Here is a 57671-nt window from a genome sequence, read left to right as displayed (position 1 = left end):
GATGACACTGTTGATATCCTTTTGCCATTTTTGCTAAATCGTATCGCTTCTGTGTACCCACGCATTGCGGTTGAAGTTCGCATTAAGCGTGCTCAATTTATTGAATCAATGCTGGATAACCATGAAATCGATTTAGCATTAACAACAGCGCGTATTAGCCATCACCCAAAAACGGCATTAAGAACAGTGCCAGTGCTATGGCATAGCTCGCCTGATTTCCAATTACGTCATAACGAGCCGATCCCATTAGTTGTAATGGATGAAACTAACCCATACCGCAAACTTTGCACGCAAGCATTGGATGACGCAGGATTACCATGGCACATCGCCTATGAAGCCGCGTCGCTACCTGCAGTACGTGCTGCAGTAACAGCGGAAGTCGGGGTGACTGCACGCCCAATGGAAATGCAAAATGCGGATTTACGTATTTTAAATGAAACAGATGGTTTGCCGCGTTTGCCTGATATTCAATATTGGCTATATAAGAATGCAGATGAGCAGAAAGATTTTGTTTTGACCGTCTTTAGCGCCATTGAAAACAAAAAAATTCCTTATGTTGCTGCATCGGCAAGTGAACTTGCTGATGGGAGCGAAATGAATAATTAATCGTTTCAGGTGATATTAACTGACTGTTAATATACGCGAGTATACAACGAATAAAACGGTAACTCCTATTTTTTAGGAATGCCGTTTTTTTTATATCAAAAATTTGTATAAAAAAAAGTGTGGATAAAATATTTGCAATCTAATTATTTTACGCAAATGCAATGAGCGGCTCAATTCAAAGAAATATATCGACTAAAGTGATATTTACTAGGGGAAAGTATAACCATGATAAGCTAGGGGAAATGCCATTCTTTTTTGGATGCATCTATCTACAGAGTAAGATGCTTCGTAACTGAAACGATTATTTAATACTGATGTGTTAAATTTTCAATATTGGGGAGAGAGTATAAGAAATCATTTTAAAACAAGGTATAAATATTGAGCGATGGTTTTGAGAAATCGTTATCAAGTTCAAATTTATCATTTTTTTATCGATTTCAGTACACAAAACCTGCAATTAACCACTTAATAAGTATGGTTAAATGTTGAAGACCATGAAATAATTGTGATGTAGTTGGCAGAACCTGAATTTCATTTTTTAGTTAACAATTTGTTACGCTATTAACAATCTTTTTTTGCTGAATTGATAAAATAGCACTGGATTGTCAGCGGGTTAGTGAAACTGTTGAGTAAAAAAGCGTTACATGTTCTTAAAGTAAAATTGAACGTCATGTAAACAAATTGAGTACTTTTTCAATAAATCTGTGCGTTAGATCAAATAAAAAGCGCAATTTTTCATCTGTTAAGACAGGTTTTTCCTGCGATAATAGTGTAGTAAAAACGAATAATCAGTTAAACTAGTTTGAGTGTTTACTTGTGTTTCATTACACTGACACGTTTTAGCAGATCATGAGTACTTTTTGTTATTTTAATGTTTTTTGTGTGTGAGTTTTTTGTAACAAATACGGGTTATTTTACCTAATTTGGGTAAAGTAAATTGTAATGAGAGAGGACAAACCAAACGCAGTCATCAGACTGATTTATGTTTGGTGATGATTTTTGGTCTTTCTTCTCGATTAACTGGGCAATTGTGGTGCAATACTGCCGTGTTGTAAAAAAGAGCAGTTTACGCACCATAAGTAATGAGTAAGCAACGAGTATGTCTACATCAATCCTAGCGTTAGCCCATAACTGGGCGTTTGCGATATTCCTTATCGGCACTATCGGTCTTTGTGCTTTCATGTTGGTCGCAGGTCACTTCTTAGGTAGCCGCGCCAAAGCCAGAACAAAACATGTTCCTTACGAGTCAGGTCTTGATTCGGTCGGTAGTGCACGTCTTCGTATGTCTGCTAAGTTCTACTTAGTCGCCATGTTCTTCGTTATCTTCGATGTTGAAGCCATGTTCTTATTTGCATGGTCAGTTGCCATCCGCGAAGCGGGTTGGGTTGGTTTCATCGAAGCCGCGATCTTTATTTTGGTATTGTTGGCGGGATTGTTTTATCTGGTTCGCGTAGGAGCATTGGATTGGACTCCAGTCCGTTCCCGCGGAAAAGTGAAGCATCCTAGTGAAGTTATTAAAATCAGCAATCGTCATCCGCAGTAAAAAGCGAGGCATTATACAATGGATTATACGCTCACCCGCATAGATCCGAACGGTGAGAACGACCGTTACCCACTGCAAACCCAGGAAATCGTAACAGATCCTCTGGAGCAGCAAGTTGAAAACAGTGTGTACATGGGGAAACTTTCTCATGCACTTCACGATGTGGTTAACTGGGGGCGCAAAAACTCTCTATGGCCATATAACTTTGGTCTTTCATGTTGCTATGTAGAAATGGTGACTTCGTTCACGGCTGTTCATGACGTAGCCCGTTTTGGTGCGGAAGTACTTCGTGCTTCACCTCGTCAAGCCGACTTCATGGTTGTTGCAGGAACCTGTTTCACAAAAATGGCGCCTGTTATTCAACGTCTGTATGACCAAATGCTCGAACCAAAATGGGTTATTTCCATGGGTTCATGTGCCAACTCTGGTGGCATGTATGACATTTATTCTGTGGTACAAGGCGTCGATAAATTTATCCCTGTAGATGTGTATATCCCAGGTTGTCCACCACGCCCAGAAGCCTATATGCAGGCTCTGCTTCTGTTGCAAGAATCTATCGGTAAAGAGCGTCGTCCGCTCTCTTGGGTCGTTGGAGACCAAGGGGTTTACCGTGCCAATATGCAATCAGAAAGAGAAAGAAAGCATGGTGAACGTATCGCAGTGACTAACCTGCGTACACCAGACGAAATTTAAGGCTTAAAGCCATACAGCGTAACAGAGCAATGTTGTTGCGAAATAATAAACCTGATCAAGCGTTATGGTGAAGAATGATGACAGATCAGATAGCGCAAGCGAGTAGTACCCAGCCAGGATGGCAGACGCAGGATCATTTAAATGACCCTGTGCTTCTGGAACTGCGCAATCAATTTGGGCCGGATGCCTTTTCTGTTCAAGCAACCCGCACTGGTATGCCAGTGATATGGGTTCGTCGTGAACAATTACTGGAAGTTGTCGATTTCCTGAAAAAATTACCGAAACCGTATGTCATGTTATTTGACTTACACGGGGTAGATGAACGTCAACGAATTCACCGTCAAGGTCTGCCAGAGGCAGACTTTAGTGTTTTCTACCACATCATCTCCATCGACCGTAACCGCGATATCATGTTAAAAGTCGCTCTCAATGAGAAAGACTTAAACGTGCCTTCTGTGGTTTCACTGTTCCCGAATGCGAGTTGGCATGAGCGTGAAGTGTGGGATATGTTTGGGATCACCTTTCAAGGTCACCCAAATCTGCGTCGCTTGCTGATGTCACCAAACTGGGAAGGTCACCCACTGCGTAAGGATTACCCTGCGCGTGCAACTGAGTTCGACCCCTTTGTTCTGACGAAACAGAAACAAGATCTGGAAATGGAAGCATTGACTTTCAAACCAGAAGAGTGGGGCATGGCGCGTGGAAATGAAAACGAAGATTTCATGTTCCTGAACTTAGGGCCTAACCACCCATCATCACACGGTGCGTTCCGTATCGTACTGCAACTTGATGGTGAAGAAATTATCGACTGTGTGCCAGATATCGGCTACCACCATCGTGGTGCTGAGAAAATGGGTGAACGCCAGTCATGGCACAGCTACATTCCATACACTGACCGCATCGAGTATCTCGGCGGTTGTGTGAATGAAATGCCATACGTGTTAGCCGTTGAAAAACTGGCTGGCATCGAAGTGCCTGATCGCGTGAAGACCATTCGTGTCATGCTGTCTGAGCTATTCCGTATCAACAGCCACTTGCTGTATATCAGTACGTATATCCAAGACGTCGGTGCAATGACGCCTGTATTCTTTGCGTTTACTGACCGCCAAAAAGTGTATAACGTGATTGAAGCGATCACGGGTTTCCGTATGCACCCAGCATGGTTCCGTATCGGTGGTGTTGCACACGATTTACCGCGTGGTTGGGAAAAACTGCTGCGTGAGTTACTCGACTGGCTGCCAAAACGTTTAGAATCTTATGTTACGTCAGCACTGAAAAACTCCATCTTAAAAGGCCGTTCAATTGGTACAGCAATGTACAACAAAGAAGAGGCTCTAGCTTGGGGGGTAACAGGTGCAGGTTTACGTGCAACAGGCGTTGATTTCGACGTGCGTAAATGGCGTCCATATTCAGGCTACGAAAACTTTGAATTCGATATTCCTATCGCACACAACGGTGACTGTTATGACCGTGTGATGATCAAAGTGGAAGAGATGCGCCAGAGTATCCGTATTCTTGAGCAATGCTACAAGAATATGCCAGAAGGCCCATTCAAAGCCGACCATCCATTGACGACACCGCCACCAAAAGAGCGTACGTTGCAGCACATTGAAACCCTGATCAACCACTTCTTGCAAGTGTCTTGGGGCCCTGTGATGCCTGCGAATGAATCATTCCAGATGGTTGAAGCCACGAAGGGTATTAACAGCTACTACCTGACCAGTGATGGCAGCACGATGAGCTACCGCACACGTATTCGTACTCCGAGTTATGAGCACTTACAGCAAATTCCTTCGGTGATCAGAGGTAGTTTAGTTTCGGACTTAATCGTCTATCTGGGTAGTATCGATTTTGTAATGTCGGATGTGGATCGCTAACCATGCATAATGAACATAACGAAAATGAGAAGCACAACGAGCTCAATGTCGTGAATGTGTTTGAACCGCAAGTCAATCATGGCTTTGTCTTAACAGAGAAAGAGCGTGCAGAGATTGAAGGTGAGAAACACCACTACGAAGATGCGCGTGCTGCCTCAATTGAAGCACTAAAAATTGTGCAAAAAAACCGCGGTTGGGTTGAAGATGGGGCTATCCATGCGATTGCTGACGTCTTAGGCATTCCAGCCAGTGACGTTGAAGGGGTGGCCACATTCTATAGCCAAATCTTCCGTCAGCCAGTAGGTCGCCACATTATTCGCTATTGCGACAGTGTTGTTTGCCATATTACAGGTTATCAGGGCTTAGAAGCTGAGATCATTAAACAGCTGAATATTCGCCCAGGTCAAACAACAGCTGATGGCCGCTTTACGTTGCTGCCAACCTGTTGCTTAGGTAACTGTGACAAAGGTCCAACGATGATGATCGATGAAGACACTCACAGCTACGTACAGCCTGAAAATATTCAAAAATTACTGGAGCAGTATCCATGACAAATTCTGTTAATCCAGTGATCCGTACTGCCGAAACTCATCCTCTAACATGGCGTTTGCGTGATGACAATCAGCCTGTTTGGTTAGATGAGTACCGTAGTAAAAACGGATACAAAGGTCTTGAGCGTGCGCTTAAAGGCATGGCGCCAGATGAAGTTGTGAATCTCGTGAAAGACGCAGGCCTGAAAGGGCGTGGTGGCGCGGGCTTCTCAACAGGTCTGAAATGGAGCCTGATGCCAAAAGACGAAAACATGAAACTGCGTTACTTCTTATGTAATGCGGATGAAATGGAACCAGGTACTTATAAAGACCGTCTATTGATGGAACAACTGCCTCACCTGTTAGTTGAGGGGATGATAACAGGGGCTTATGCACTGAAAGCCTATCGTGGTTATATCTTCCTGCGTGGTGAATACGTTGAAGCCGCACAAAACCTGCGCCGGGCCATCGAAGAAGCCAAAGCAGCGGGTCTATTAGGTAAAAATATCCTCGGTTCTGGATTCGATTTCGAACTGTTTGTGCACACGGGTGCTGGGCGTTATATCTGCGGTGAAGAAACTGCGTTGATTAACTCCTTAGAAGGTCGCCGTGCAAATCCACGTTCTAAACCACCATTCCCTGCAACATCAGGTGCTTGGGGTAAACCGACTTGCGTAAATAACGTCGAAACTATCTGTAACGTGCCTGCAATTTTAGAGCACGGTGACCAGTGGTATATCGATTTAAGCGCAGGTAAGAGTAAAGATGCCGGCACAAAACTGATGGGCTTCTCTGGCCGTGTGAAAAACCCAGGTCTGTGGGAATTACCGTTTGGTACCACCGCGCGTGAAGTGCTTGAAGACTACGCGGGTGGGATGCGCGATGGCTTGAAATTAAAAGCATGGCAGCCAGGTGGGGCAGGGACAGACTTCCTGACCAATGACCACCTCGATTTACCGATGGATTTCGAAAATATTGCTAAAGCAGGCAGCCGTTTAGGGACTGCATTGGCGATGGCAGTTGATCATGAAATCAACATGGTTTCGTTAGTGCGTAACTTAGAAACCTTCTTTGCGCGTGAATCTTGCGGTTGGTGTACACCTTGTCGTGATGGATTGCCGTGGAGTGTGAAAATTTTACAAGCACTGGAAAAAGGCGAAGGTCAACCAGGCGATATTGAAACATTAGAGCAACTTTGCCGTTTCTTAGGCCCGGGTAAAACCTTCTGTGCTCACGCACCAGGTGCAGTTGAACCGCTGCAAAGTGCTATCAAATATTTCCGTGATGAATTCGAAGCGGGTATCTCGCAAAAAGATCTGCGCAATTTAGTGCAGATTGCAGGTATTCAGCCAAACCTGCTGAAGCAGCGCTGGTAATCGTTTCGCGATTGAGCAACCGCGAACGAGATTTTTCACGAAGAACGTATTTTTGATTAACGCCTGCTTTATGCGGGCCTTTGGGAAGCATGCTGACTATGGCTACAATATATGTAGACGGCAAAGAATATGACGTTAACGGGTCTGAAAACCTGTTACAAGCCTGTCTTTCTCTCGGGCTAGATATTCCTTATTTTTGCTGGCATCCAGCGCTGGGAAGCGTTGGCGCTTGCCGCCAGTGTGCGGTTAAGCAGTATCAGAACGCGGATGATACCCGCGGTCGCCTAGTAATGTCTTGTATGACACCGGCAACGGAAGGCACCTTCATCTCTATTGATGATGAAGAAGCCAAGCAATTCCGTGAAAGTGTTGTAGAATGGCTTATGACCAACCACCCACATGACTGTCCAGTCTGTGAAGAGGGCGGTAACTGCCACCTGCAAGATATGACGGTGATGACTGGCCATAACATGCGTAAATATCGTTTTACGAAACGCACACACATTAACCAAGATCTGGGGCCTTTCATTAGTCATGAAATGAACCGCTGTATCGCGTGTTACCGTTGTGTTCGTTACTATAAAGATTACGCAGATGGCACGGATTTAGGGGTTTATGGAGCTCACAACTACGTGTACTTCGGTCGTACAGAAGACGGCACGCTGGAAAGTGAATTTTCTGGCAACTTAGTCGAAGTCTGCCCGACAGGGGTATTTACTGACAAAACCCACTCTGAGCGCTATAACCGTAAATGGGATATGCAATTTGCACCAGGTATCTGCCAACAGTGCAGTATCGGTTGTAATACTAGCCCAGGTGAACGTTATGGTGAAATTCGCCGTATCGAAAACCGTTATAATGGTTCTGTTAACCACTATTTCTTGTGTGACCGAGGTCGCTTTGGTTACGGTTACGTTAACCGCAAAGACCGTCCACGTCAGGCTGTCTTGAACAAAGATGGTGTTAAACAGGTTATCTCTGCTATTGAAGCAATGCAAAGCGGTGCGCAAATTATCAATCAAGCGAAAAAAGTGATTGGTATTGGCTCTCCACGTGCAAGCATTGAGAGCAACTACGCATTACGTGCATTAGTGGGTGCAGAAAACTTCTATTCTGGTATCTCCACAGGTGAGCAAAGCCGTTTAGCGCTGATGCAAAATATTCTGCAAAATGGTGGTATCTATACCCCAACGCTGCGTGAAGTTGAAGGTTACGATGCGGTACTGGTTCTGGGTGAAGATTTAACTCAGACAGGTGCACGTATGGCACTTTCTGTTCGTCAAGCGGTGAAAGGTAAAGCACGTGAAATGGCCGCCGCACAGAAAGTGGCTGATTGGCAAATCGCGGCAATCATGAACATTGGTCAACATGCGAAATATCCGCTGTTTATCACCAACGTTGATGATACCCGCTTAGACGACGTTGCGGCTTTTAATTACCGTGCCCCAGTTGCTGACCAAGCGCGTTTCGGTTTTGCTATCGCCAATATGATTAACGGTGAGGCGCCTGCGGTTAACGACTTGCCAGCGGACCTTAAAGCGAAAGTGGAAACCATCGCACAAGCCCTTTCAAGCGCGAAAAAACCACTGATTATCAGCGGTAGCCACAGCGCGAGCGATGCGATGATCCAAGCGGCAGCGAACGTGGCATTTGCACTGAAAGCGAAAGGCGCACAAGTGGGCTTATCTTACTTAGCCTCTCATGCGAACAGCTTCGGTTTAGCGATGATGAACGCACAGCCATTAGACAGCGCATTAGCTCGCATTGAAGCGAACGAAGCGGATGTGGCTATCGTTATCGAAAATGACCTTTACCGTCACAGCAGTGTGGATGCAGTCAATAGCGCATTAGCGAAATTGAGCCACCTGATTGTTGCTGATCACCAGCAAACTGACATCATGGATAAAGCAACGCTTGTTCTGCCAGCGGCGAGTTTCGCAGAAGCAGACGGTACGTTGATTAACCAAGAAGGTCGTGCACAACGTTTCTTCCAAGTTTTCGACCCAACTTATTACGACAAAACTATCGTGATGAACGAAAGCTGGCGCTGGATGCACTCGCTGCAAACAGAAGCGCAAGAACGTGATGCAGATTGGTCGCAACTTGACCATGTGATTGCTGACTGTGTGGCTGCATTACCGCAATTTGCGGGTATTGTGGATTCAGCACCGAAAGCTTCATTCCGTATCCGCGGACAAAAATTAGCGCGTGAGCCGCATCGTTACAGTGGTCGTACAGCAATGCTGGCGAACCAATCTGTGCATGAACCACGCCAACCGCAAGATATTGACTCTCCATTTGCTTTCTCAATGGAAGGGAACAACAGCCCAACCGCACCACGCCAGCAAATTCCATTTGCATGGGCGCCAGGTTGGAACTCACCTCAAGCGTGGAATAAATTCCAAGCGGAAGTCGGTGGCCATTTATTATTTGGTGACCCTGGTGTGCGCCTGTTCAATTCAACAGAAAGTAAATTGGCTTACTTCACTGATATTCCAGCAGCTTACCAAGCAGCGGATGCGCAGTGGGTAGTCGCGCCGTATTACCATCTGTTCGGTAGTGATGAAATGTCACAGCGTTCAGAGGTGATTCAACAGCGCATGCCAGAGCCTTATATCATGCTGAGCACGCAAGATGCTGCGGTACTTGGTTTGGCAGCAGGGACAAAAGCTGAGTTTAGCCATGCAGGTCAAGGATTTAACTTGACTGTACGCATCAGCAACAACCTGTCGACAGGTCAAATTGGCTTACCATTAGGGATGCCAGGTATCGCACCTTCAATGGCTGGCGTGTCAGTCAATAATCTGCGGAGGGGAGCATGATGGATTGGATTTCTCCTGAAGTGATGGAAGTATTAATTTCCATCCTCAAATCTGTCGTCATTTTATTGGTTGTTGTGACTTGTGGGGCTTACATGAGTCTGGGAGAGCGCCGTATTCTCGGTCTGTTCCAGAATCGTTATGGCCCAAACCGCGTTGGCCCGTTTGGGATGGGCCAGTTAATCGCCGACATGTTCAAAATGCTGTTTAAAGAAGACTGGATCCCACAGTTCGCGGACAAGAAAATCTTTACGCTAGCGCCAGTTATCGCATTTTGTTCACTGTTCCTTGCATTCGCCATCGTGCCTGTCAGCCCGACTTGGCACGTAGCAGACTTAAACATTGGGATTTTATTCTTCCTGATGATGGCTGGTTTAGCGGTGTATGCGGTTCTGTTCGCAGGTTGGTCAAGTAACAACAAATATTCATTATTAGGGGCGATGCGTGCTTCGGCACAAACCGTCAGTTACGAAGTGTTCTTAGGCTTATCTTTAATGGGCGTAGTCGCACAAGCGGGTTCATTCAACCTGATTGATATTGTGAACTCCCAAGAAGGCATGTGGAACATTATTCCTCAATTCTTTGGTTTTTTGACCTTTGCGATTGCGGGCGTTGCGGTATGTCACCGTCACCCGTTTGACCAACCAGAAGCAGAACAAGAGATTGCGGATGGTTACCACGTTGAATACTCAGGGATGAAGTTCGGTCTGTTCTTCGTTGGTGAGTATATCGGTATCGTAACGGTTTCTGCCCTGATTGTGACGCTGTTCTTTGGTGGCTGGCATGGCCCGTTCCTGCCGTCATTCTTGTGGTTTGCTATCAAAACTGGCTTCTTCATGATGATGTTCATCCTGATCCGTGCCTCTTTACCGCGTCCACGTTATGACCAAGTGATGTCTTTCGGCTGGAAAATTTGTCTGCCATTGACGCTGCTTAATCTGCTGGGTACTGCAGCAGTGATTTTATACAACGCTCAGTAAGGGGTGATTGAACCATGACATTGAAAGAGTTATTGGTCGGTTTCGCCACCCAAGTACGTAGTATTTGGATGGTCGGCCTACATGCGTTCGATAAACGCGAAACGCAAATGTATCCAGAAGAGCCGGTTTATCTGCCACCCCGTTACCGTGGTCGTATCGTGTTAACCCGCGATCCAGACGGTGAAGAGCGTTGTGTTGCGTGTAACTTATGTGCTGTTGCTTGCCCAGTGGGATGTATCTCACTGCAAAAAGCGGAGCACGAAGATGGACGCTGGTATCCGGAATTTTTCCGCGTTAACTTTTCGCGTTGCATTTTCTGTGGTCTGTGTGAAGAGGCTTGCCCAACGACGGCAATCCAATTAACACCTGACTTTGAAATGGCCGACTGGCGACGTCAGGATCTGGTTTACGAGAAAAATGACCTGTTGATTTCAGGTCCAGGTAAATATCCTGATTATAACTTTTACCGTAAATCGGGTATGGCGATTGCAGGTAAAGACAAAGGTGAAGCGGATAACGAAGCGAAACCGATTAACGTCAAAGACCTGTTGCCATAAGGAGCGATATTCATGGAATTTACATTTTATATCGCCGGTCTGGTTGCAATACTTGCAACTTTGAGGGTGATAACGAATACCAACCCGGTGCATGCACTGTTGTATCTGGTTGTTTCTCTGCTGGCACTGTCAATGGTGTTCTTCTCACTCGGCGCGTATTTCGCGGGTGCGCTGGAAATCATCGTTTACGCAGGTGCCATTATGGTCTTGTTTGTGTTCGTCGTCATGATGCTGAACCTAGGCCGCTCTGTGCAAGAGCAAGAGCGGGCTTGGCTAACGCCGAAAAACTGGATTGGTCCAGCGGGTTTATCCGCAGTGTTACTGGCTATCCTGGTTTACGGCATCACTTCTTTATCTTACGAGAAGGGCATTGATGGCACGGTGATTGGGGCGAAAGAAGTCGGTATCAGCTTGTTCGGGCCATATGTTCTGGCTGTTGAACTTGCTTCACTGCTGTTATTGGCAGGTATCGTCGTCGCATTCCATGTTGGACGTGACCGCAAAGAAAACGGTGCTGACCTTGTTAGCATTGCGGAGGAGCAAAAATGATACCTCTAGAACATGGTCTGATTTTAGCGGCAATTCTATTTGTGATGGGGCTTAGCTGCCTTGTTATCCGCCGCAACTTGCTTTTCATGTTGATCGGACTGGAAATCATGATTAACTCAACTGCACTGGCATTTGTCGTTGCAGGGAGTTTTTGGGGGCAACCAGACGGCCAGATTATGTATATCTTGGCAATCGCACTGGCTGCAGCGGAGGCGAGTATTGGATTGGCGTTGTTACTGCAACTCCATCGTCATCGTCAGAACCTGAATATTGATAAAGTCAGTGAGATGCGCGGATGAACCTACTCTATTTAACTATTCTGTTGCCTTTACTGGGGTCGGTGTTGTTAGCCTTCTCCCGTGGACGCTGGTCAGAAAACGTTTCGGCCATTATTGGTGCGGGGTCGGTCGGCTTAGCTGCCCTCGTCGCATTCTATGCTGGTAACGAATTTTTAGCTCAACCCGACGCTGGTGTATTTATTCAGCCACTTTGGACTTGGATGTCTGTCGGTACCTTTAATATCCCATTCACCCTGATGTTAGATGGTCTGTCACTGACTATGTTAGGTGTGGTAACGGGTGTGGGCTTCCTTATTCACGTGTATGCCTCTTGGTATATGCGTGGCGAGGAAGGTTACTCACGTTTCTTCGCTTACACCAACCTGTTTATCGCGAGCATGGTGGTTTTAGTCCTCGCCGATAACATGATGCTGATGTATCTCGGTTGGGAAGGGGTAGGGCTGTGCAGTTACTTGTTGATTGGTTTTTATTACACTAATCCAGACAACGGCAAAGCCGCGATGAAAGCGTTCTTTGTGACGCGCATCGGTGACGTGTTCCTTGCTATCGGTATGTTTATTCTGTGGAATGAACTGGGCACACTGAATTTCAGCGAAATGGCGGTGTTAGCACCTCAGAAATTTGCTGAGGGTTCAAGCGCAATCAACTGGGCAACCTTGATGTTATTAGGTGGTGCAGTCGGTAAATCTGCACAGCTACCATTACAAACATGGTTAGCTGATGCGATGGCGGGCCCAACACCAGTTTCTGCACTGATCCACGCCGCAACCATGGTAACCGCGGGTGTTTACTTAATCGCACGTACCCATGTTCTGTTCCTGTTAGCGCCTGAAGTATTACACTTAGTCGGCGTTGTGGGTGCGGTAACACTCGTACTGGCAGGTTTTGCAGCAGTGGTCCAAACGGATATCAAACGTGTCCTCGCTTATTCAACCATGAGCCAAATTGGTTATATGTTCTTGGCTCTGGGTGTTCAAGCTTGGGATGCGGCGATTTTCCACCTGATGACGCACGCTTTCTTCAAAGCATTGTTGTTCCTGTCAGCAGGTTCGGTGATCCTCGCTTGCCACCACGAGCAAAACATCTTCAAAATGGGTGGGTTGCGTAAGCAAATTCCATTCATTTATGCTGTGATGTTAATCGGCGGAAGCGCACTGGCAGCATTGCCACTGTTTACCGCAGGTTTCTACAGTAAAGATGCGATTTTGTGGGGAGCTAAGCTTGATGGACAGACTGTGTTGCTGTGGGCAGGTATCCTCGGTGCATTAATGACTGCAATTTATACCTTCCGTATGATTTTCATCGTGTTTCATGGTGAAGCAAAAATCAAAGCGCACAAGGTTAAAGGCATCACTCACACATTGCCACTTGGCATTCTGGCTATCCTTGCAACGTTTGTTGGTGCATTAATCCACCAACCATTAGAAGGGGTGTTCCCAGCGGAAGCCGCAGGAAGTGAAGACGGTAAAGTCTTACTTGAAGCGATTTCGGGCGGGTTTGCAATCGCAGGTTTGTTGATTGCGGTATTCCTCTATCTGTTCAGACGTTCCATTGTTGATGCTATCGCGAAAACGGCGGTTGGCCGCTTCTTCAGTGCTTGGTGGTACCAAGCATGGGGATTCGACTGGCTGTATGATGTAGTCTTTGTGAAACCGTTTAAAGGTATTGCATGGCTACTGGAAAGCGATCCGATTAACTCACTGATGAATATTCCTGCACATCTTTCACGTTGGGCAAATAAAGGACTTGCAGTGAGTGAAAACGGCCAGATCCGTTGGTATGTTGCCTCATTGGGGCTGGGTGCAGTGCTGATTCTTGCTCTGCTGCTTTTGGTTTAATTAAGGGACACATTGCGCCATGCTACTACCCTGGCTAATACTTATTCCCTTCATCGGTGGCCTGCTAAGTTGGCAGGCTGACCGGTTCAGTCACCGCGCTCCACGTTGGATTGCGCTGGCGACGATGGGATTAACACTTATTATTTCCGTGCAATTGTGGTTACAAGGGAGCTACTCTCTGGCTAACCCACAAGGCGTTCCACTATGGCAATCCGAGTTTTTCATGTCGTGGATCCCTGCACTGGGAATCAACATTCACTTAGCGATTGACGGTTTATCACTGTTGATGGTCGTTTTGACGGCTATCATGGGGGCGTTCTCGATTCTGAGCTCATGGAGTGAAAACCAAAAGAACCAAGGTGCGTATCACTTTAACCTTTTGTGGATTATCACAGGGGTGATGGGGATTTTCACGGCGGTTGACCTGTTCTTGTTCTTCTTCTTCTGGGAGATGATGCTGATCCCAATGTACTTCCTGATTGCAAACTGGGGACACAAAGGGTCAGAAAACAGACAACACATTAAAGCCGCGACCAAGTTCTTTATCTATACGCAGGCAAGTGGTTTGATTATGTTAGTGTCCATCATTGGATTGGCACTGGCACACTTCAACTCAACGGGTACCTTAACATTTGATTACGACCAGTTATTAGGCACGCAAATGTCTAGCAGCGTCGCATTCATGTTGATGTTAGGCTTCTTTATTGCCTTCGCTGTTAAAATGCCTCTGGTACCATTCCATGGTTGGATGGCGGATACCCAAGAGCAATCACCAACCGCAGGTTCGGTAGATATCTCGGGTATTATGCTAAAAACCGCTGCGTATGGTCTGTTACGTTTTACTTTGCCTCTGTTCCCAGAAGCGTCTATCCAGTTCACGCCAGTGGCAATGACTCTGGGTGTGGTCAGTATCTTCTATGGTGCATGGTTAGCGTTCAAACAAACCGACATTAAACGTCTGGCGGCATACAGTAGCTTATCCCATATGGGGTTTGTGACCGTGGCGATTTATGCAAGCTCAGTGTTGGCGTACCAAGGTGCTGTAATCCAAATGATCACCAACGGTCTGTCAGGTGCAGCGCTGATTATCATCAGTGGCCAACTGTATGAGCGTACGCAAACGCGTGATATGCGCATGATGGGTGGATTGTGGAAACGCATTAAATGGTTACCAGGAATGTCCCTGTTCTTTGCTGCGGCAACGCTAGGAATGCCAGGTACAGGTAACTTCATTGGCGAATTCATGATCCTATTCGGTAGCTTCAGCCAATTCACATTAGTGACCTGCATTATGGTATTTGGTGTGGTGTTTGCTTCTATCTACTCACTGTGGATGATGCAGCAAACTTACTACGGTACACCAAAATCAGAAAAAGAAATGAAAGGGTTAACGGCGCGTGAATTCGGTGTGCTACTGGCTCTGGCTGCTTTACTGGTTATTATCGGTTTCTATCCACAACCAATTTTAGATACATCAGTTGGTTCAATGGAAACATTGCATAACCTGTATTCTGCTTCACTAACAACATTAGGGCTGTAATTCGCCATGACAATAACTCCTCAAGAACTGATCGCAATACTACCACTGATGATCGTCGGGTTGACGGCGGTGGTTGTGATGCTGTCCATTGCGTGGCGACGCGATCACCTGACTAGTGCCGCGCTGACAGTATCGGGTTTTATCATTGCGTTGCTTTCACTCATTTGGGTAGCCGACGGCTACCTAATGGATGTGACTTCGCTTATCCGTGTTGATGGCTTTGCGCTGTTCTATAGTGCGCTTGTCCTGATCGCAGGTATCGGCACCAGTATCTTCGCTTACCACTGGTTAGAAGGCTTTGGTGATAACAGAGATGAATTCCATCTGTTAGTCGCAATTGCCGTCGCAGGTGGTGTGCTGTTATCCATGTCAAATCATATGGCATCAATGTTTATCGGTATCGAGCTGATTTCATTACCGCTGTTTGGTTTAGTGGCGTATACCTTCGAACGTAAACGTACACTGGAAGCAGGGATTAAGTACATGCTGTTATCTGCAGCAGCCTCTTCGTTCCTGTTATTTGGTATTGCGTTGCTGTACGCAGAATCTGGCAGCTTAAGTTTTGCTGCGGTTGGTCAAAGCCTTTCTGATAGCCAAATTCACGCACCATTAGTGATGATTGGTTTCGGTATGCTGATTGTTGGCTTTGGTTTTAAACTGTCACTGTTTCCATTCCAATTGTGGACACCAGACGTTTACCAAGGCGCGCCAGCACCAGTTTCAGCTTTCCTAGCAACGGGCAGTAAAATTGCTATCTTTGCCGTGCTAGTGCGTATCTTTATGGAAGCGCCAATTACCAGTAGCGACACACTGACAATTGTTATTTCAGTGATTGCAATTGCGTCTATTCTGTTTGGTAACTTACTGGCTATCACACAAAAAAGCGCAAAACGTTTACTGGGTTACTCCTCTATCTCCCATATGGGTTATCTGTTAGTGGCACTGGTTGCCCTGCGTATTGACCCTGTTGCTTCACAAGTAACGATTGCAATTTATTTAGTCGGTTACTTGTTTGCAAGTTTGGGCGCATTTGGCGTGATCAGTATCGTTTCTAGCCCTTATCGTGGTGATGATCAAGACGATTTCAGCGCATTTCGTGGGTTGTTCTGGCACAAGCCTGTGCTTGCAACTGTGATGACAGTCGCACTGTTATCCTTAGCAGGTATTCCTATTACATTAGGGTTTATCGGTAAATTCTATGTGATTGTTTCAGCGGTAAATGCCGAACTGTGGTGGTTAACAGGTGCTGTTGTGGTCGGTAGTGCAATCGGTTTGTACTATTACCTGCGCTTTATGGCAAGCCTGTACAGTCGTGATGCAGAACATGCTGAACGTTATACTGGCCCTGAAAAAGCAACTCTGGGTACGGTTTTTGCAGCTGTCTGTGCAATTGCAGCCATTGTCTTCGGTGTTTGGCCACAACCGCTTATTGATATTTCAGCATTAGCTGTAGCAATCGTTGGTTAATGAATACAGTCTAAGTAATATGAAGCCGGTTACTGCAAAGTAACCGGTTTTTTTTTAATCGGGTAGCTGGCGTTGGTATTGATATTCCACATCATTCAAATAAGTCATCAGCATTTGGCTTGCCGTATTGATTTGTACTAAGTTAAGGGGTTGTTCTGATATCTTTTCACTAATATATTGACACCATGACTCCCAGTAATTTTTGAGTAATCCAACTTGGTGGATAATGGTTTGTTTATGTAAATCGATGGCAGTAACTTCATTGGAAAGAGACATTAGTTGTGTGAGTCTAAAAATATTCGTATCAATGGTATTAAGTTCTTCTTTGTGCTCAATAATTTGGTCATTTAAGTACAATCTAACATCAACTAATTTAGCAAATTCAAGGCCATCATCTACCATTGTTAGCAGGTTTCTAATATAACTAATTGCTGATTTTAAAATATCTTTTTTGTTTGGGGGGATGTTTAGAGCGTCAATTAACTCTTTCCCTTTAAAATACTTATCAAAAAAATCAGTTAGCTTTGCTCGCAAAACAATATCTTCAGCAGCCATAATAATAGAATAATTCTTGTGTAAATCATTTATTTTAGCTTGCATACTGTGCTTGGATGTCAAAAGGATTTCTTTTTGGCTAGTGTACTGGGTTAGTTTTAACTTATTAGGTTCGTTAAGGTGAAAGATCAGTAGTGATTCATTTGTGTAGCGTATTTTTGAAATAAGTTTTTCTAATTCTAACTTTGCATCCATTAAATCATCAATAAAATTGGCGGTTAGAAGTTGTTTTTTAATATCTGAATAGCTATCTTCGCTGGTTGTTGAGCTTTGGGGGTTATTTAACTCATTGTCTATTATATAATTAATTTTGATGCGTAATATTGGAATCGAATTCCGGATCAACTCATTGAGACGCTCTGTTTTAATTGCGATTTTTTGAATTCGTCCGTAAATAATATAATCATAACTCATGATGCTTTTATTAAATGCAACGATATTATTTGAAATACATCTTAACTGATAAATATCAATAGGGGGTAACATTGGTAAATCAAGGTTGTCATGCATATTAATGCCTTTTATTGAGATGATGTGTTATTTTTTTGTAGCTCATCAAATAATGTAATTAAATGAACTGAGTAATCTTGAATTGAACTCCAAGACATAATAATTTTCTTGAACTGGGCAATAAATCGAATGAGCTTGTCTGCATTGTTTATTCGCTGAAAAATATCAATTGACTGTTTTATTTCTGTTAAAATAACTAGCCACATATAGTCAAGGTGGTCAATCGCTAATCTAGCATCTTTAAATAGTCCCTCAAGTTTATGTAAGTTAAGTTGGATATCGAAAATTGTTTTTTGAATTAATTTTTCATTGTTTATCTTGGTGTTTATTTCGGCAATTTCTTTCAGTAGTTCATTTTTTCTGGTTCTTATCAAATCGGCTTTAGGTCCAAAAATGCTGCTGGTAATGACTAGGCCAATAATTCCGCCAGCTAATCCAGTAAAACATAATTTAATAAAGTGAGAATATTCTTGTTCTAGTTGCATAATATCTTGCTTTTTAAATTCAATCATTTCTTTCAAAAAAGATTCGGTGCTATCTTGATTGGTCGGTTCGAGTTGCTGATAAATACCTTTTATATTAAATAAAAGTGATTCAACATGCTCAAAATTTGAGAGGTATCCGCCTGTAATGTAAGCTCTAAAATCTGATACTGTATTTTTAATTTTTATTGTCTTTATTGATTGCTGCTTAATGTCATTTTTAATTATATTTAAAATGCTAACAAGCTCAGTAGCAATTTGTTGGTCATCATTTTGATAGGTTATTTTATCTAAGTCATTTGTGGTTAAATCATCTAGACTATCGGATATTCTTTGCAAAATAGGCATGTGGTTAATATATTCAATTATCTGATTTCCTGTTTGTGTTATATTGCGACTTGTCAGTGATAAATTAACAGATTGTTCTTTAACTTGTTGTTCTACGTTATCCCAACTATTTGCATGATTTCGAATATCAATAATTGCACTTGTTAAATCATGATGGTTAATTGGTAGTTCTGTTGAACTATTGATACCAAACCATTTCAAAATATCTATTTCTCGTAAAGGAAGAGAAAGTGCGAAACGAACATGTTTATGAATATTGACTAAATCATCTAAGGTAAATATACCTGCGGAACGCGCAGAAAGCGTATCTTGGTTAGTTAACAATGCTAATGTTGCATTTCCTATATTTTCTTTTTCAATAATTCGGTCATAGTTTTCTTGAATATACATTATGAATTCCAGATTTATTAAGTTAATGAGTAATGAATTTTTAACTTGATTCATTGTTTGGAGACGTATGTACAGTAGGTGTCTGAATTAGTTCTATTCAATGGAAATTAATCATTGGTAAAGCATAAGGTGAGCGCTTTATATTGAATAACCTACTAGAAAGTGATGACGGGGGTTGATACTAAAAAATGAAAATCATCGCTAAAAAATAACTCAATGTGCGTATCACAATAGTAAAAATTTGTATTTATAAAATTAGCTTAATTAATAGAAAGATTAATTTTATAAAAATAATCTTATATGGAAAGAGGATAGGGAGAAAGTATCGTACCATAAGATAAGGTATTGTACTTTCCGTGTTCAATTGATATTAAAGATATGTTTCATAATGAAATACGATAAATAGAATCGAGTATATTTTATACGAATTAATGTCCGCTCCCCATTTAATCCTTGGCATCGATGATGTAAAGCAGTTGATTGGCCAATAAATCGGTAATGTAATCCCAAGAACAGTGATAAAGCCACAAAATATCAATTAATTAAATGAATATGTCATTATATAATTGTTAGAATAAACTATACTAGATGCAAGCAGAGCATCGAATCTCAGCTTTGGCTGGTCTTTGTGAATAAGTAAAGGCGTGCTTGTGGGAGACTAGTTATAGATACAATAATTAATCAATGTATTAATGCATTACATTGCGCTATATAATAATTGGTGTAAATCTATGTGCTGTGGCAGTAGGGATCTAAAGTGATAAATAAAAAAATTGATAATGTAATAGCTGAAATTCTGGAACACTTGTCTACATTGGCACTGGGAAACAAAGAATACGTACGACTTGTTTGGCAACTTGACGAGCAAACCATTTTTCCTGGTTTAGCATGGTTATCTTCGCAAGCTTGTTACCCGCAATTTTATTGGTATCAACGTACAGGTGCAGAGGAATGCAGTGCGTTGGGACGTGTTAAATCCTTTTGCTCTATTGAGGATGCCGAATATTTCTTATCCCAAAACCCACAGATACCTGATTTGCGTTTGTGGGGCTTAAATGGTTGGAATGCAGTGGGGGATGGCCTCACAGATGAAGAAAAACAGCAAGCAACATATTGTTTTCTCCCGCGTTTAGAGATTCATCGGCTGCGCTCAACAATTAATGTGAACTTGAATATTGATGGAAAAGATGACATTCAGGCTGCAATTTTATTTCTTTCGCAACTGACAGCGGCACCAGATGTCTCACTAACGCTTTCTGCGTCGATTACTGAGCAAAAACATATTCCTTGCCATGATGAATGGTGCCGTTTATTAAATTGCGCCATTAGCGATATGAAAGCAGGTAAGATGGAAAAAGTGGTTATGGCGCGGGAGACCCAACTCACACTATCAAATGCGATTTCAGTCGCGGAGCTTTTATCTGCCAGTCAACAAGTTAACCACTATTGTTACCATTTTATGATGGCGTTTGACAAACATTCGGGCTTTATTTCTTCGACGCCAGAACGTTTATATCTGAGGCAGGGGACACAGCTTAATTCAGAGGCTCTAGCTGGTACAGTGGCGAATGATCCTGATGATAACATTGCGGCGGAACAAGCAAAATGGTTAATGGAAGACAAAAAAAATCAACACGAGAATTTAGTTGTCGTGGATGATATTTGCCAACAATTGCAAGGGGCTGTTACGGGAGTAGATGTTTCATCGGCGAAAGTGATCCGCTTGAGAAAAATTCAACATTTATATCGTTCTATCGTGGCAACGCTGATTGAGCCTTCAGACAGCGATTGTTTGCAACGACTTCAGCCAACAGCCGCTGTATGTGGCTTACCACGACAGGCAGCAAGGCAATTTCTTGCAAAGAATGAACCTTTTTCTCGTGGCTGGTATGCGGGAACAGGCGGATTTATTAGCTTAAATAAAAGCGAGTTTGCCGTTTCTTTGCGCTGTGGGCAAATTAATGGTTCGCAAGTTTCATTATACTCAGGCGCTGGCATAGTGAGAGATTCAGCTCCTGAACAAGAGTGGGAAGAAATTGAAAATAAAGCAGCGGGTTTAAAATCGTTGTTTGGTAATGGCTAAAAACCTTAGAATAAAAAAGGTTATTCCTTTTTATTTTCAATTAGTTCATCAAAAATTGTTCTGAGATCAAGAAACTTTTTTCTATCAGTCTAAACTGATTGATAATTAATAATTTGCTGAGCATATTATGTCGAATTCTGCATTTAATATCCGTTGGGCTGAAGTGATCATTGAAGCACTTAGCCGTCATGGTATGAAACACATTTGTATCGCGCCAGGCTCCCGTTCGACGCCTTTAACGTTAGCGGCAAGTAACAATCCAAAATTGCATTGCCATACGCATTTTGATGAGCGTGGCTTAGGTCATCTTGCGCTCGGACTGGCTAAGGCAAGCGGTGAGCCTGTCGGCGTGATAGTGACTTCAGGTACTGCGGTGGCTAATTTGTATCCTTCATTGATAGAAGCTGGGTTAACGGGTGAAAACGTTATTTTTTTGACAGCTGACCGTCCTCCTGAACTGATTGATTGTGGTGCAAATCAAGCTATTCGCCAAACCCATATATTTGCTTCGCATCCGACTCAGTCATTGATGCTGCCTCGTCCAACGAGAGATATTTCCGCTAAATGGCTGGTGACTGCTGTTGATAACGGCATGAACCAACTCCATCATGGTGCTTTTCATATTAACTGCCCATTTGCTGAACCCCTCTATGGCGAAAATGAGGGGGAGTATGAATGGCAGCAAACATTAGGTGATTGGTGGAACTCAAACCACCCATGGTTAAGTGAGCCGTTAACACATACGGTTGCACTCGTGGCGGATTGGTATTTTTGGCGTCAGAAAAAGGGTGTTGTCATCGCAGGGCGAATGAATGCTACTGAAGGCGAATTAGTTGCCCTGTGGGCTCAAGAGTTGGGCTGGCCCGTTCTTGGTGATGTGTTATCTCAAACGGGGCAGCCCTATCCTTGTAGTGATTTATGGTTACAAAACCCGAGTGCTCAAGCTATATTGCAGAGTGCTGAATTAGTGGTGCAGTTTGGCTCAAGTATTACAGGTAAACGTTTGTTGCAATGGCAAGCGAATTGCCAACCGAAAGAGTACTGGATTGTGGACTCAATACCACAACGTTTAGACCCTGCGAATCACAGGGGCCGCAAGTTGACTTGTTCGATTAAGGGCTGGCTTGATAACCATCCCGCTCAGCCGCGCAGCTTATGGTGTGAAGCATTATTGAGCCTTGCTGAGAAAACTCAAAATTGTGTTGAAAAACAACTTTCAGGTCAATTTTCTGAAGCCGCAGTTGCACATCAACTCCCAGAACTACTTCCTCCGCGTGGACAATTATTTGTGGGTAATAGTTTAATCGTACGCTTAATTGATTCATTCGCACAACTACCTGTTAGCTATCCCGTTTATAGCAATCGAGGAGCTAGTGGTATTGATGGATTAATTTCTACATTGGCAGGTGTTCAGCGTGCAACGGCGAGACCGACCTTAGGTATTGTGGGGGATCTGTCAGCTTTATATGACTTAAATAGCCTCGCGTTATTACGAAAACCTTCAGCGCCGACCATTTTGGTTATTGTCAATAACAATGGCGGCCAAATATTCTCTATGCTGCCAACCCCAGCTGACGCGAGACAAAATTATTATTGTATGCCGCAGAATGTCAGCTTTGAACCTGCAGCAAAAATGTTTGGCTTGCAGTATTGTGCCCCGACAGATTGGGAAAGCTTAAAGAATACTGTCCAGCAATTTTGGCATAATCAGTATGGTACATTGGTTGTGGAGTTGGTTGTGGACAGTGATGAGGGTGCTCGAACGTTACAACAGCTACTCAGCGTCGTCTCGGAGCTATAATGCTAACAGCTACACAGTACAATCCAGAAAAATCAGGTCCTTGGCTCATTTGGCTTCATGGGTTGTTGGGGAGTGCAGATGATTGGCTTCCTGTGATTAGACAGTTTAATGATTACCGATCACTAGCCATTAATTTGCCTGGACACGGTGCTTCGCAGAAAGAGACGTGTCAAGGTTTCGAACACTTCGATGAGCAATTAAATGCACTTCTGCAATATCATCATGTTGATGAATATTACTTGATAGGTTATTCATTGGGAGCTCGCCTTGCTATGCATTTTGCCTGCTTTTACCAGCCAAAAGGTTTATTAGGGTTGGTTATAGAGGGCGGAAATGTTGGGTTGGATGACATGCAGGCGAGACGCGACCGTGAAAAGAATGATAAAGCATGGGCACAACGTTTTCGCACAGAGTCCATAAAAAAGGTACTAAATGATTGGTACCAACAAGCTGTTTTTGCGGATTTATCACCAGAACAGAGAAATAAACTGATTGAATTGCGTCAAGAAAATAATCCGCAAGGTATTGCGGACATGCTTGAGAGTACATCGTTATCTCAGCAGCCGTTTTTAGTGCCAAATTTGCATCAATTATCTTGCCCGTACCACTATTTTTGTGGAGAGCGAGATCAAAAGTTTCGAAGCGTTTCGCAACAATACACATTGCCATTAACGCTGATTGAAAATGCAGGGCATAATGCTCATCGAGAAAATCCTGTGGGCTATGCAACTGCACTTCACCATTTTTTATCACACTGTGGTTAAAGGAATTTGAGAATGATTTATCCAAGCGAAGAAAAACTGTACGCACCTATTGAATGGCAAGATTGCTCCGAAGGGTTTGACGATATTCTGTATCATAAATCCCCCGAAGGGATCGCGAAAATTACGATTAATCGCCCGCAAGTGCGCAATGCGTTTCGTCCTCAAACGGTTAAAGAGATGATCCAAGCCTTATCTGACGCACGTTATGATGACCACATTGGTACTATTATTTTAACGGGTGAAGGTGAAAAAGCTTTTTGCGCTGGCGGTGACCAAAAAATTCGCGGTGATTACGGTGGATACCGTGATGAAAGTGGTACTCATCACTTAAACGTTTTAGATTTTCAACGCCAAATTCGCACCTGTCCAAAACCTGTCGTTGCAATGGTTGCTGGTTTTGCCATTGGTGGCGGTCATGTTTTACATATGATGTGTGATTTAACGATTGCGGCGGATAACGCGATTTTTGGTCAAACAGGGCCAAAAGTAGGTTCTTTTGACGGCGGTTGGGGTGCATCTTACATGGCGCGTATTGTAGGGCAGAAAAAAGCGCGTGAAATCTGGTTCTTATGCCGTCAATATGATGCAAAAGAAGCATTAGATATGGGGCTGGTTAATACCGTCGTTCCTTACGCAGAATTAGAAAAAGAAACCGTTCGCTGGTGTCGTGAAATGTTAGAGAATAGCCCAATGGCACTGCGTTGCTTGAAAGCAGCATTAAATGCGGACTGTGATGGCCAAGCTGGCCTGCAAGAATTGGCGGGTAATGCGACGATGCTGTTCTATATGACTGATGAAGGTCAAGAAGGCCGTAATGCCTTCAACGAAAAACGTGCGCCTGACTTCTCTAAATATAAGCGTAACCCGTAATGCGTAAAGCCAAAATTTATTCGTTCAGCCTGCCTATGGAGGCAGGTGTTATCCTTCGTTATCAACGCCTCAAAACACGTGATGGGCTTTTGGTGTGCTTGCAAGATGGGGATAACGAAGGTTGGGGGGAAATTTCACCTCTACCTGAATTCAGTCAAGAAACTTTGGAAGAAGCGACCGCTGAAACCATTGTTCGCCTGAATGAATGGGTGAAAGACGGCAAAATTTCTGATAGTCCACTTCCTTCCGTGGCATTTGGATGTAGTTGTGCTGTGGCTGAGCTAACTGGCGAATTACCCCAAGACGCAGACTATCGCAAAGCACCACTGTGTAGTGGTGATCCTGATGACTTAATTTTAAGCCTTGATGCGATGGAAGGCGAAAAAGTTGCGAAAGTTAAAGTGGGCTTATATGAGGCCGTGCGTGATGGCATGGTAGCAAATTTGTTGCTAGAAGCGGTGCCTGAGCTCAAACTACGCCTTGATGCAAATCGCAGTTGGACACGAACGAAAGCGGACGGGTTTGCTAAATATGTTAACCCTGACTATCGCGATCGTATCGCATTCTTAGAAGAGCCGTGTAAAACGCGTGAAGAGTCTCTGCAATTTGCTGCTGATACGGGCATTAACATTGCATGGGATGAAAGTGTGCGAGAAGAGGGGTTCAAGGTGGAAGCTCAAGCGGGTGTTGCGGCAATTGTGATTAAACCAACACTTACGGGTAGCTTAGCCTATTGCCGTTCTTTAGTTGAAGATGCTCATCGCCTTGGCTTACAAGCAGTGATTAGCTCGTCCATTGAAAGCAGTTTTGGCTTAACTCAGCTAGCTCGCGTTGCGCATTGGTTAACACCTAATACTATCCCTGGCCTTGATACGGTTTCTTTAATTCAATCACAGTTAATCCGCCCTTGGCCGCAGTGCGATATTCCATTACAGCAGTTAGAAGACTTAACCATTGTATGGCAGAGTTAACGCAGTTTAGAGATTGGCCTTGGCAGCATTGGGCCAATCTTCAACCCAATTCAATTGCTTTACAGTCAGATTGTGAGAGCCTAACCTGGGACTCACTTAATCAACAGGTTAAAGATCTTGTCACCTATTTTTCAATGCAAGGTGTGACGAACGGTCAATGTGTGGCTCTTCGGGGTAAAAACTCGGTTGAGTTATTACTTAGCCAACTGGCGCTGATTGCCTGTGGTGCGCGTGTTCTTCTTCTTAACCCTAAGATACCTGAACGGACGCTGAGGGAATTATTACCCCATCTTGATATCAGTTTCGTGATTGATTTTACTGATGATATTGAGACACTTTCAAATTACCGAAATCTTGACTATCAGCTGTATTACCACTTTATTGGTGATGATGAGTTTCAACCAGTTAATTTTCAGATTCATGTGACACAACCAGCCACACTAATATTAACCTCTGGATCAACTGGCTTACCTAAAGCGGCGGTTCATAGCGTTGAGGCGCACCTCAGTAGCGCAGATGGTGTCGTTAATGCGATGGACTACCAACAGGGTGATTGTTGGTTACTTTCCCTACCGCTTTTTCATGTTTCTGGGCAAGGGATTGTTTGGCGTTGGCTGCTTAAAGGGGGAACGCTCGCATTAAAAAGTACGCCACTAATAGATGCTTTGCAAGGAGTGACTCACGCTTCATTGGTGCCAACACAATTATGGCGTTTACTTAATGGTGAGTTTGACAGCCAACTGTCCCTTAAAGAAGTGTTGTTGGGGGGAGCCTCTATTCCTGTTGCATTAACAGATTTAGCTGAAAGTCGAGGTATCGCATGCTGGAGCGGCTATGGTATGACTGAAATGGCCTCGACAGTGTGTGCTAAGCGTGCAGATGGTAAACGTGGTGTAGGCCTACCGTTAAAAGGGAAACAAATTCGTGTTGTTGCTGATGAAGTTCAAGTTAAGTCAACGAGTCAGGCTCTAGGCTATTGGTTTGACGGTAAAATTAAGCCTTTAAATTGTATTGATGGCTGGTTTAAAACGAATGATAAAGGCGCATTTATTGATGGTGAGTATCAAATACTCGGTCGCCTCGATAATCTCTTTATTAGTGGTGGGGAGTGCGTTCAACCCGAAGATATTGAAGCAGTCATTAATTCTCACCCTAATGTATCGCAAAGTTTTATTATTCCCATTGATGATACCGAATTTGGTCAACGCCCTGTTGCCGTGGTGGAGTGCGACTCAGATTTACCACTCAGTGAATTATCCGTTTGGTTAAAAGACAAACTTGCTCCCTATCAATACCCGAAACGCTTTTATCAGTTAGAGCCTAGCTTAAAGAGTGGGGGAATTAAAGTGTCTCGCCAGCAAGTGAAAAGCTGGGTTTTAGCTCAAGGTCGATGAGCTGAATAAAAATGTTTGTAGGTAGGCAATATTGCTTGTACAGAGAGTATCAAGCCGAGGAATCGGCTTGATAAGTAAAAAATTAGGCCTTTGGATCTGGACCAAATCGATTATTACTCGGAGTACCACCAAGAATGCTAAAAACAAATAAGACAATCCCACCGAAAGGAACAAATGAGATAAGATACCACCAGCCTGATTTGTCTATATCGTGCAAGTGTTTAATGGTGACCGAGATACTTGGTACAATAATCCCTAAGCTATATAGCCGATACTGCCAATTTCACCTATATAGCTATCCATTGAAATACTGATTAATATAATCAATACCAAAAAGATAATCGGGTTGAATAATGTAAACATCCAATACTTTTTACGTTTAGCGCGCCCTTCAAAATTTGCATAGTTATTTCTTAATATATCCAAATACCAATTCACTTTGTCTTTACTTAACCTAAATTTAAAGTAGGGAGAGTAGATCGCTTGAATTAATGAATGTAAATACAGAAGGGAGGTAGGGAACGAAATACGACGGGCAGATTACCCGTCGTGGTATATTTTTATTTCTTTAATTCATTCAACGCTTTCTCAACACCTGCACCGTATTCTGGGTGAACTTGTTTGAATAACGCAATTTGGCGCACTTGCGTGGCTTCTGTGGCATCAATTAGCTCACCAGCAATACGTTTAAACATACGTTGGTGTTCGGCATCATCTAATAATTCATATAATGCGCGTGGTTGGCTGAAATAGTCTTGGTCTTCACGATGATCCCAGTGGTCAGCGGCACCTTCAATAGATAATGGTGGTTCACTAAAATCAGGTTGTTCTTGGAATAAACCCGCTTCGTTTGGCTCATAGGTAACATGATTTCCGCTATTACCATCAACACGCATTGCACCATCACGGTGATAATTATGGAATGGGCAACGTGGCGCATTCACAGGAATTTGATGATGGTTAACACCAAGACGGTAACGATGAGCATCACCGTAAGAGAAGAGACGCCCTTGAAGCATTCTGTCTGGTGAGAAACCAATACCAGGCACTACGTTAGCAGGGCTAAATGCAGCTTGCTCAACATCAGCAAAGTAATTATCTGGATTACGGTTTAGTTCAAAATATCCTACATCAATTAATGGATAGTCTTTGTGTGGCCAAACCTTAGTCAGGTCAAATGGGTTATAAGGAACCTTTGAAGCTTCTTTTTCAGGCATTATTTGTACTTGCAAATTCCAGCGAGGGAAATCCCCTTTTTCAATCGATTCAAATAAATCGCGCTGTGAACTTTCTCTATCTTTCCCCACGAGTTGTTCAGCCTGTTCATCGGAAAGGTTTTCGATGCCTTGTTGGCAGCGGAAGTGGAATTTCACCCAGAAACGTTCATTATTGGCATTGATAAAGCTGTAAGTGTGGCTACCAAAACCGTGCATATGGCGGTAGCTTTGTGGAATACCACGGTCACTAGCATCGATCGTTAATTGGTGTAAAGACTCGGGTAATTGGGAGAAAAATGCCCATTTATGTTCCATTGTTCGTAAGTTGGAGCGAGGATCGCGTTTTACGACGTGGTTTAAATCAGGGAATTTTAATGGGTCACGAAAGTAGAACACAGGTGTGTTGTTACCCACCATGTCCCAGTTGCCTTCTTCAGTGTAAAACTTGAGTGCAAAACCACGAATATCACGCTCTGCATCAGCAGCACCACGCTCGCCAGCTACAGTTGAAAAACGGGCAAACATTTCTGTTTTTTTGCCTACTTCAGAGAAAATTTTAGCGCGGGTATAAGGCGTAATATCGTGGGTGACGGTAAATGTACCAAATGCACCAGATCCTTTGGCGTGCATACGTCTTTCAGGGATCACTTCGCGGTCAAAATGGGCTAATTTTTCTAAGAACCAGACATCTTGTAACAACATTGGGCCGCGTTTACCTGCGGTCATGACATTATTATTATTGGCGACGGGTGCGCCAGAGGCAGTCGTAAGGCCTTTTTTCTTCATCACAATGCTCCTGATTTTGAATTTAATGACTACATAAACCTAACTAAAAAGTTATTATTTTGTAATAAAACAAAAATACCACTACAATAAACTTGTGATTCAGTATAGTAATTATTGATATGATTATCTAATTAATATAACCAATTACTGTGATTGAATGTGAGATAAGCTGGATTTTTAAGATACAGATTTAAAATTTAAATCTGACTTAGGTGCGATGAAATTATCTTTTGGCTGAATAGGTTGCGTAAATCTGAGTAATTAAGGCTGAGAAACGTGTGTAAATCGCGTAATATCCGTAGGTAATAATTTAAAGAGGATAAAATAATGCGCAAAGTGGTGTTATTAGTGGCGGCGATGTCCCCATTTTTTATGAATTCTGCTCAAGCTGTTTCTGTGAGCGCACAAGCTGGCAAACACTATACTGAATTATCAGCGGGTTTAGGCAATCAAAATGCAGGCCTCGCGTTTAATGGTTCTTGGGCGCGTAGTGACCATGATGGTCAAATGGGCAGTTTAGGCGCTACATTTGGTCTCCCTATTGGGCCTTTTTCTGCTTATGTTGGCGGTAAAGGTTTATATTTATCCCCTGATAATAACAGCAGTGGTGCAGCATTAGCTGTGGGTGGTGGTTTAAACTGGCAGGCTCTGCCTTCACTGAATATTTATGGTGAAGCCTATGGTGCACCAGAGTCACTGACTTCAGGTAGCAAGTCTTATGTTGAAGCAAAAGCGGGCGCACGTTATACGGTATTTAAACCGTTATCTATTGATGCGGGCTATCGTATAATTGAAATGAAAGGCTCACACAACAAGTCGAATGAAAAAATTGCAGATGGTCTTTATTTAGGGGCTGGTCTTTCATTCTAGCGTTGTAACCTAGTTTATATTGCCCTTAGTTGCTTGTGTAATTTGCATCTAGGGGCATAGGTCTTGATTTTGCTGCAATTAAATACTTTTAAATCAAATTATTATCTTTTTGTTTATGATTTCTTAGATATTCATGTTGATTTTCATTGCGTTATTGTAATGAAGCCAAAACATCATGACTTAGCCCTGTACTTTTCATGATGATTTCAGGGCTAACACCATTTTTTAGCAACTGGATTGCCATGGTGATCTTGGCTTCAGCGATACCTTCCTCTCTTCCTTGCTGAATACCTTCTTCTCTTCCTTGCTGAATACCTTCTTGGCGGCCTTTATTTTGTAGGCGTTGTGCAATATTCATGATCGTTTCCTTATGTTGTTCCGTTTGTTCCTCTAAAATTTGAACGATTTCTTCAAAGTTAGTTGAGTCTAACGCAATAAACAGATAGTTGAGGATGGTCACCACATCGTTATCGCTATTATAGTGCCTATTGAGCGCTTGCGCCAAGAGTGGAAGAACCTGCTGAAACTCATCACGTAAATACTTATGTTTCATGGCTAATTCCATCACAGCAACTTTTCGGTGGTTGACTAATTCGTTGTCATCGATGACGGTGATATCCACTAAAGGAAAAGGTTGTGTATATAGCTGGTTCGCAATCTCAGCAAAGGGAAAACAATCAGTCCATAATAAAGAATGTGGATAGGGGGAGCGATTACCATGATAAAAAAGTACGGGTACAACAAGGGGTAATACTGTATTTCCTTGTTGCATATGCTGATTCATCGCTAAAAAAGCATAATGTATTAAGCGCCACGCCATTAATTTATCAGGTGTAGATTGGTGTTCAACCAATAGGTAAAGGTACCCTTGTCCGTGTATAGTTTGAACTGAATACAAAACATCGGATAAACGAGAGCGCAGCTGCTTATCAATAAAAGATGAGTTAGTCAGTGCTAATGAATTAAAATCACATAGTGATTTTATATGTTCGGGTAAATGAATTTCAAAAAAGTCACGAGCACTATCAATGTTTGTCATGAACCCCTTAAACGCAGCATCATGAGCGGCAGAAACGCTTTTTCCTTTCATACAACTAGTTTCCTTATTAACCTCTGGTTAACAGTAAATCAAGGTAGCTTGGTTGTCTTTTCAGTATTATTTACGGTATATGACGTAATTAAAGAAATAAATTTCAATAATAAGCATTTAATGAGAACTGAAATATTAAATGCCAATATTCGAGGCGTCGTGATTGATATGATCTATAAAAGAGTGAAGGGAAGCTATTGGATATAGGGGGATGACAAATAAAAGAAAAACCGCAATTTGAAGTTATCCAAATTACGGCTTAATTTACCAATTTATTAGCCGACGTTAGGTAGAAAACCCGCAACAATCGAGAACTGAATAGCAATAACAGTAATACCACAGAGTAATACTATCGCTAAAACAGGCATGCCACCTTTAACTTGGTATTCACCTTTATCTTCTACCTTGCGAACACGCATAGTGAGCAGGGCGGGGATAATTAAAGCAAGGACAGATAATGCCACAGCTGCGTATGTTAAGGCTTGCACGAAGCTACTAAAGAACAGTGCCGCAAGTAATGGCGGAGCGAAGGTTAATAAGCCCGTTTGAATACGACCAAATAAGCTATTACTGCGTTTAAATAAGTCAGCAAGGTAGTCAAATAATCCTAAAGCAACACCTAAGAAAGAAGTCGCAAGTGCTAAGTCCATAAATAGGCTAACAGCAATATTGACCCGTGGTGTTGCTACCACATCACGAATGGCAGTTAGCAAGCCATTTAAGCCAGACTCTTGTGCTAAAATACCTAAAAATGTTGTTGAGGGGATTGAGCCAAGTGTTGCTACCTGCCAAAGGATATATGCAACCAATGGAATTGCGCTACCTGTAATGAAAATCATACGCAGTTTACGCACATCACCATTCATATAGTTAACTAAGCTAGGAACACTACCGTGGAAGCCAAATGAGGTGAATATAACGGGAACAGCGGCGAGAATTAAACCTTTTTCAATAGGCATGGTGCTTAAGTTCACCGCTTCAGCATGTGGCATCATAACAACTAACATGATGATTAAGAAAATTGTTTTGGCGGTAAATAAAATTCGGTTAATAAAGTCAACCGAATGGGTACCAATACATACAACAGCTCCACCAATAATTGTGAAGGCGATAATGGCCGCTTCGGTACTGATGGTAATCCCCCACCAAGATGAAAGACTGTCAGAAATCAATACGCCAGCCCCACCAATATAAGCGGTTGTTAGCGCATACATCAGTAGCAACATGCTTAAACCCGTGACGATTTGTCCTGCTGGACCAAGGTATTTTTTTGCTACGGTACCTAACCCCATATTTGCAGGGTTATGTTGGTAGACCTCGACTAATAATAATGAGGTATAGCTCATTAACATCCATAACCCAACAAGCAAACAGACGATGCCTGTAAAACCGACGCCTGCAGCGGCAAGTGGCATTGCCAACATCCCTGCACCTATTGTTGTTCCTGCAACGATTAACACACTGCCAAGAGTACGATTCTTCACAAGTTCCTCTAATTGAATCTGAATAATTAATAAGTGATGCAGATTATGCGATTGTGCGAATTGTGTCAAATGTAAATTACAGTTGGTGTAAATTTATTTGTACACTAATTAGAGGCAAAATAATAATAAATAACCGACCAATATCAAGGTTAGTTATCTAAAGGAAAAATGATGAATAAAGATACCTAAAGGTAAATTAATTTTGGCTTATTTGTTAAGAAATGGTGTGTAATTTATTGATTTTACATAATTATTGTTTGAACTGGCTAGTATCGCAGTTACTTAAGATAAATAGTGTGATGCGGTCAAAATAAACACAACAAAAATAAAACTATATTGGTTTTAAAATTATCATAAATCAAATTAATGCTTGAAAATCATCTCAATAATAGGAGGCAAATACATATAAAAGGATGGAACTATGGACTTTATGATTCAACTCGCCATTATCCTTGTTTGCTTGTTTTATGGGGCAAAAAAGGGGGGAATGGCATTAGGGCTTCTTGGTGGGGTAGGTCTTGTTATCTTAGTATTTGGTTTTGGATTACCACCAGGAAAACCACCTGTTGATGTTATGCTTGTAATTATTGCTGTTGTTGCCGCATCAGCTACGTTACAAGCATCAGGTGGTTTGGATGTTATGCTACAAATTGCAGAACGACTACTACGGAAAAACCCTAAGTACATCTCTATTGTGGCACCTTTTGTGACTTGTATCTTAACCATTTTGTGTGGTACAGGGCATGTTGTTTATACTATCTTACCTATTATCTATGATGCGGCGATTAAAAATAATATCCGTCCTGAAAGACCAATGGCAGCAAGTAGTATTGGCGCACAAATGGGGATCATCGCCAGCCCTGTTTCTGTTGCAGTTGTGTCCCTAGTTGCCATGCTTAACGGTGTGACTATTAATGGCAAGTCTCTTGAATTCCTTGATTTACTGGCAATTACTATTCCTTCAACCTTAATTGGTATCTTAGCCATCGGTATTTTTAGTTGGTTCAGAGGGAAAGATCTCGATAAAGACCCTGTATTCCAAGAATTTATTTCGGTCCCTGAAAACCATGATTACGTGTATGGTGGCAGTGTGACATTGCTGGATAAAAAATTACCGAAAATCAACTGGGTCGCGATGTGGATTTTCTTAGCATCAATTGTGGTTGTGGCATTACTCGGCGCATTTTCTGAGTTAAGGCCGTTAGTCAATGGCAAGCCGTTATCGATGGTTTTAGTTATTCAGATGTTTATGTTGCTGGCGGGTGCGCTCATCATCATTATCTGTAAAACCAATCCAGGGCAAATTTCGAAAAATGAAGTATTCCGCTCGGGGATGATTGCGATTGTGGCGGTGTATGGCATTGCGTGGATGGCAGAAACCATGTTCGGCGCCCATATGGATGAAATTAAAAGTACACTGGGGTCTTTAGTGAAAGACTTCCCATGGGCGTATGCGGTCATCTTATTACTGGTATCTAAGTTTGTTAATTCTCAAGCAGCGGCATTGGCCGCGGTTGTGCCTATCGCGTTAGGTATTGGTGTTGACCCCGCGTATATTATTGCATCAGCACCCGCATGTTATGGTTACTATATTTTACCAACTTACCCAAGCGACCTTGCGGCGATTCAATTCGACCGTTCAGGAACGACGCGTATCGGTAAATTCGTCATCAACCATAGCTTTATCTTACCCGGGTTAATTGGGGTTGGTGTATCCTGTGTGTTTGGTTGGGTATTTGCAGCGCTTTATGGCTATTTATAATAGCGAGGGCGAATTAATAAAGAACAAATAGATTAAAAGCGATTGCATAGAAGAGCTGTGCAATCGCTGATAATGCTAGCCAATCTCGATATCAGAAAGCGGGTGGCAACAACAAGGTAAAATTTCACCTTCTTGTACAAAGGCTAGAGGCTTACGCTTATAGCCTACTTTTCCTCGCAACAATGTTACACGGCATGAGCCACAGTAACCTTCACGGCATTGATACTCGACAGGTACTCGGCTATCTTCTAGCGCTTCCAATAAGCAAGAATGAACTTCTGTATGGTAGGGGACTTGAACACCCTGCGTGAGTCGCAGGGTGATTTTGTGGCTAGCCATAATTACAGTTCGAAGTCACTCAGGTCGTCAGTATTGACTTCAGAGTCAATTTGACCAACTAAGTAAGAACTCACTTCAACTTCTTGTGGTGCCACTTGAACGTTATCTGACACCAGCCATGCATTGATCCATGGAATTGGGTTAGAACGTGCTTCAAAAGGCAGCTTCAGACCAACAGCTTGCATACGGATATTGGTGATGTACTCAACATATTGGCACAGAATATCTTTATTCAGACCAATCATTGAACCTTCACTGAACAGGTAATCGGCCCACTCTTTTTCTTGCTCTGCTGCCTGCACAAACAAGTCATAACATTCTTGTTCGCACTCTGCTGCAATTTCTGCCATTTCAGGGTCATCTTGTCCTGAACGTAACAAGTTCAACATATGTTGGGTACCTGTTAAGTGCAGCGCTTCATCACGTGCAATCAGTTTGATGATTTTTGCGTTGCCTTCCATGAGTTCACGTTCTGCGAACGCAAATGAACAGGCAAAGCTCACATAAAAGCGGATAGCTTCCAGTGCGTTAACACTCATTAAGCATAGGTATAATTGCTTTTTCAGCGCGCGCAATGAAACGGTGATTTGTTTCCCGTTGCAATTATGTGTGCCTTCACCAAACATGTGATAGTAGTTGGTCATTTCGATGAGGTCATCGTAAAAACCCGAAATATCTTTCGCACGTTTTAAAATTTCTTCATTTTCAACGATATCGTCAAAAATAATCGCTGGGTCATTCACAATATTACGAATAATATGCGTGTATGAACGTGAGTGAATAGTTTCAGAGAACGCCCACGTTTCTACCCATGTTTCCAACTCAGGAATTGAAATCAGCGGCAGTAATGCCACATTAGGGCTGCGACCCTGAATAGAGTCAAGCAGCGTTTGGTATTTCAAATTACTGATAAAAATGTGTTTTTCGTGATCTGGCAGCGCATTGTAGTCAATACGGTCGCGTGATACATCCACTTCTTCAGGACGCCAGAAAAACGATAACTGTTTTTCAATCAGCTTTTCGAAAATCGGGTATTTTTGCTGATCATAGCGTGCCACATTAACAGGTTGGCCGAAAAACATCGGCTCCTGCATTTGGTCATTTTTCTTCTGTGAAAACGTTGTATATGTATGTGACATAACAATTCCTATTAAATTTTACACGCGCCGCCTTCGCAATCGGAATCCGCTGACTCAACAACTTCTTCCAGATCGCCCTGAACATCTTCCGCACCATCGCGGGTGTTATGGTAGTAAAGTGTTTTTACACCAAACTTATAGGCGAGCAATAAATCTTTTAGTAATTGGTTCATTGGTACTTTACCACTCTCGAAACGAGTAGGGTCATAGTTTGTGTTAGCAGAAATCGACTGGTCGATAAACTTCTGCATAATACCAACGAGTTGTAGGTAGCCGCTGATAGATGGCATTTGCCACAACAGTTCATAAGCCCCTTTCAAGTTTTCATAATCTGGCACCACTTGGCGCAAGATGCCGTCTTTCGACGCTTTAATACTGATGTAGCCACGTGGTGGCTCAATACCATTGGTTGCATTAGAAATTTGCGAAGATGTCTCAGAAGGCATCAAAGCAGACAGCGTTGAGTTACGCAGGCCATAAGTCTGAATATCTTTACGCAGTGCTTCCCAATCATAATGCAGTGGTTCATTGGTTAACTTATCGAGCTCTTTTTTATAGGTGTCGATAGGTAATACACCTTGCGAATAGGTCGTTTCATTGAACCACGGGCATGCACCTTGTTCTTTCGCCAAATCGTTTGATGCTTTTAACAGATAATATTGAATAGCTTCAAAAGTTTTGTGCGTTAAATTATTTGCGCTACCGTCGGAGTAACGTACACCGTGTTTCGCTAAGTAATAGGCATAGTTAATCACACCAATACCTAATGTACGGCGACCCATAGAGCCTTGTTTTGCCGCAATAATTGGGTAGTCTTGGTAGTCGAGTAGTGCATCTAAAGCACGCACCGCTAAGATGGCTAACTCTTCTAATTCATCAAGGCTATCAATTGCACCTAAGTTAAATGCAGACAGCGTACATAATGCAATTTCGCCTTCTTCATCGTTGATGTTATTCAACGGCTTAGTTGGCAGTGCAATTTCTAAACATAGGTTAGATTGACGAACGGGAGCAACCTGTGGGTCAAACGGACTATGTGTATTACAGTGGTCAACGTTTTGAATATAGATACGGCCTGTTGATGCACGTTCCTGCATCATTAATGAGAACAATTCGACGGCTTTTACGCTGGACTTACGAATAGTTTCATCTTGTTCATATTGAACATACAAACGTTCGAATTCATCTTGGTCAGCAAAGAATGCATCGTACAGACCTGGTACATCAGAAGGGCTGAATAAGGTAATGTCTTGGTTTTTAATTAAACGTTCGTACATTAATTTATTCAATTGCACACCGTAATCCATATGACGAACACGGTTACCTTCAACACCACGGTTATTTTTCAGGACTAACAGGCTTTCAACTTCAAGATGCCAAATTGGGTAGAATAATGTTGCTGCACCACCACGCACACCGCCTTGAGAGCATGATTTAACCGCTGTCTGGAAGTGTTTGTAGAATGGGATACAACCTGTGTGGAATGCTTCACCACCGCGTATTGGGCTACCTAATGCGCGAATTCGGCCCGCATTTACGCCAATTCCAGCGCGTTGAGAAACGTATTTAACAATTGCACTTGATGTCGCATTGATGGAATCAAGGCTGTCACCGCACTCAATCAGGACACAAGAGCTGAACTGACGAGTTGGTGTGCGTACCCCCGCCATAATTGGCGTTGGCAAAGAAATTTTAAATGTTGAAACCGCATCATAGAAACGACGAATGTAGTCTAAACGCGTTTCTTTTGGGTAATGGGAGAATAAACACGCCGCCACTAAAATATATAAAAACTGTGCGCTTTCGTAGATTTCACCCGTTACACGGTTTTGAACTAAATATTTTCCTTCGAGCTGTTTAACGGCTGCATAGGAGAAATTCATATCACGCCAATGGTCAATAAAACCGTCCATTTGCTCGAACTCTGCTTGCGTGTAGTCTTCCAGCAAATGCTTATCATACTTGCCCATTTCAACAAGGCGTTTTACGTGCGTATAGAGTGCAGGCGGCTCAAACTGGCCATAGGCTTTTTTACGCAAGTTAAAGATAGCTAGACGTGCAGCAAGGTATTGATAGTCTGGTGTTTCACCAGTAATCAAGTCGGCAGCTGCTTTGATCATCGTTTCGTGAATATCAGATGTTCTGATCCCATCATAAAACTGAATCTGAGAACGTAACTCCACCTGTGAAACAGATACGTTACTTAGGCCTTCCGCAGCCCAGGTGATTACCTTGTGGATTTTATCGAGATCAATGCGTTCTTTATGTCCGTCACGTTTTGTGACTAACAGACTCTGGTTCATGAGTAAGTACACCTTGGTTGAACTACAAATAGTGTGCCACAAACATAAAAAAGCTCATGGTTGAATACCATGAGTCTAGTGCTGTTTAGTTTAGCTTCACTACTATATGTAGTAGTTTGTTGAGTAGACAATAACAAGATAATGTTAATATGCGATTTTATCAAGTGAACAAATTCGAGGGATCTTGTGGATAACTGGTTGGATAAGAAAAATGATCATGTCGGTAAGCTGCATGGTAAAAGGGACTAATAAAAAAAAGGCTTCCGACATGATGACTAAAATAAATTTTGTAAACGTAGACCGTTTGCTGATTTCTTAAACGTACTGATTGCGATTTATTCTTTTCGTGATTAGTTAGCTACTCACTAATTGTATGAAGCATATAATTCACATCTACATTTGGCCCCAGCCAGAACTTGTCAGTGATAGGGTTGTAGTGTAACCCCGTGATATGCTTATCTTTTAACTGTGTTCCGTCAATCCAACCGATGAGTTCAGAAGGGCGAATAAACTTATTCACATCATGGGTGCCTTTTGGAACCATCTTCATAACGTATTCGGCGGCAACGACTGCCATCAGCCACGCTTTTTTGTTGCGGTTGATGGTTGAAAAAATAACATGACCACCAGGTTTAACCAATTTAGCGCAAGCTCTCACGACAGATTGTGGGTCAGGAACATGTTCTAACATTTCCATGCAAGTGACGATGTCATAAGCTTGTGGATGTTTATCGGCATGCTGTTCAACGGTTTCTTGAACATATTCAACGGGAATACCCGATTCGAGAGAATGTAAGCGAGCGACCATTAACGGATCTGCGCCCATATCAAGTCCTGTAACATCCGCACCTTCACGCGCCATACTTTCAGATAAAATACCGCCGCCACAACCGACATCAAGAATTTTTTTACCGAAAATGCCATCTACACGTTGCATAATATAACCAAGACGCAATGGGTTAATACGGTGTAACGGGGCAAATTCCCCTTCTAAATCCCACCAACGGGATGCAATAGACTCAAATTTTTCGATTTCTTGTTTATCGACATTTAAGTATGTCGGTGCTTGGGTATCGCTCATTGATAAAACTCCTATTTTAACCCTATGACTGCATATTGCCTTTTATGATGAGACGAATTAGGCGCAGTGATAGGTGTCCGTCAATCATTGATGGTCATAATCTAGACAATAATGCACTTAAGGCAGTTATTAATGAATAATCCCACAAGTTTCGGACACACAAACTTAATTTTCCGCTATTATACATAGCTTGAAAGACAAATACCCGTCTCTTATTTTTATTAAATTGGCGAATTGTGGTATAGTTCTACTCTTTGAATCCGAAGTTATGAGGGACAGTGGTTCCATGAGCGAGATTGCCAGAGAAATCACCCCAGTCAATATTGAAGAAGAGCTGAAAAGCTCGTATTTGGATTATGCAATGTCCGTTATTGTCGGCCGTGCACTTCCAGATGTTCGAGATGGACTGAAGCCAGTACACCGTAGAGTCCTCTTTGCGATGAATGTATTGGGAAATGATTGGAATAAACCCTATAAAAAATCTGCCCGTATAGTCGGGGACGTTATCGGTAAATACCATCCACATGGTGATAGCGCTGTTTACGAGACAATTGTTCGTCTTGCTCAGCCTTTCTCTATGCGTTACATGCTGGTAGATGGTCAGGGGAACTTTGGTTCGGTTGACGGGGACTCCGCAGCCGCAATGCGTTATACGGAAATCCGTATGGCGAAAATTGCCCATGAGTTACTGGCGGATCTTGAAAAAGAAACCGTAGATTTCGTTCCAAACTATGATGGTACAGAGCAAATTCCTGAAGTCATGCCAACGAGAATCCCTAACCTACTGGTTAATGGGTCGTCAGGTATTGCTGTCGGAATGGCAACCAATATTCCGCCTCACAACTTAGGCGAAGTAATTAATGGTTGTCTTGCCTATATAGAAGACGAAGATATTAGTATTGAAGGCTTAATGGAACATATTCCAGGGCCAGACTTCCCAACTGCGGCCATTATTAATGGTCGTCGCGGTATTATCGACGCTTATAAAACGGGTCGTGGTAAGGTGTATATCCGTGCCAGTGCCGAAGTTGAGGTTGACGAAAAAAATGGCCGCGAAACCATTATTGTTAGCGAAATTCCTTATCAGGTGAATAAAGCACGCCTGATTGAAAAAATCGCTGAATTAGTCAAAGAAAAACGTGTTGAAGGTATCAGCGCATTACGTGACGAGTCGGACAAAGACGGTATGCGTATTGTGATTGAAATAAAACGCGATGCAGTGGGTGAAGTTGTTCTGAACAACTTGTATTCATTGACTCAATTACAAGTGTCTTTCGGTATTAATATGGTGGCTTTACACCAAGGCCAACCAAAAATTCTAAACCTGAAAGATATCATCGCTGCCTTCGTTCGCCACCGCCGTGAAGTGGTGACACGTCGTACGATCTTCGAATTGCGCAAAGCGCGTGATCGCGCACATATCCTTGAAGCATTGGCTATTGCATTAGCTAACATTGACCCAATTATTGAGTTAATCCGTAAAGCACCAACGCCAGCTGAAGCAAAAGCGGGGCTGATTGCACGCTCTTGGGATTTAGGCAATGTTGCCGCTATGCTTGAACGTGCAGGTGATGATGCAGCGCGTCCAGAGTGGCTTGAAGAGCAATTTGGTGTTCATGATGGTCAATACTTCCTGACTGAACAACAAGCACAAGCGATTCTTGATTTACGTCTGCAAAAATTAACGGGTCTTGAGCACGAGAAATTACTGGAAGAGTACCGTGAGCTGTTAGTGCAAATTGAGGCACTACTGTTTATCTTAAGAAGCCCTGAGCGTTTAATGGAAGTGATCCGCGAAGAATTAGAAATTATTCGCGATACTTACAATGATCCGCGCCGCACTGAAATTACCGAAAACACCGCTGACATCAACATCGAAGATCTTATCAATCAAGAAGATGTCGTTGTTACTTTGTCTCACCAAGGTTATGTGAAATATCAGCCATTGTCTGATTACGAAGCACAGCGTCGTGGTGGTAAAGGTAAATCAGCTGCAAGAACGAAAGATGAAGATTTTATTGAGCGCTTATTAGTCGCGAATACTCACGATACCATTTTGTGTTTCTCAAGCCGTGGTCGTTTGTATTGGATGAAAGTGTATCAATTACCTGAAGCTAGCCGTGGTGCGCGTGGTCGTCCTATTGTTAACTTATTGCCACTGGAGCAAGATGAGCGTATTACAGCTATCTTACCTGTACGGGAGTACGAAGAGGGTTATACTGTCTTTATGGCAACCGCAAGCGGTACTGTGAAGAAAACCCCTCTGCAAGACTTTAGTCGTCCAAGAAGTGCAGGTATTATTGCCGTGAACCTCAATGAAGGGGATGAACTCATTGGTGTAGATTTAACTAATGGTTCTAATGAAGTCATGTTGTTCTCTGCTCAAGGTAAAGTCGTTCGTTTCTCTGAAGATGCAGTGCGTGCGATGGGTCGTACCGCAACGGGCGTTCGTGGTATTAAATTAATGGACGACGATAAAGTTGTTTCTTTAATTATTCCACGTGGTGAAGGGCATATCTTAACCGTAACAGAGAATGGTTATGGTAAGCGTACTGAAGAAGCGGAATATCCAACAAAATCTCGTGCAACTCAAGGTGTTATCTCCATTAAAGTGAGTGAGCGTAACGGGAACGTTGTGGGTGCGATTCAAGTTGATGATACTGACCAAATCATGATGATCACGGATGCGGGAACCTTAGTTCGTACTCGTGTTTCTGAAGTGAGCATTGTGGGCCGTAATACACAAGGTGTTACCTTGATTAGAACGGCTGAAAACGAAAAGGTTGTTGGATTACAGCGTGTTGCTGAGACTGAAGATGATGAGAATGCAGATGAAAGCACCGACGAAAATGGTGCTGATGATGCAAATATCAACGATCAAGAATAAACAACGCCTTTAAGCGATATAACGGGCAGCACGGAGATGGCTGCCCGTTTTATTTATCTTCCATAGAACCATCTATTTTATTCCTTTTCATGTTTATCGTTTTTTAATATTGTAATCGAGTATAATTCGCTGTTGTGATAACGCATAATTAGGAAGACACTTGAGATACTTACCCTCATTTAAAACATCATTAAGATTGTCCCGGGATCTTTTTCGTATCCTTGGATTGATGTTATGGGGCATGGGTGCCTTTATTACATTATTTTTTCTCTATTCTCAATTTAATGAATACAAATCGGATATTCGTCAGCAATTCCATTCAGGTTTTGAAAGCTTACAATCGTATATTCAACAAACAGGTGAAACGCTACAAGCTATCCAATCCATGACAGAACAGCATCGGATTAAATTGGATAGGTATAAAAATTTAAATGAAAATGAGCCTGAATTTATGACATTACCTGGCTCAGTAAATTACTCTTACTATAAGTTAACGCTAAACTCTGATTGTGATTATTTTCAATACCGTTCTCAGGGGTATTTACTGGCTTTTGAACAACTAAATTATTTTTGGAAAGAGAGTATTGCAGTACCTCAAGGATTGAATCACGTTTTTGTCATTGGCTCCCAAAGTTATTGCTTAGTGGACTATCCAATTCGTTCGACGGTTTCTGATATTGAGACGCTCAAAAAGGTTGGTTATGAAAGTGCGCACTCTTACCAAAGTCTAAAATCACAAGGTAAAGAGCGTAATATATATACTATCGTACATGGTGCACAACCTGATAATGGCCAAGTTTATTTGATCCAACCGATTCAAAACCAGGGAGCTGTGACAGGGTTTATCGGTATTGAGCGTGCGATAAATTTAAATCAATTTAATATCAGCAAAGATAAATCCATCGAAATCATGGTGGTAAATTCCCATAATCAACCTGTTTTATACTCGTCAGCAGAGGTCAACCCGAAAAATTCAGCATTGTTGGCGATTGCGGAGCCCTCATTCTTTGGTTTTAATTCTGATTACTCAAAACTCATTTTTAAAAAACGGTTATTACCTGCACAACTCACTGTTTTCTTTTCAATTCCGACGTCCGAGATTTTATCCAACCTTGAAAGCACTATATTTTATGGCGCGATGCTAAATATTTTTACTGCGGTTTTGCTATTTTTTTTGATTTGGCTGCTTGAAAGAAAAATGTTAGAACCTGCAGCGAACACCGCTATTCGCTTAGAAGAACATGAACAGTTTAATCATAAAATTGTTGCGTCAGCACCTGTTGGGATTATTATTTTAAGGTTAACGGATGGCGGGAACATACTGAGTAATGAACTTGCACACGATTATTTTAGACTGCTTAATGATGATGACAAGCAGCGAGTTTTGACGATCATTCGCCAAAAAACGAGTAATTATATTGATGTTGTGACCACCAACGGAACTCACTTACAAATTAGCTTCGTAAATTCTCGATATCAAAACGAAGATGTGGCGATTTGTGTGTTGATAGATATTAGCATCCGTGTACAAATGGAAAAATCACTGCAAGATGTTGCGGATGCAGCAGAACAGGCGAACCATGCTAAATCGATGTTTTTGGCAACAGTGAGCCATGAATTAAGAACGCCGCTGTATGGGATCATTGGAAATATTGAATTATTACAACGTTATGAGTTATCAGAGAAAGCAACTCGCTTAGTTTCTACAATGGATAATTCCTCTGCATTATTATTGCAAATTATCAGTGATATTTTAGACTTTTCTAAAATTGAATCTAAACAACTTAAAATTGAAAATAAACTATTCAATTGTCGAGACGTTTTTGCCTTTGTATTAGCGAATTACCTGCCATTGGTATCGAAAAAAAGAATTTCACTGTATTCATATATTGAGCCTGATATCCCTGATTTGATATTGAATGACTCAGTGCGGTTACAACAAGTGGTCTCTAATATTGTGAACAACAGTATTAAATTTACCCATTCAGGTTTCGTCTTGCTCCATGTTTGGAAAGATAATAATTATTTAAAAATTGAAATCCGTGATTCAGGAATTGGTATGACTAATGCGGTTGTTATGCAGTTGTTTGATCCATTCTTTCAAGTTTATGATCAAAATAACACGGGCCATAAAGGTACAGGGTTAGGATTAGCTATCTGTGAAAAATTGATAAACTTGATGGATGGGGATATGGAGGTGAGTTCTCAGCATGGTCTCGGAAGTTCCTTTATTATACGTATTCCATTATATGGGCAAGAATATATTCAAAAAAATATACCTGAATATCGCGCAAATTATAAAATCGCCGTCTCGTGTAAAAATGAATTTTTGATGAGTTTTCTGTCACGCCTACTCAAACATGCTGAATTTTCCGTAGTCACTGGGAATGATATTGATACACAGAAGGCTTATGACCTACTCATCACTGATTTTACTGACACAATTTCAGTACAGAGCCGTTACCAAATCAGGCTTTTAAGTTGCTATGCAGGAGAGTTTTATGAGGCTCAGCCAAATGAGTGGATTTATAATACTTATCAATTAGATAAGCTACCGCTACTTATTGATAAGTGGTTAGTTAAAGTTGCAGAAGAAAATATAAAGAACCAGAATATTCATGAGCCTATTGAAGCGGATTGTCGATTGAGTGGGTATCATGTTTTAATTGTTGATGATCATCCAATTAATCGAATGTTATTGAGTGAGCAACTTGCCAGTATTGGTTTTAGTACAAGCACTGCAGTTGATGGTATTGATGCGCTTAAGTATTTGAAAAATAACCGTGCAGATATCGTTTTATCAGATGTGAATATGCCCAATATGGATGGATACCAGTTGGCTCAGGAATTACGACTTTTAGGGGAAACATTACCGATTATTGCATTAACCGCCAATGCAATGGCAGAAGAAAAACAACGCTGTATTGATGCAGGGATGAACGAGTGTTTATCTAAGCCAACAACTATTGCAATTTTGCGTGAAACACTTATTCAATTTTGTTAACGTAATGAATAAAAAATAAAAACCCGCAATCGGGTTTTTATCGTTTAGATGGGCTGATAAGCCTTATTCGGAAGGAGAATTATCAATACTCACCGATGAGAGATAATTGAGTAGTGCAATATCATTTTCTACACCCAACTTCAGCATCGCAGATTTTTTCTGGCTACTGATTGTTTTAATACTGCGATTCAATTTCTTAGCAATTTCCGTGACTAAAAAACCTTCTGCAAATAAGCGTAAAACTTCACTTTCTTTTGGTGATAAACGCTTGTCACCATAGCCACTTGCATTAACTTTCTCGAGTAATTTGCTGACGCTTTCAGGTGTGAATTTTTTACCTTTTTGTAAAGCCGCAAGCGCTTTTGGTAAGTCTGCAGGCGCACCTTGTTTTAAAACAATGCCTTCAATATCCAGCTCAAGAATAGCACTTAAGATAGCTGGGTTATTATTCATGGTCAGAACAATAACGGAAAGGTCAGGATAGTGGCGTTTAATGTATTTAATTAGTGTAATACCATCGCCATATTTATCACCTGGCATAGATAAATCAGTAACTAGAACGTCAGCATTTAAGCGCGCTAAGTTATTAATCAAAGAGGTTGAATCTTCAAACTCACCTACGATATTCACCCATTCGATCTGCTCAAGTGACTTTCGAATACCGAAAAGAACAATAGGATGATCATCGGCAACAATGACATTTAGGTTATTCATATTATTGGTTACCTTCTGGCATTAGTTTTTTGACTGAATTATCCAGGTCTCTAATGCAATTTCTTATTTCAATTCCGTTTTTATCTGCTATGTAGTGTTCTAAGTCCTCGCAAAGTTTATGAAGAACTGTAAATTCGAGCATAGCAAAAACTCCTTTTAAACGATGTGCAGTGTTTTTCAATTCGGCTAAATCCTCAACACTTTCACTATTATACAGTTTATTAATATCTATCGGTACTGTTGTGATGAACAAATCTCGATAACCGCTTTGTGCCAAAGCAAATTGATATGCCGCAATCGCTTTTTCTGTAGTGGCTAAAGGTTCATCAGGTAGAGCTATTTCATTAATATTACTGCTATCGGTATTGGCATTTTCTATTAATAAAGAAATCGCATCAATCAGTTCATCTGCAAAATTGTAGTTAGCTTCAATATAATTATGATTAACTTCATTTATTGAAGTGATACTTCCGTCAACTTTAAGTGTATATTCAAACGCTTCTTCATTGTTATCCGTGATGAGTAAATCCCAATCTGATTGGGCTGAGCTTTCGCTTAAATCAAGAAATTCAGCACCGTAGTTTGACAGTGTACTTCTTACTATACGAGAGATGTCTGCATTATGGATATTTAAACGAATGTACACATCTTCTAATAGTGCAGGGTATTCATGCTCGATAGATTCATTAATGGCAGGCAGTGAAAGTTCATAATGTGTTCCAATCGCAGTACTTGAGCGAATAGAAAGCGTGCTGTTCATCTTTTTTGCCAACAATTTGCATAAATAGAGTGCCATTCCTGAGCGCGTAAATTGTGCTGGTTTAACAGTTTGCGCACTAAACGGATTTTGCAGATTACTCAGCTCTTGATTACTCAAGCCTGTACCGCTGTCTCTAATATTGAGAGAAATAATATGTTTCTCTGTATCATAAGATAGCGTGAATGAGATCTTTCCAAAAGAGGTTGTGACAAGAGAATATTCCCAAATTAGTTGTAAAAGGTTTTGTAGGTATATAGGGTTTACTTCAATTAGGGACTCTGGATTTACATTGTTATGGAAATAGAGCGATAGACCTTTATTATTGATTTTCGATAGATTGTTCTTGAGAAACTGGTTGATCAATTGACTGATTGAAATTGCCTCAGGTTTGAGAGAGGTTTTCTGTGACTCTAATTGGTTAAGAAGTTCAATATTATTAAACCAAGAATGAATTGTAATTAATTGATTTTCAATCTCTTGTAGTATGGATAGTTCACTAGGGTCAGTAGGTTGTGTTAACTGAGAGAATTGTAATTCCAGCGCTGACAGTGCGGGTAAAATTTCATGGCACATATTTTCAAGTACAACTTTACGCATTTGAATATTTTTTTGATATTCACGCATTGCGAGTTCTTGGCGTTTTTGCGTCAAAACCTCTTTATCTTTATCCATAATAATAAAGAGTGCGGCATTAGGCATTGCGTCATTTTCTACGAGTACAACTTCGAAGATATTATTTTCTATGGAGACTTGAATAAAATCATGGTTATCTATGGCCATTTCTTTTATGTGAGCGAGATCCATTGAAGGTAATAGCTGATTAGCAAGATTATTACTGAGGATTTTCGTGTTGGTATTAAAATCGTAAACCAAGATCCCATAAGATATATGATTGATGATATCGTTATTCAGTGACTCTTTAAACTGGAGCTCCTGCAGCATGGATGTGTTCGGTGAAATCAAACGTTTACGTAGGAAAAGTAGCGTTAATACCGCTAAAAAAATCATGGCTATCATGCAAGCAATTAGCCAAAAGTTATAGCTAATAAGATGAAAGATAATCGTTTTTAACGAAATATGATAATAAAGCTGATAGGGAGTGCCGTCTATTGGTTGTGAAAATATAAGGTTTGTTCCCATTAATGTGGTATTGGTTTCAGGGCCCAGTGTGCTAGTTGGGCGAGAGTTTATTGTGAAGAAGTCGCCATCTAATGAAGAAGGAATCAATGAATTCATCGAAATATCAAATGATATAACACTGGTTAATTGCCCTGGTGAATTAAACATCAGCCGGTATGTATAGTAATATACATTTTCAGGGGAGTATTTTTGTACGTTAGAGATGATTTCCCGTCGGTCAAGTAATGTGGATTGAGCTAGCATGTCGGCGCGTTTTTCTTCCGCCGTGAGTGTTAGATAGCTTTCTTTGAAACGCAATTCAGGTTTTAGAACGGAATGAGTGGTCACAAGAACTAAAGTGTTATCTAACCCATTTAGGTAATACATGGAGTTATATTCATTTCTTGCCCCCCAAACGATCTCCATGTAGTTAGCTAGTTTAGTTGCGAGTTCATTATTGGTGGCTTTATTTGGCCCGAATACAATGGCATCTAAGGTTTGGTTGGTGCTAGTCAACCAATAAATATCATGGCGTATTTCCATCGCGGAAAGTGGGGTATTTGCAGAGACGTGTGATTTATCGTTAGCAAGTTTATAAATATGACTTGCTTGATAACGGTAGTCTTCAATTTGATAGGCTAACCTAGTTGCCATGCTATGAAGTGCAGTTTGGCGGCTTTTTACCCATTCTTGATAGTAGTTAAAAAGTGATAACGAAAGTATCACAACTAACAGTAAAATAAATGTCGCAAAAATGCGTGAAAGGGCATTTGGTTTTAATAATGTTTGTCTGTACATACTCGAGCACGCGATCCCATCGGCAAATTTATTATTAGATTAAAAATCATACGCCTAGAGTACTAGTAGACTCCGATTTTGCACAGATATTACCATTTTTCTTGGTAAAATGAGAACAATTGAGTGAAGATTAGCCAAATGAATTAAAAAAAGCAATTTTTTTACTTTCGGGGGTAGACAAGGAGGTCAGATTCCTCCATAATCGCGCCCCATGGAGAGATGGCCGAGCGGTCGAAGGCAGCGGTCTTGAAAACCGCCGATGGGTAACCATCCTAGAGTTCGAATCTCTATCTCTCCGCCAAATTAGCCGGCTTAGCTCAGTTGGTAGAGCAACTGACTTGTAATCAGTAGGTCACCAGTTCGACTCCGGTAGCCGGCACCAAATAAGAACCCGTTAACTTGAAAAAGTTAGCGGGTTTTTTCTTTTTAGTTCTCTGTATAATTACAATACGCTAAGTAGTAGTTGTGCCATCGTATAACATCAGTTTATTACTCCATTTTACATGCTCAGCAAGATGATTTAGTACTAAGCATGTCTTTCACCATTAAAGCCTGTAGAGAAGTGGGATTTAATTTAAGAAATGCAATAAAATGAGCGAATTTCTGTTGTTATAAAGCATAAAAAAATCAAGAGATGCTTTAATGCTTAAAGTTCTTCTTGCAGATGGCAAAGCGGAACCCAACCTTCTTGGTTTTTACTATTTTTAGCCCAAATCCATTGATTGATTTCCCGTGTGGATGTGAGTGTTTCACCAGTAACTACATTAAGCTCTAATGCAGTGTAATCTTCAATTGCAATGGCAGACTTGGAATCAATAAGCTGGATGATTTGCTTAGGAACAAAGCCTTGTAGGTTATTAAAACGGCATTCTAACCAATTCTCCCACCCTTCATCTCCGATATATTCATCACCGACAGACAGAATATCCCCTTTGCAAAAATGTATAGGGTTAGGGAATTCTGAAATATGTGATTTAACGACAGTAAATTTACGCATTATTTGTAGTCTCAAATTTTGAACATAGCGCGGTACTAACCATTTATAGTCTAATTTAAACGTAACTAAAAGCATAAGAATGAAAATTTGTATTGTAGGTACATCGGGAGTTGGTAAAACAACGTTCGCAAAAAAACTGTCTAAGGAATTTAATATTTCACTATACAGTTATGATGATATTTATTGGGATAAAAGCGGAGGGGAATACCACAAAAATACCCAAATTATTATTAATTCTTTGGTTTCAAATGTATTGTCACAGGATAAATGGATAGTTGAGGGGGCATATGACAAACGACTTTTGCCATTTTTTAATGACTCCATGTTAATCATACATTTAAAAAAGCCACATCATGTTTGTACCACTCGGATTATAAAACGTTTCTTATTGGCACGTATAGCGAGGACACAACCAAAAGAAACGTGGAAAAACACTTGCGAGTTATTGCACTTTACTAAAGAATTTGAATCTCGATTAGAGGCCTTTTTTGCCTTACACCCTGAATTTCATGCAAAGAAAGTCATTATAAATCGCAATTATTTATGTGTGATTGACATTGTTAAGTCTTTCAAAGGTACCTAATTAATATCACTTCTTAGTATTGACTGGCTCTGAGGAAGAGAAAACAAGTTATCAATATTGGCTAAAAAAATAGCCCCTGGTGTTGGGGCTTAAAAGGGATGGTACTACTAGGATTAACTCATAGAATTAGTTATACGCGAATGAGCGTCATTTTTTGCAAGTGATAGTTAAAATTAAATTAAGTTTTGTAAAGTAATTAAAGGTAAAGGAAATCACGTTAGGCTCAGAGGTGGTATCGGTGATGGCGATGGTCTTGCTTATAGTTATGGTCGAAAGGGGATGAGGTATTAAGATATTGGTGCAGTGGAAATATAAATTTCATTGCGTATTGAAAATAGATATTTTTAGTTAAAAATTAATTTTCAATAATAAGTTAAATTACCTATTATTATTTTTAATAAAGAAAAGCCTCGTTAGATGACGAGGCTTTTTTTGTTAGAACCAGCTGTGTAGCATAAAATAGGATAATGAAAATACAAAAATTACCATTAGGTGTTGAAGCACCTTTAAAAATAAAAGAAATCTTCTTATTTGATTCATTTTTTCCTGCTCAGACTAACAAATATACGAAATACTTAGTGCAAGATTTATAGCGTAGTTAAGATATCAATAAAGTTCCAATGACTAAAGGTAAATTATTTAAAAAAATAAAATAAAAGAAAGAAATAGGTATATGTGACTAGTGTTAAAGATATCTTAAATATATATAGAAAATATTGTTATAATGAATGCGTAAGGGAAAATATTCTAGACTTGTATTTTTTTTAGAAAATGATGCCCTATCTAATTGTCAGAGAGGGCATCATTGTAATAGCTTATTTATATTTTGAATTAAAAGGTACTTTCATACTCACGTGCTTTTTTGATGTCGTAATTATGTTCCCATTTAGCAATAACGAGAGCGGCCAATGCATTGCCAACAACGTTAAGAGCAGTACGTGCCATATCTAAAATACGGTCAACACCTGCAATGAATGCAAGGCCTTCCAATGGGATCCCAACACTGCCTAATGTCGCAAGTAGTACAACGAATGATACACCAGGAACGCCTGCAATCCCTTTTGACGTGATCATCAGGGTAAATACGAGTATCAGCTCTTGGCCTATGGATAATTCAATACCATAGAGTTGGGCGATAAATATTGCTGCAATACTTTGATATAAAGTGGAGCCATCGAGATTAAATGAATAACCGATAGGAATAACAAAACTGGTTACAGATTTTGGTGCGCCGTACTTCTCCATTTTATCCATAATGCGTGGAAGTACAGTTTCAGAGCTTGCTGTGGAATAGGCCAATAGGAGCTCATCTTTTAATATTTTCATTAACGTGAAGATATTAATTTTGCAATAACGCGCAACAATTCCTAATACCACCACAGCAAAGAAAATAATTGCACAGTGCACAAGAATAACCAATTTAAGTAATGGGACTAATGATGAGAACCCAAAGTTTGCAACGGTGACTGAGATCAATGCGAATACCCCGATTGGTGCATACATCATGATCATATTAGTCACGCGGAACATGGTTTCAGAAAATGTTTGTAACACATCAAGCAGTGGTTGTTTTTTCTCAGCGGGTAAAGATGACAGCCCTAAACCGAAGATAACTGCAAAAAAGATGACAGGGAGCATGTCACCACTTGCCATCGCAGCAAAAATATTGCTAGGGACTAAAGTGAGAATGGTATTGATAATCCCTGATGGATGACTTTCGACTTCTTGTGTCGTTTTTTCGTATTGAGAAATATCGACTTGGGTGAGTTGAGACATATCAATACCAACACCCGGTTGAAATATATTTGCGAAGGAGATACCAACAATAATGGCGATTGTGGTAATCACTTCAAAATAGAGAATGGTTTTGAAACCGAGAGAACCTAATTGTTTTGTATTTCCGACACCAGCGATACCCACGATGAGCGTTGAGATAACAATGGGCACAACGATCATTTTAATTAACTGAATAAATATTTTACCCGCGGGAGAAAGGATATTTAAAATAAGCCAATCTTTGTACTCTGTATTGTCATGCAAAAGTGCACCAGCAATAACACCTAAAATAAGAGCAATCAGTATTTGCCATCCTAGGCCAAATTTAAAGGGCTTCTTATTAGTCACTTGGTTTAATGTCATAATGAAATCTCATTTATATTAATAATTTTTATGTATGCTTTTTTATTATCGTAAATTTTATAACGAATATTCGAGAAAACTACAACTATTAACTCGATTTATTTGAGTAATTTCAGTGGGTAATTTATATCAATTCGTTACTTTTGTTAAATGAACGGCCTTAAAGTCAATTAATTGTGATAATTTTGTGTTTGATGTAAATTCTTGTGGCATGAGAAAGTTAATTTTCGAGTTACATTAAAAAAATGAAAGTGTTTTATTCTGGTTATTTTTACGTTAAAAATAAGTTAAATGCGTAAGGGGGGAAACTAGATTGGATGAAAAAACAAACAAAAGTACTTTTTTTATTACATACCGATATAAATAGAATATTAAAATTAAAGATATGAATGTGATTAATTAACAATGCAGAGTTTTCTACTCGATAAATTTAAACTTATTTTGCTGTAATATTCGTAAAAATTTTTATTGTGGGAATAAGATGATTCACTCAAATTTTTGTAATGTAAAAAATTTAATCTGGGGGTAATTCAAAGAGGGGAGGAACAGCGTTAATTTGGTAAAACAAGAAAATTAAAATGAAGTTTGGCTGCGTTTATAAGCTGCCAATAGTGTTCGTTCAGATAAATCAAGGTAGCTGCGTAAGGTATTTGCAGCTTCAAGGTTGTGGCCTTTATCGAGTAGCTCAAGAATAAATTGGTTTTTATCAATATAGGGTGCATATAAAATTTTGGGGTCATTTAGGTGCCCAAAAGCGAGACGTAATTCAGCAGATATATTACGATAAAGTTTGATAAGCCGCTCGCTATCGGTTAATTCGACAATAGCAGTATGGAATTTCATATTGGCTGTGCCCACACCAATCCAATTCTCGATTTTTTCATGTTGACGCGCATCAACAACTGCATCTTTCATTTTTTGCACGGCAGGATGTAACGCATAAGCGTGTTCTAGTGCATTACATTCAATGAGCCGTCTCACATGGTAAATATCAATAATCGCAGACATATCAGGGACTGACACAAAAACGCCCTTATTTGGTGCATAGGTCAGTAATCCTTCTTGTGTTAATACACGAAAGACTTCGCGAAGCGTATTACGTGAAATAGCGAGTTCATCACTCAATGTTGCTTCAGACAGCCGCTGCCCTGGCGTGATTTCCCCTACGGTGATTTTAGCACGGATGACTTCCGCAATCGTGACTGACAAGGTTTGAGCAACAGGCGTTTTTTTCATAAAAATGCAAACTTGAATTTGGTGGATGATGAAGCGGCTATATTCACATATTCAAGTTTAAGCGGCAAGTTTCCTTTCAAAAACATCAGGGTGCATCCCCTGATTTGCACCTATATGGTGAAAAATAGCCTAAGCCGCACTGAATTAGTGCATTCCAATGAGATCCATAACCTATTTTTTGCTTTCATTGTTAAAAAAGTGATCACGCCTTGATTTTTAAATCATGGATAACGATTTTTATTGATTGTTTATTCGTCATCTCATACTAATTGTTCAACAATCCATTAAAGATGAATTAACAATTAACATAACAAGTAGAACAATGGCACGATAATTGCCTGAGTGATAATCGCAATAACAACATCTACAACGACACAAATAATTAAAACAATAACACATAGAGGAGTATGTATATGGCAGCTCAAGAAAGCGCACCAAGCACTGCTGAGTATGTGAAAAGTCGCCGCTCGTCACTAATTGGTGCCATATTTTTGATGGCGACGTCTGCGATAGGTCCTGGGTTTATTACCCAAACTGCAACATTTACTGTAACGTTGGGCGCGGCGTTTGCTTTTGGTATTTTAGCCTCCATCGTGATTGATTTTGTTGTGCAGCAAAATATCTGGCGAGTCGTGACATTAACCAAAATGCACTCATCACAAATAGCGAATGCGACTATCCCTGGGAGTGGTTATTTACTGGCAATATTGGTGATTTTTGGCGGCTTAATTTTTAATATCGGTAATATTGCAGGGGCAGGACTAGGGTTAAATGCACTTGTTGGCCTTGACCCAAAATGGGGAGGATTAATTAGCGCCTTACTTGCCATTTATATTTTCTCATCACGCAAAGCCAGTACATTTATTGATAGGTTAATTATTGGCCTCGGGATTGTCATGATTGGTTTAACCGTGTTTGTCGCAATTGCATCGAATCCACCCGTTGGGGAAGCGCTACGTCAAAGTGTTTTACCCGATACCGTCGACTTTGCGATGATTACGACAATTGTGGGCGGTACGGTTGGCGGCTATATCTGTTATGCGGGGGCTCATCGCTTACTCGATAAAGGCACGGTAGGGATTGAAAACATTCATGTGGTATCCAGTGCGGCAACAAAAGGAATATTGGTTGTTGGTTTAATGCGCTATGTCTTATTCCTTGCCATTCTAGGAGTTGTTGCAAGTGGCGTAACAATTGATATCTCTGGTCATGCAGCTAACCCCGCATCTCAAGCTTTTCAGGCTGCTGCGGGTAATTTTGGCTTACGTATTTTTGGATTGATCTTATGGGCTGCGGCACTAACAAGTGTGATTGGTGCGGCTTATACGTCGATGAGTTTTTTAACTGCTTTCAAACACACTATTTCTGAAAGACAACGTAATATCGCAACGATCATTTTTATTGCAGTTTCTCTGATAGTGTATTTGCTGATGGGAACGGCACCTGCTGCATTGCTAGTTTTTGCAGGGGGATTCAATGGATTAATCCTGCCAATTGGTTTGACTCTTTTTGTCTATATTGGCTGGAAACGTGCAGATTTGATGTCAGGTTATCACTATCCACGTTGGTTATTATGGTCAGGTGTGGTGACTTGCGCACTGACTTGGTACATGGGGGCGATGTCAGTCAGCGCCATCTTTAATTATCTGAAATAACCCTTGGAGTGATGATGAAAAAACAAATCGATTTAAATAGCGACCTTGGGGAAAGTTTTGGTCAATGGCAGATGGGAAATGATGAGGCTATCTTATCTGTAGTCAGCAGTGCAAATGTGGCTTGTGGCTTTCATGCGGGTTCACCTGAAGGGATCTTAAAAACCTTAAAAGCGGCCAAAGAAAATGGTGTGGCAGTAGGCGCTCATGTAGGGTATCCCGATTTAGTGGGATTTGGACGTCGAAATATGGATATTGCTTCCAGTGAATTGATTGCGGATGTGATTTACCAAATTGGCGCACTAAAAGGCTTAGCCACTGCTGCGGGTACTGATGTGTTATATGTGAAGCCCCATGGTGCACTTTATAACACGATTGCACATGATAAACGCCAAGCTATCGCAGTGATTGATGCAATCAAAGCGATTGATAATCATTTAATTCTTGTTGCATTAGCGGGATCTCCGCTGATTGGTTGGGCACAAGACAGTGGTTTGCAAGTTGTGGCAGAAGCCTTTGCAGATAGAGCTTACAACAGCGATGGTACATTGGTTTCCCGTAAACTCGCAGGCTCTGTATTACATGACCCAAAAATTGTGGCTGAGCGTATGTTGCAATTAGTGCAGGAAGGCGGTGTTGTATCTATTGATGGTAAATTTACCCCAATTGATGCTGGCTCCATTTGTGTTCACGGGGATAGTCCAGGTGCGCTTGAAATGGCACAACAAGTTCGCTCTATCCTTGAAAAACAAGGGATTGAAATTTATGGCTTTGCCCATAAAGGAGAGCGCGAATGACACAATTAATGAAAGCCTCTACGCAAGCGATTGAGGCCGCACGAATTGCCCGCGAAGCGATACGTAATGGCTATGATAAACCGACTGCAGGTCTTGCTCCAGGTATGACGCAGGCCAACATGATTGCACTTCCTCGTGATTGGGCGTTTGATTTTTTATTGTACGCACAACGTAATCCGAAAAGTTGCCCAGTATTAGATGTGTGTGAATCGGGAAGTTGGCAAACCATGTTAGCTGAAGGTGCAGATTTACGAACTGATATCCCGCGTTATCGCGTATGGGAACATGGGCAATTAGCCGATGAAATCACGGATGCGACCGCAATTTATCGACAATATCCTGATTTAGTTACATTTTTGATTGGCTGTAGTTTCACATTCGAGACACCTATGATTGAGGCAGGTATTGATGTGCGCCATATCACCGATAAATCGAATGTCCCAATGTATAAAACCAATCGCTTGTGTCGCCCTGCAGGGCGCTTACAAGGGGAGTTAGTGGTTTCGATGCGACCAATTCCTGCAAACCGCGTTGCTGATGCTGTCAGTATAACAGGGCGATTCCCCGCCGTTCACGGTACACCTGTGCACATTGGTGCTCCTGAGCAGCTTGGCATTGCCGATATAATGCAACCCGATTTTGGCGATGCGGTACGTATCGAAGAGGGGGAAATTCCCGTATTTTGGGCCTGTGGTGTGACGCCACAAGCGGCAGTGATGAAATCGGGGGTGCCATTTGCGTTAAGCCATGCGCCTGGATATATGTTCATCACTGATGTGCCTGATGCGGCTTATCATATATAGAGGTGCCCATTGAGATTTTTACCTGTCAATTTAAGTGCGCTGATGGTAGAGCTTCAAAGCCTTGAGCAGACAATGGCGCTCACAGATTCATTGTATGAAACGCCAATTAAGGGGATTGAAGAAATCACACCTGCAGCAAGGACGATTTTAGTTCGCTATAACCCTATCATTGTTAATGCGAAAAATTTGGTTAGCCAGATTTCTGTCAGAGATATTTCGAAAGTGACGTCTAAATCGAGCAAATTAGTGGTCATCCCAGTGCATTATACAGGGGAAGATTTAATAGAAGTTGCTGAAATATTAGGTGTTTCTATCAGTGAAGTGATCCGTCGTCATACGGAAAATGAATACCACGTTGCATTCAGTGGTTTTGCACCTGGTTTTGGTTACATGGTGTCGAAAGATGCACAGTTGCATGTCCCTAGACGCCAATCACCACGCGTTCGTATCCCCGCGGGTTCTGTCGCGCTTGCAGGGGAGTTTAGCAGCGTGTACCCACAAGCAAGTCCAGGCGGATGGCAACTGATTGGTGTGACAGATCTTGCTATGTGGGATATCAATCGTCCCGAGCCTGCTTTAGTCCAAGCGGGCTCACGGGTGAATTTTACCAATGCAGCGAAAAGTACGCTGAGCTATAGCCTGCCTGAAAAGGTCAAGCAAACAGCAATCTCTCAGAATTTAACGAATGATTTCACCGTATTAGCGACAGGGTTACAAACATTATTCCAAGATTTAGGCCGTGTTGGCCAATCAGCGCTGGGTATCTCAGAATCAGGGGCTATGGATAAAACGGCTCTGCGTAGCGCTAACCGCCTTGTGGGTAATCGTTCCGATGAAACCGTGTTAGAAATCACGCAGGGTGGTTTTAAGGCACGGGCAAATAAAAATTTAATCGTTGCTGTCACAGGGGCGCCTTGTGCAATTGAAATAACGACAAACAACAACGAATACTACGAAGCGAATGTGTATGAAACTCTTCATCTTGCTAAAGGCGATGAGATTAAACTGGGGCGCCCAACGAAAGGTGTTCGCAGTTATTTGGCCATTCGTGGTGGTTTTAATGTTGCCCCGATTTTATCGAGTCGTTCGTTTGATACCCTAGCCCAAGTTGGGCCATTACCCTTAGCGGTTGGTCAAGAGCTCGCAATAAATAATCAAACAACTTCGCAAGCTATCTCCGTTAACGAAATGCCTGCTTTTGATTACCCATCAGCAGATGATGTTGTGGTTTTAGATGTTATTTTGGGGCCAAGAACAGATTGGTTTACT

At 41.5% G+C, this 57671-nt stretch carries 45 protein-coding genes and 2 tRNA genes (2 of these 47 cut by a window edge); 31 read left to right on the top strand and 16 right to left on the bottom strand.

The annotated features are described in order from the left end of the window. From PR808_RS16035 to nuoN, 14 genes are all read left to right on the top strand, one after another. Window positions 1-606 carry the 3' portion of a LysR family transcriptional regulator gene (locus PR808_RS16035; RefSeq protein WP_206082352.1) on the top strand. The gene continues 318 nt to the left of window position 1, outside the view, so only the last 606 of its 924 coding nucleotides appear in the window; its start codon lies off the left edge, out of view; the stop codon is at window positions 604-606. 1099 nt (window positions 607-1705) lie between these two features. Then, window positions 1706-2149: an NADH-quinone oxidoreductase subunit A gene (locus PR808_RS16030; protein WP_206082351.1), complete on the top strand. Its 444-nt coding sequence runs from the start codon at window positions 1706-1708 to the stop codon at window positions 2147-2149. 18 nt (window positions 2150-2167) lie between these two features. Next, window positions 2168-2842, top strand: coding sequence for a NuoB/complex I 20 kDa subunit family protein (locus PR808_RS16025; RefSeq protein WP_004912254.1), 675 nt, complete (start codon window positions 2168-2170; stop codon window positions 2840-2842). A 74-nt stretch (window positions 2843-2916) separates the two neighbouring features. Beyond that, complete coding sequence (gene nuoC, locus PR808_RS16020; RefSeq protein WP_371006958.1) at window positions 2917-4719, top strand: NADH-quinone oxidoreductase subunit C/D; 1803 nt, start codon at window positions 2917-2919, stop codon at window positions 4717-4719. A gap of 2 nt (window positions 4720-4721) precedes the next feature. Next, a complete protein-coding gene (gene nuoE / locus PR808_RS16015; protein WP_206082349.1) occupies window positions 4722-5270 on the top strand; it encodes an NADH-quinone oxidoreductase subunit NuoE in 549 nt (182 codons plus the stop codon). Next, window positions 5267-6625, top strand: a complete 1359-nt coding sequence (gene nuoF, locus PR808_RS16010; RefSeq protein WP_206082348.1) for an NADH-quinone oxidoreductase subunit NuoF — start codon at window positions 5267-5269, stop codon at window positions 6623-6625. Before nuoE ends, nuoF begins: the two co-directional genes overlap by 4 nt. Window positions 6626-6714: 89 nt before the next feature. Beyond that, a complete protein-coding gene (nuoG, locus tag PR808_RS16005) occupies window positions 6715-9447 on the top strand; it encodes an NADH-quinone oxidoreductase subunit NuoG (RefSeq protein ID WP_272539644.1) in 2733 nt (910 codons plus the stop codon). Further along, window positions 9447-10424, top strand: a complete 978-nt coding sequence (gene nuoH, locus PR808_RS16000) for an NADH-quinone oxidoreductase subunit NuoH (RefSeq protein ID WP_206082346.1) — start codon at window positions 9447-9449, stop codon at window positions 10422-10424. The genes nuoG and nuoH overlap by 1 nt, the downstream gene beginning before the upstream one ends. A 14-nt stretch (window positions 10425-10438) precedes the next feature. Beyond that, entirely contained in the window at window positions 10439-10981 is a 543-nt protein-coding gene (gene nuoI / locus PR808_RS15995) for an NADH-quinone oxidoreductase subunit NuoI (RefSeq protein ID WP_004259834.1), read from the top strand. A 12-nt stretch (window positions 10982-10993) separates the two neighbouring features. After that, on the top strand, window positions 10994-11530 hold the full coding sequence (gene nuoJ / locus PR808_RS15990) for an NADH-quinone oxidoreductase subunit J (RefSeq protein ID WP_206082345.1): 537 nt from the start codon (window positions 10994-10996) through the stop codon (window positions 11528-11530). Then, entirely contained in the window at window positions 11527-11829 is a 303-nt protein-coding gene (gene nuoK / locus PR808_RS15985; RefSeq protein ID WP_004912233.1) for an NADH-quinone oxidoreductase subunit NuoK, read from the top strand. Before nuoJ ends, nuoK begins: the two co-directional genes overlap by 4 nt. Next, window positions 11826-13667 carry an NADH-quinone oxidoreductase subunit L gene (gene nuoL / locus PR808_RS15980; protein ID WP_272539643.1) on the top strand — a complete coding sequence of 614 codons (1842 nt, stop codon included), beginning with the start codon at window positions 11826-11828 and terminating at the stop codon, window positions 13665-13667. The genes nuoK and nuoL overlap by 4 nt, the downstream gene beginning before the upstream one ends. Before the next feature lie 19 nt (window positions 13668-13686). Continuing rightward, a complete protein-coding gene (nuoM, locus tag PR808_RS15975) occupies window positions 13687-15207 on the top strand; it encodes an NADH-quinone oxidoreductase subunit M (protein ID WP_206082343.1) in 1521 nt (506 codons plus the stop codon). Window positions 15208-15213: 6 nt separating this feature from the next. Beyond that, complete coding sequence (gene nuoN, locus PR808_RS15970) at window positions 15214-16674, top strand: NADH-quinone oxidoreductase subunit NuoN (protein ID WP_206082342.1); 1461 nt, start codon at window positions 15214-15216, stop codon at window positions 16672-16674. 54 nt (window positions 16675-16728) lie between these two features. Here nuoN and PR808_RS15965 read toward each other — a convergent pair whose 3' ends face one another. Next, window positions 16729-17739, bottom strand: coding sequence for an alpha-xenorhabdolysin family binary toxin subunit B (locus tag PR808_RS15965; protein ID WP_272539642.1), 1011 nt, complete (start codon window positions 17737-17739; stop codon window positions 16729-16731). A gap of 11 nt (window positions 17740-17750) precedes the next feature. Continuing rightward, the gene (locus PR808_RS15960; protein ID WP_272539641.1) at window positions 17751-18959 is read right to left on the bottom strand and encodes an alpha-xenorhabdolysin family binary toxin subunit A; all 1209 of its coding nucleotides are present in this window, start codon (window positions 18957-18959) and stop codon (window positions 17751-17753) included. 757 nt (window positions 18960-19716) lie between these two features. Here PR808_RS15960 and PR808_RS15955 point away from each other — a divergent pair. The 6 genes from PR808_RS15955 (at window position 19717) to menE (ending at window position 26842) form a co-directional block, all read left to right on the top strand. Then, window positions 19717-21042 carry an isochorismate synthase gene (locus tag PR808_RS15955; protein WP_272539640.1) on the top strand — a complete coding sequence of 442 codons (1326 nt, stop codon included), beginning with the start codon at window positions 19717-19719 and terminating at the stop codon, window positions 21040-21042. 127 nt (window positions 21043-21169) lie between these two features. After that, a complete protein-coding gene (gene menD, locus PR808_RS15950; RefSeq protein WP_206082338.1) occupies window positions 21170-22843 on the top strand; it encodes a 2-succinyl-5-enolpyruvyl-6-hydroxy-3-cyclohexene-1-carboxylic-acid synthase in 1674 nt (557 codons plus the stop codon). Then, window positions 22843-23607 (top strand): 2-succinyl-6-hydroxy-2,4-cyclohexadiene-1-carboxylate synthase, encoded by a 765-nt coding sequence (menH, locus tag PR808_RS15945; RefSeq protein ID WP_272539639.1) that lies wholly within the window; start codon window positions 22843-22845, stop codon window positions 23605-23607. The genes menD and menH overlap by 1 nt, the downstream gene beginning before the upstream one ends. Before the next feature lie 12 nt (window positions 23608-23619). After that, window positions 23620-24477: a 1,4-dihydroxy-2-naphthoyl-CoA synthase gene (gene menB, locus PR808_RS15940; protein ID WP_206082336.1), complete on the top strand. Its 858-nt coding sequence runs from the start codon at window positions 23620-23622 to the stop codon at window positions 24475-24477. Beyond that, window positions 24477-25448 carry an o-succinylbenzoate synthase gene (gene menC, locus PR808_RS15935; RefSeq protein WP_206082335.1) on the top strand — a complete coding sequence of 324 codons (972 nt, stop codon included), beginning with the start codon at window positions 24477-24479 and terminating at the stop codon, window positions 25446-25448. Before menB ends, menC begins: the two co-directional genes overlap by 1 nt. Further along, window positions 25436-26842, top strand: coding sequence for an o-succinylbenzoate--CoA ligase (gene menE, locus PR808_RS15930; RefSeq protein ID WP_272539638.1), 1407 nt, complete (start codon window positions 25436-25438; stop codon window positions 26840-26842). The genes menC and menE overlap by 13 nt, the downstream gene beginning before the upstream one ends. 82 nt (window positions 26843-26924) lie before the next feature. On the opposite strand, the gene PR808_RS15925 is transcribed toward menE, so the two are convergent. The 3 genes from PR808_RS15925 to PR808_RS15915 all read right to left on the bottom strand — a co-directional run bounded on the left by PR808_RS15925 (window position 26925) and on the right by PR808_RS15915 (window position 28845). Further along, window positions 26925-27059, bottom strand: a complete 135-nt coding sequence (locus PR808_RS15925; protein ID WP_272539637.1) for a DUF805 domain-containing protein — start codon at window positions 27057-27059, stop codon at window positions 26925-26927. A 38-nt stretch (window positions 27060-27097) separates the two neighbouring features. Beyond that, window positions 27098-27205 carry a hypothetical protein gene (locus tag PR808_RS15920; protein ID WP_272539648.1) on the bottom strand — a complete coding sequence of 36 codons (108 nt, stop codon included), beginning with the start codon at window positions 27203-27205 and terminating at the stop codon, window positions 27098-27100. 197 nt (window positions 27206-27402) lie between these two features. Next, the gene (locus PR808_RS15915; RefSeq protein WP_206082333.1) at window positions 27403-28845 is read right to left on the bottom strand and encodes a catalase; all 1443 of its coding nucleotides are present in this window, start codon (window positions 28843-28845) and stop codon (window positions 27403-27405) included. A 327-nt stretch (window positions 28846-29172) separates the two neighbouring features. Here PR808_RS15915 and PR808_RS15910 point away from each other — a divergent pair, with 327 nt between their 5' ends. Beyond that, on the top strand, window positions 29173-29715 hold the full coding sequence (locus tag PR808_RS15910) for a YfaZ family outer membrane protein (RefSeq protein WP_206082332.1): 543 nt from the start codon (window positions 29173-29175) through the stop codon (window positions 29713-29715). A 151-nt stretch (window positions 29716-29866) separates the two neighbouring features. Here the strand turns inward: PR808_RS15910 and PR808_RS15905 are convergent, their stop codons facing one another. Beyond that, the gene (locus PR808_RS15905) at window positions 29867-30805 is read right to left on the bottom strand and encodes an Rpn family recombination-promoting nuclease/putative transposase (protein WP_272539636.1); all 939 of its coding nucleotides are present in this window, start codon (window positions 30803-30805) and stop codon (window positions 29867-29869) included. 275 nt (window positions 30806-31080) lie between these two features. Beyond that, window positions 31081-32289: a tyrosine transporter TyrP gene (gene tyrP, locus PR808_RS15900; RefSeq protein WP_404462827.1), complete on the bottom strand. Its 1209-nt coding sequence runs from the start codon at window positions 32287-32289 to the stop codon at window positions 31081-31083. Between the two features lie 421 nt (window positions 32290-32710). Here tyrP and PR808_RS15895 point away from each other — a divergent pair, with 421 nt between their 5' ends. Next, window positions 32711-34051, top strand: a complete 1341-nt coding sequence (locus tag PR808_RS15895) for an anaerobic C4-dicarboxylate transporter (protein WP_206082329.1) — start codon at window positions 32711-32713, stop codon at window positions 34049-34051. Between the two features lie 75 nt (window positions 34052-34126). Here the strand turns inward: PR808_RS15895 and yfaE are convergent, their stop codons facing one another. The 4 genes from yfaE to ubiG all read right to left on the bottom strand — a co-directional run bounded on the left by yfaE (window position 34127) and on the right by ubiG (window position 38913). Continuing rightward, window positions 34127-34390 carry a class I ribonucleotide reductase maintenance protein YfaE gene (gene yfaE / locus PR808_RS15890; protein WP_206082328.1) on the bottom strand — a complete coding sequence of 88 codons (264 nt, stop codon included), beginning with the start codon at window positions 34388-34390 and terminating at the stop codon, window positions 34127-34129. A 2-nt stretch (window positions 34391-34392) separates the two neighbouring features. Then, on the bottom strand, window positions 34393-35529 hold the full coding sequence (gene nrdB, locus PR808_RS15885) for a class Ia ribonucleoside-diphosphate reductase subunit beta (RefSeq protein WP_225818901.1): 1137 nt from the start codon (window positions 35527-35529) through the stop codon (window positions 34393-34395). An 11-nt stretch (window positions 35530-35540) separates the two neighbouring features. After that, window positions 35541-37832 (bottom strand): class 1a ribonucleoside-diphosphate reductase subunit alpha, encoded by a 2292-nt coding sequence (gene nrdA / locus PR808_RS15880; RefSeq protein ID WP_206082326.1) that lies wholly within the window; start codon window positions 37830-37832, stop codon window positions 35541-35543. A 358-nt stretch (window positions 37833-38190) separates the two neighbouring features. Next, a complete protein-coding gene (ubiG, locus tag PR808_RS15875; protein ID WP_206082325.1) occupies window positions 38191-38913 on the bottom strand; it encodes a bifunctional 2-polyprenyl-6-hydroxyphenol methylase/3-demethylubiquinol 3-O-methyltransferase UbiG in 723 nt (240 codons plus the stop codon). Window positions 38914-39199: 286 nt separating this feature from the next. Here ubiG and gyrA point away from each other — a divergent pair, with 286 nt between their 5' ends. Both gyrA and rcsC read left to right on the top strand, forming a co-directional pair. After that, complete coding sequence (gyrA, locus tag PR808_RS15870; protein WP_272539634.1) at window positions 39200-41800, top strand: DNA topoisomerase (ATP-hydrolyzing) subunit A; 2601 nt, start codon at window positions 39200-39202, stop codon at window positions 41798-41800. A gap of 160 nt (window positions 41801-41960) precedes the next feature. Next, window positions 41961-44804 (top strand): two-component system sensor histidine kinase RcsC, encoded by a 2844-nt coding sequence (gene rcsC / locus PR808_RS15865; RefSeq protein WP_272539633.1) that lies wholly within the window; start codon window positions 41961-41963, stop codon window positions 44802-44804. Window positions 44805-44867: 63 nt separating this feature from the next. Here rcsC and rcsB read toward each other — a convergent pair whose 3' ends face one another. Both rcsB and rcsD read right to left on the bottom strand, forming a co-directional pair. Beyond that, the gene (rcsB, locus tag PR808_RS15860; protein ID WP_206082322.1) at window positions 44868-45518 is read right to left on the bottom strand and encodes a response regulator transcription factor RcsB; all 651 of its coding nucleotides are present in this window, start codon (window positions 45516-45518) and stop codon (window positions 44868-44870) included. Between the two features lies 1 nt (window position 45519). After that, a complete protein-coding gene (rcsD, locus tag PR808_RS15855; protein WP_272539632.1) occupies window positions 45520-48195 on the bottom strand; it encodes a phosphotransferase RcsD in 2676 nt (891 codons plus the stop codon). A gap of 213 nt (window positions 48196-48408) precedes the next feature. Between rcsD and PR808_RS15850 the strand changes: the two genes are divergently transcribed. Together PR808_RS15850 and PR808_RS15845 are read left to right on the top strand one after the other, a co-directional pair. Beyond that, a tRNA-Ser gene (locus PR808_RS15850) sits at window positions 48409-48496 on the top strand. 5 nt (window positions 48497-48501) lie between these two features. Further along, window positions 48502-48577: transfer RNA gene (locus PR808_RS15845), tRNA-Thr, on the top strand. A gap of 264 nt (window positions 48578-48841) precedes the next feature. On the opposite strand, the gene PR808_RS15840 is transcribed toward PR808_RS15845, so the two are convergent. Beyond that, window positions 48842-49192, bottom strand: a complete 351-nt coding sequence (locus PR808_RS15840; RefSeq protein ID WP_272539631.1) for an SH3 domain-containing protein — start codon at window positions 49190-49192, stop codon at window positions 48842-48844. Window positions 49193-49271: 79 nt separating this feature from the next. On the opposite strand from PR808_RS15840, the gene PR808_RS15835 reads away from it, so the two are divergent. Beyond that, window positions 49272-49775: an AAA family ATPase gene (locus tag PR808_RS15835; RefSeq protein ID WP_272539630.1), complete on the top strand. Its 504-nt coding sequence runs from the start codon at window positions 49272-49274 to the stop codon at window positions 49773-49775. An 831-nt stretch (window positions 49776-50606) separates the two neighbouring features. Here PR808_RS15835 and gltP read toward each other — a convergent pair. Then, window positions 50607-51914: a glutamate/aspartate:proton symporter GltP gene (gene gltP, locus PR808_RS15830; RefSeq protein ID WP_206082318.1), complete on the bottom strand. Its 1308-nt coding sequence runs from the start codon at window positions 51912-51914 to the stop codon at window positions 50607-50609. A 573-nt stretch (window positions 51915-52487) separates the two neighbouring features. Further along, window positions 52488-53150, bottom strand: coding sequence for a GntR family transcriptional regulator (locus PR808_RS15825; protein ID WP_206082317.1), 663 nt, complete (start codon window positions 53148-53150; stop codon window positions 52488-52490). A gap of 413 nt (window positions 53151-53563) precedes the next feature. Here PR808_RS15825 and PR808_RS15820 point away from each other — a divergent pair, with 413 nt between their 5' ends. The 4 genes in view from PR808_RS15820 to PR808_RS15805 are tightly spaced (at most 14 nt apart) and all read left to right on the top strand, a layout consistent with a single transcriptional unit that may run on beyond the window. Then, window positions 53564-54805, top strand: a complete 1242-nt coding sequence (locus tag PR808_RS15820; RefSeq protein WP_206082316.1) for an NRAMP family divalent metal transporter — start codon at window positions 53564-53566, stop codon at window positions 54803-54805. A 14-nt stretch (window positions 54806-54819) separates the two neighbouring features. Continuing rightward, entirely contained in the window at window positions 54820-55599 is a 780-nt protein-coding gene (locus PR808_RS15815; protein WP_272539629.1) for a LamB/YcsF family protein, read from the top strand. Beyond that, window positions 55596-56402, top strand: coding sequence for a putative hydro-lyase (locus PR808_RS15810; RefSeq protein WP_206082314.1), 807 nt, complete (start codon window positions 55596-55598; stop codon window positions 56400-56402). The genes PR808_RS15815 and PR808_RS15810 overlap by 4 nt, the downstream gene beginning before the upstream one ends. Before the next feature lie 9 nt (window positions 56403-56411). Beyond that, a protein-coding gene (locus tag PR808_RS15805; protein WP_272539628.1) for a 5-oxoprolinase/urea amidolyase family protein crosses the window boundary here: on the top strand, window positions 56412-57671 show its 5' portion. Its footprint extends 327 nt past the window's final position; the window shows 1260 of its 1587 coding nt (coding positions 1-1260); the start codon lies at window positions 56412-56414; its stop codon lies beyond the right edge, outside the window.

This window comes from Providencia sp. PROV197, assembly GCF_028479625.1.
GTDB classification, from domain to species: domain Bacteria; phylum Pseudomonadota; class Gammaproteobacteria; order Enterobacterales; family Enterobacteriaceae; genus Providencia; species Providencia vermicola.
Note: the sequence above shows the minus strand (reverse complement) of the source record. Positions and strands in the feature narration are given on the sequence as shown.

Coding starts and splice junctions, on each gene's coding strand:
- PR808_RS16030 (WP_206082351.1), top strand. CDS start 1,706: ATGTCTACATCAATCCTAGCGTTAGCCCATAACTGGGCGTTTGCGATA.
- PR808_RS16025 (WP_004912254.1), top strand. CDS start 2,168: ATGGATTATACGCTCACCCGCATAGATCCGAACGGTGAGAACGACCGT.
- nuoC (WP_371006958.1), top strand. CDS start 2,917: ATGATGACAGATCAGATAGCGCAAGCGAGTAGTACCCAGCCAGGATGG.
- nuoE (WP_206082349.1), top strand. CDS start 4,722: ATGCATAATGAACATAACGAAAATGAGAAGCACAACGAGCTCAATGTC.
- nuoF (WP_206082348.1), top strand. CDS start 5,267: ATGACAAATTCTGTTAATCCAGTGATCCGTACTGCCGAAACTCATCCT.
- nuoG (WP_272539644.1), top strand. CDS start 6,715: ATGCTGACTATGGCTACAATATATGTAGACGGCAAAGAATATGACGTT.
- nuoH (WP_206082346.1), top strand. CDS start 9,447: ATGGATTGGATTTCTCCTGAAGTGATGGAAGTATTAATTTCCATCCTC.
- nuoI (WP_004259834.1), top strand. CDS start 10,439: ATGACATTGAAAGAGTTATTGGTCGGTTTCGCCACCCAAGTACGTAGT.
- nuoJ (WP_206082345.1), top strand. CDS start 10,994: ATGGAATTTACATTTTATATCGCCGGTCTGGTTGCAATACTTGCAACT.
- nuoK (WP_004912233.1), top strand. CDS start 11,527: ATGATACCTCTAGAACATGGTCTGATTTTAGCGGCAATTCTATTTGTG.
- nuoL (WP_272539643.1), top strand. CDS start 11,826: ATGAACCTACTCTATTTAACTATTCTGTTGCCTTTACTGGGGTCGGTG.
- nuoM (WP_206082343.1), top strand. CDS start 13,687: ATGCTACTACCCTGGCTAATACTTATTCCCTTCATCGGTGGCCTGCTA.
- nuoN (WP_206082342.1), top strand. CDS start 15,214: ATGACAATAACTCCTCAAGAACTGATCGCAATACTACCACTGATGATC.
- PR808_RS15965 (WP_272539642.1), bottom strand. CDS start 17,739: ATGCATGACAACCTTGATTTACCAATGTTACCCCCTATTGATATTTAT.
- PR808_RS15960 (WP_272539641.1), bottom strand. CDS start 18,959: ATGTATATTCAAGAAAACTATGACCGAATTATTGAAAAAGAAAATATA.
- menD (WP_206082338.1), top strand. CDS start 21,170: ATGTCGAATTCTGCATTTAATATCCGTTGGGCTGAAGTGATCATTGAA.
- menH (WP_272539639.1), top strand. CDS start 22,843: ATGCTAACAGCTACACAGTACAATCCAGAAAAATCAGGTCCTTGGCTC.
- menB (WP_206082336.1), top strand. CDS start 23,620: ATGATTTATCCAAGCGAAGAAAAACTGTACGCACCTATTGAATGGCAA.
- menC (WP_206082335.1), top strand. CDS start 24,477: ATGCGTAAAGCCAAAATTTATTCGTTCAGCCTGCCTATGGAGGCAGGT.
- menE (WP_272539638.1), top strand. CDS start 25,436: ATGGCAGAGTTAACGCAGTTTAGAGATTGGCCTTGGCAGCATTGGGCC.
- PR808_RS15920 (WP_272539648.1), bottom strand. CDS start 27,205: ATGTTTACATTATTCAACCCGATTATCTTTTTGGTATTGATTATATTA.
- PR808_RS15915 (WP_206082333.1), bottom strand. CDS start 28,845: ATGAAGAAAAAAGGCCTTACGACTGCCTCTGGCGCACCCGTCGCCAAT.
- PR808_RS15910 (WP_206082332.1), top strand. CDS start 29,173: ATGCGCAAAGTGGTGTTATTAGTGGCGGCGATGTCCCCATTTTTTATG.
- PR808_RS15905 (WP_272539636.1), bottom strand. CDS start 30,805: ATGAAAGGAAAAAGCGTTTCTGCCGCTCATGATGCTGCGTTTAAGGGG.
- PR808_RS15895 (WP_206082329.1), top strand. CDS start 32,711: ATGGACTTTATGATTCAACTCGCCATTATCCTTGTTTGCTTGTTTTAT.
- yfaE (WP_206082328.1), bottom strand. CDS start 34,390: ATGGCTAGCCACAAAATCACCCTGCGACTCACGCAGGGTGTTCAAGTC.
- nrdB (WP_225818901.1), bottom strand. CDS start 35,529: ATGTCACATACATATACAACGTTTTCACAGAAGAAAAATGACCAAATG.
- nrdA (WP_206082326.1), bottom strand. CDS start 37,832: ATGAACCAGAGTCTGTTAGTCACAAAACGTGACGGACATAAAGAACGC.
- ubiG (WP_206082325.1), bottom strand. CDS start 38,913: ATGAGCGATACCCAAGCACCGACATACTTAAATGTCGATAAACAAGAA.
- gyrA (WP_272539634.1), top strand. CDS start 39,200: ATGAGCGAGATTGCCAGAGAAATCACCCCAGTCAATATTGAAGAAGAG.
- rcsB (WP_206082322.1), bottom strand. CDS start 45,518: ATGAATAACCTAAATGTCATTGTTGCCGATGATCATCCTATTGTTCTT.
- rcsD (WP_272539632.1), bottom strand. CDS start 48,195: ATGTACAGACAAACATTATTAAAACCAAATGCCCTTTCACGCATTTTT.
- PR808_RS15840 (WP_272539631.1), bottom strand. CDS start 49,192: ATGCGTAAATTTACTGTCGTTAAATCACATATTTCAGAATTCCCTAAC.
- PR808_RS15835 (WP_272539630.1), top strand. CDS start 49,272: ATGAAAATTTGTATTGTAGGTACATCGGGAGTTGGTAAAACAACGTTC.
- gltP (WP_206082318.1), bottom strand. CDS start 51,914: ATGACATTAAACCAAGTGACTAATAAGAAGCCCTTTAAATTTGGCCTA.
- PR808_RS15825 (WP_206082317.1), bottom strand. CDS start 53,150: ATGAAAAAAACGCCTGTTGCTCAAACCTTGTCAGTCACGATTGCGGAA.
- PR808_RS15820 (WP_206082316.1), top strand. CDS start 53,564: ATGGCAGCTCAAGAAAGCGCACCAAGCACTGCTGAGTATGTGAAAAGT.
- PR808_RS15815 (WP_272539629.1), top strand. CDS start 54,820: ATGAAAAAACAAATCGATTTAAATAGCGACCTTGGGGAAAGTTTTGGT.
- PR808_RS15810 (WP_206082314.1), top strand. CDS start 55,596: ATGACACAATTAATGAAAGCCTCTACGCAAGCGATTGAGGCCGCACGA.